Annotated in this window: 51 protein-coding genes and 2 pseudogenes (2 of these 53 cut by a window edge); 21 read left to right on the forward strand and 32 right to left on the reverse strand. The window is 71.3% G+C overall.

Annotated features, from left to right (window positions below; translation table 11 throughout):
• On the forward strand, positions 1-852 hold the 3' portion of the coding sequence (locus tag RM780_RS12145) for a GNAT family N-acetyltransferase (RefSeq protein WP_311630661.1). It extends 117 nt beyond the left edge of the window; only the last 852 of its 969 coding nucleotides appear in the window; its start codon lies beyond the left edge, outside the window; it ends in the stop codon at positions 850-852.
• 73 nt (positions 853-925) lie between these two features.
• On the opposite strand, the gene RM780_RS12150 is transcribed toward RM780_RS12145, so the two are convergent.
• The 21 genes from RM780_RS12150 to RM780_RS12250 form a co-directional block, all read right to left on the reverse strand.
• Complete coding sequence (locus RM780_RS12150; protein ID WP_311630662.1) at positions 926-2,401, reverse strand: hypothetical protein; 1,476 nt, start codon at positions 2,399-2,401, stop codon at positions 926-928.
• A 1,474-nt stretch (positions 2,402-3,875) separates the two neighbouring features.
• A complete protein-coding gene (locus tag RM780_RS12155) occupies positions 3,876-4,253 on the reverse strand; it encodes a DUF6113 family protein (RefSeq protein WP_311630663.1) in 378 nt (125 codons plus the stop codon).
• The gene (mshB, locus tag RM780_RS12160) at positions 4,250-5,113 is read right to left on the reverse strand and encodes an N-acetyl-1-D-myo-inositol-2-amino-2-deoxy-alpha-D-glucopyranoside deacetylase (RefSeq protein ID WP_311630664.1); all 864 of its coding nucleotides are present in this window, start codon (positions 5,111-5,113) and stop codon (positions 4,250-4,252) included. The genes RM780_RS12155 and mshB overlap by 4 nt, the downstream gene beginning before the upstream one ends.
• Before the next feature lie 42 nt (positions 5,114-5,155).
• Positions 5,156-5,350: a hypothetical protein gene (locus tag RM780_RS12165; RefSeq protein ID WP_311630665.1), complete on the reverse strand. Its 195-nt coding sequence runs from the start codon at positions 5,348-5,350 to the stop codon at positions 5,156-5,158.
• A 163-nt stretch (positions 5,351-5,513) separates the two neighbouring features.
• The gene (locus tag RM780_RS12170) at positions 5,514-6,599 is read right to left on the reverse strand and encodes an ABC transporter ATP-binding protein (RefSeq protein WP_311630666.1); all 1,086 of its coding nucleotides are present in this window, start codon (positions 6,597-6,599) and stop codon (positions 5,514-5,516) included.
• A 62-nt stretch (positions 6,600-6,661) separates the two neighbouring features.
• The gene (locus RM780_RS12175) at positions 6,662-7,705 is read right to left on the reverse strand and encodes an ABC transporter ATP-binding protein (RefSeq protein WP_311630667.1); all 1,044 of its coding nucleotides are present in this window, start codon (positions 7,703-7,705) and stop codon (positions 6,662-6,664) included.
• A 9-nt stretch (positions 7,706-7,714) separates the two neighbouring features.
• Entirely contained in the window at positions 7,715-8,692 is a 978-nt protein-coding gene (locus tag RM780_RS12180; RefSeq protein WP_311630668.1) for an ABC transporter permease, read from the reverse strand.
• A 6-nt stretch (positions 8,693-8,698) separates the two neighbouring features.
• Positions 8,699-10,495, reverse strand: a complete 1,797-nt coding sequence (locus RM780_RS12185) for an ABC transporter substrate-binding protein (RefSeq protein ID WP_311630669.1) — start codon at positions 10,493-10,495, stop codon at positions 8,699-8,701.
• An 82-nt stretch (positions 10,496-10,577) separates the two neighbouring features.
• Positions 10,578-11,555, reverse strand: coding sequence for an ABC transporter permease (locus tag RM780_RS12190; RefSeq protein WP_311630670.1), 978 nt, complete (start codon positions 11,553-11,555; stop codon positions 10,578-10,580).
• A gap of 387 nt (positions 11,556-11,942) precedes the next feature.
• Positions 11,943-13,049 carry an ABC transporter ATP-binding protein gene (locus RM780_RS12195; protein WP_394812944.1) on the reverse strand — a complete coding sequence of 369 codons (1,107 nt, stop codon included), beginning with the start codon at positions 13,047-13,049 and terminating at the stop codon, positions 11,943-11,945.
• Entirely contained in the window at positions 12,964-13,947 is a 984-nt protein-coding gene (locus RM780_RS12200; protein ID WP_311630672.1) for an ABC transporter ATP-binding protein, read from the reverse strand. Before RM780_RS12200 ends, RM780_RS12195 begins: the two co-directional genes overlap by 86 nt.
• Before the next feature lie 46 nt (positions 13,948-13,993).
• On the reverse strand, positions 13,994-14,911 hold the full coding sequence (locus RM780_RS12205; RefSeq protein WP_311630714.1) for an ABC transporter permease: 918 nt from the start codon (positions 14,909-14,911) through the stop codon (positions 13,994-13,996).
• Positions 14,912-14,936: 25 nt separating this feature from the next.
• Entirely contained in the window at positions 14,937-15,860 is a 924-nt protein-coding gene (locus tag RM780_RS12210) for an ABC transporter permease (protein ID WP_311630673.1), read from the reverse strand.
• A 5-nt stretch (positions 15,861-15,865) separates the two neighbouring features.
• Entirely contained in the window at positions 15,866-17,506 is a 1,641-nt protein-coding gene (locus tag RM780_RS12215; protein ID WP_311630674.1) for a peptide ABC transporter substrate-binding protein, read from the reverse strand.
• Positions 17,507-17,702: 196 nt separating this feature from the next.
• Complete coding sequence (locus RM780_RS12220) at positions 17,703-18,731, reverse strand: ABC transporter ATP-binding protein (protein ID WP_311630675.1); 1,029 nt, start codon at positions 18,729-18,731, stop codon at positions 17,703-17,705.
• Complete coding sequence (locus RM780_RS12225; RefSeq protein WP_311630715.1) at positions 18,724-19,716, reverse strand: ABC transporter ATP-binding protein; 993 nt, start codon at positions 19,714-19,716, stop codon at positions 18,724-18,726. Before RM780_RS12225 ends, RM780_RS12220 begins: the two co-directional genes overlap by 8 nt.
• Before the next feature lie 127 nt (positions 19,717-19,843).
• Positions 19,844-20,833: an ABC transporter permease gene (locus RM780_RS12230; RefSeq protein ID WP_311630676.1), complete on the reverse strand. Its 990-nt coding sequence runs from the start codon at positions 20,831-20,833 to the stop codon at positions 19,844-19,846.
• Positions 20,826-21,755, reverse strand: coding sequence for an ABC transporter permease (locus RM780_RS12235; RefSeq protein WP_311630677.1), 930 nt, complete (start codon positions 21,753-21,755; stop codon positions 20,826-20,828). The genes RM780_RS12230 and RM780_RS12235 overlap by 8 nt, the downstream gene beginning before the upstream one ends.
• Before the next feature lie 106 nt (positions 21,756-21,861).
• Complete coding sequence (locus tag RM780_RS12240) at positions 21,862-23,466, reverse strand: peptide ABC transporter substrate-binding protein (RefSeq protein WP_311630678.1); 1,605 nt, start codon at positions 23,464-23,466, stop codon at positions 21,862-21,864.
• Positions 23,467-23,811: 345 nt separating this feature from the next.
• The gene (typA, locus tag RM780_RS12245) at positions 23,812-25,680 is read right to left on the reverse strand and encodes a translational GTPase TypA (protein ID WP_311630679.1); all 1,869 of its coding nucleotides are present in this window, start codon (positions 25,678-25,680) and stop codon (positions 23,812-23,814) included.
• 147 nt (positions 25,681-25,827) lie between these two features.
• Positions 25,828-27,894, reverse strand: coding sequence for an ABC transporter family substrate-binding protein (locus RM780_RS12250; RefSeq protein ID WP_311630680.1), 2,067 nt, complete (start codon positions 27,892-27,894; stop codon positions 25,828-25,830).
• Between the two features lie 227 nt (positions 27,895-28,121).
• On the opposite strand from RM780_RS12250, the gene RM780_RS12255 reads away from it, so the two are divergent.
• Both RM780_RS12255 and RM780_RS12260 read left to right on the forward strand, forming a co-directional pair.
• A complete protein-coding gene (locus RM780_RS12255; RefSeq protein ID WP_311630681.1) occupies positions 28,122-28,325 on the forward strand; it encodes an SPOR domain-containing protein in 204 nt (67 codons plus the stop codon).
• A gap of 72 nt (positions 28,326-28,397) precedes the next feature.
• Positions 28,398-30,905 (forward strand): SpoIIE family protein phosphatase, encoded by a 2,508-nt coding sequence (locus tag RM780_RS12260; RefSeq protein ID WP_311630682.1) that lies wholly within the window; start codon positions 28,398-28,400, stop codon positions 30,903-30,905.
• Between the two features lie 243 nt (positions 30,906-31,148).
• On the opposite strand, the gene RM780_RS12265 is transcribed toward RM780_RS12260, so the two are convergent.
• Positions 31,149-31,901, reverse strand: coding sequence for a GntR family transcriptional regulator (locus RM780_RS12265; RefSeq protein WP_311630683.1), 753 nt, complete (start codon positions 31,899-31,901; stop codon positions 31,149-31,151).
• Positions 31,902-32,154: 253 nt separating this feature from the next.
• Between RM780_RS12265 and RM780_RS12270 the strand changes: the two genes are divergently transcribed.
• Positions 32,155-33,093: a cation diffusion facilitator family transporter gene (locus RM780_RS12270; RefSeq protein ID WP_311630684.1), complete on the forward strand. Its 939-nt coding sequence runs from the start codon at positions 32,155-32,157 to the stop codon at positions 33,091-33,093.
• 69 nt (positions 33,094-33,162) lie between these two features.
• Here the strand turns inward: RM780_RS12270 and RM780_RS12275 are convergent, their stop codons facing one another.
• Positions 33,163-33,639 carry a limonene-1,2-epoxide hydrolase family protein gene (locus RM780_RS12275; protein ID WP_311630685.1) on the reverse strand — a complete coding sequence of 159 codons (477 nt, stop codon included), beginning with the start codon at positions 33,637-33,639 and terminating at the stop codon, positions 33,163-33,165.
• A 105-nt stretch (positions 33,640-33,744) separates the two neighbouring features.
• Between RM780_RS12275 and RM780_RS12280 the strand changes: the two genes are divergently transcribed.
• The gene (locus RM780_RS12280) at positions 33,745-34,977 is read left to right on the forward strand and encodes an MFS transporter (RefSeq protein ID WP_311630686.1); all 1,233 of its coding nucleotides are present in this window, start codon (positions 33,745-33,747) and stop codon (positions 34,975-34,977) included.
• 20 nt (positions 34,978-34,997) lie between these two features.
• Here the strand turns inward: RM780_RS12280 and RM780_RS12285 are convergent, their stop codons facing one another.
• The 3 genes and pseudogenes from RM780_RS12285 to RM780_RS12295 form a co-directional block, all read right to left on the reverse strand.
• Entirely contained in the window at positions 34,998-35,252 is a 255-nt protein-coding gene (locus tag RM780_RS12285) for a Txe/YoeB family addiction module toxin (protein ID WP_311630687.1), read from the reverse strand.
• Positions 35,249-35,530 (reverse strand): type II toxin-antitoxin system Phd/YefM family antitoxin, encoded by a 282-nt coding sequence (locus RM780_RS12290; protein WP_311630688.1) that lies wholly within the window; start codon positions 35,528-35,530, stop codon positions 35,249-35,251. The genes RM780_RS12285 and RM780_RS12290 overlap by 4 nt, the downstream gene beginning before the upstream one ends.
• Before the next feature lie 65 nt (positions 35,531-35,595).
• Positions 35,596-35,859: pseudogene (locus RM780_RS12295) on the reverse strand (DUF933 domain-containing protein); the annotation flags it as partial.
• A 64-nt stretch (positions 35,860-35,923) separates the two neighbouring features.
• On the opposite strand from RM780_RS12295, the gene RM780_RS12300 reads away from it, so the two are divergent.
• Entirely contained in the window at positions 35,924-36,301 is a 378-nt protein-coding gene (locus tag RM780_RS12300) for an MFS transporter (RefSeq protein ID WP_311630716.1), read from the forward strand.
• A 42-nt stretch (positions 36,302-36,343) separates the two neighbouring features.
• Positions 36,344-36,948: pseudogene (locus RM780_RS12305) on the forward strand (Uma2 family endonuclease).
• A gap of 291 nt (positions 36,949-37,239) precedes the next feature.
• On the opposite strand, the gene RM780_RS12310 reads toward RM780_RS12305, so the two are convergent.
• On the reverse strand, positions 37,240-37,722 hold the full coding sequence (locus RM780_RS12310) for a roadblock/LC7 domain-containing protein (RefSeq protein WP_311630689.1): 483 nt from the start codon (positions 37,720-37,722) through the stop codon (positions 37,240-37,242).
• 474 nt (positions 37,723-38,196) lie between these two features.
• Between RM780_RS12310 and RM780_RS12315 the strand changes: the two genes are divergently transcribed.
• From RM780_RS12315 to RM780_RS12345, 7 genes are all read left to right on the forward strand, one after another.
• Positions 38,197-39,357, forward strand: a complete 1,161-nt coding sequence (locus tag RM780_RS12315; RefSeq protein WP_311630690.1) for a hypothetical protein — start codon at positions 38,197-38,199, stop codon at positions 39,355-39,357.
• A 253-nt stretch (positions 39,358-39,610) separates the two neighbouring features.
• On the forward strand, positions 39,611-39,877 hold the full coding sequence (locus RM780_RS12320) for a hypothetical protein (protein WP_311630691.1): 267 nt from the start codon (positions 39,611-39,613) through the stop codon (positions 39,875-39,877).
• The gene (locus RM780_RS12325; protein ID WP_311630692.1) at positions 39,846-40,373 is read left to right on the forward strand and encodes a DUF6879 family protein; all 528 of its coding nucleotides are present in this window, start codon (positions 39,846-39,848) and stop codon (positions 40,371-40,373) included. Before RM780_RS12320 ends, RM780_RS12325 begins: the two co-directional genes overlap by 32 nt.
• A gap of 16 nt (positions 40,374-40,389) precedes the next feature.
• Complete coding sequence (locus tag RM780_RS12330) at positions 40,390-41,238, forward strand: helix-turn-helix domain-containing protein (RefSeq protein ID WP_311630693.1); 849 nt, start codon at positions 40,390-40,392, stop codon at positions 41,236-41,238.
• A gap of 344 nt (positions 41,239-41,582) precedes the next feature.
• Positions 41,583-41,750: a hypothetical protein gene (locus RM780_RS12335; protein ID WP_311630694.1), complete on the forward strand. Its 168-nt coding sequence runs from the start codon at positions 41,583-41,585 to the stop codon at positions 41,748-41,750.
• An 85-nt stretch (positions 41,751-41,835) separates the two neighbouring features.
• Positions 41,836-43,032, forward strand: coding sequence for a JmjC domain-containing protein (locus tag RM780_RS12340; RefSeq protein WP_311630695.1), 1,197 nt, complete (start codon positions 41,836-41,838; stop codon positions 43,030-43,032).
• On the forward strand, positions 42,966-43,820 hold the full coding sequence (locus RM780_RS12345) for an aldo/keto reductase (protein ID WP_311630696.1): 855 nt from the start codon (positions 42,966-42,968) through the stop codon (positions 43,818-43,820). Before RM780_RS12340 ends, RM780_RS12345 begins: the two co-directional genes overlap by 67 nt.
• On the opposite strand, the gene RM780_RS12350 is transcribed toward RM780_RS12345, so the two are convergent.
• Positions 43,808-44,665 (reverse strand): hypothetical protein, encoded by an 858-nt coding sequence (locus RM780_RS12350; protein WP_311630697.1) that lies wholly within the window; start codon positions 44,663-44,665, stop codon positions 43,808-43,810. The two genes, RM780_RS12345 and RM780_RS12350, sit on opposite strands and share 13 nt — an antisense overlap.
• Before the next feature lie 169 nt (positions 44,666-44,834).
• Between RM780_RS12350 and RM780_RS12355 the strand changes: the two genes are divergently transcribed.
• The gene (locus tag RM780_RS12355) at positions 44,835-46,757 is read left to right on the forward strand and encodes a DNA methyltransferase (RefSeq protein WP_311630698.1); all 1,923 of its coding nucleotides are present in this window, start codon (positions 44,835-44,837) and stop codon (positions 46,755-46,757) included.
• On the forward strand, positions 46,754-49,681 hold the full coding sequence (locus RM780_RS12360; RefSeq protein ID WP_311630699.1) for a DEAD/DEAH box helicase family protein: 2,928 nt from the start codon (positions 46,754-46,756) through the stop codon (positions 49,679-49,681). Before RM780_RS12355 ends, RM780_RS12360 begins: the two co-directional genes overlap by 4 nt.
• 375 nt (positions 49,682-50,056) lie before the next feature.
• On the opposite strand, the gene ychF is transcribed toward RM780_RS12360, so the two are convergent.
• Positions 50,057-51,145, reverse strand: a complete 1,089-nt coding sequence (gene ychF, locus RM780_RS12365) for a redox-regulated ATPase YchF (protein WP_311630700.1) — start codon at positions 51,143-51,145, stop codon at positions 50,057-50,059.
• Positions 51,146-51,304: 159 nt separating this feature from the next.
• Between ychF and RM780_RS12370 the strand changes: the two genes are divergently transcribed.
• Entirely contained in the window at positions 51,305-51,826 is a 522-nt protein-coding gene (locus tag RM780_RS12370; protein WP_311630701.1) for a DUF6542 domain-containing protein, read from the forward strand.
• Here the strand turns inward: RM780_RS12370 and RM780_RS12375 are convergent.
• Positions 51,823-52,842: a 4-hydroxy-3-methylbut-2-enyl diphosphate reductase gene (locus tag RM780_RS12375; RefSeq protein ID WP_311630702.1), complete on the reverse strand. Its 1,020-nt coding sequence runs from the start codon at positions 52,840-52,842 to the stop codon at positions 51,823-51,825. The two genes, RM780_RS12370 and RM780_RS12375, sit on opposite strands and share 4 nt — an antisense overlap.
• A 104-nt stretch (positions 52,843-52,946) precedes the next feature.
• Between RM780_RS12375 and xseA the strand changes: the two genes are divergently transcribed.
• The 3 genes from xseA to RM780_RS12390 all read left to right on the forward strand — a co-directional run bounded on the left by xseA (position 52,947) and on the right by RM780_RS12390 (position 55,222).
• Positions 52,947-54,212 (forward strand): exodeoxyribonuclease VII large subunit, encoded by a 1,266-nt coding sequence (xseA, locus tag RM780_RS12380; protein WP_311630703.1) that lies wholly within the window; start codon positions 52,947-52,949, stop codon positions 54,210-54,212.
• A gap of 10 nt (positions 54,213-54,222) precedes the next feature.
• Complete coding sequence (locus RM780_RS12385; RefSeq protein ID WP_311630704.1) at positions 54,223-54,537, forward strand: exodeoxyribonuclease VII small subunit; 315 nt, start codon at positions 54,223-54,225, stop codon at positions 54,535-54,537.
• An 88-nt stretch (positions 54,538-54,625) separates the two neighbouring features.
• The gene (locus RM780_RS12390) at positions 54,626-55,222 is read left to right on the forward strand and encodes a malonic semialdehyde reductase (protein ID WP_311630705.1); all 597 of its coding nucleotides are present in this window, start codon (positions 54,626-54,628) and stop codon (positions 55,220-55,222) included.
• A gap of 36 nt (positions 55,223-55,258) precedes the next feature.
• Here RM780_RS12390 and RM780_RS12395 read toward each other — a convergent pair whose 3' ends face one another.
• Entirely contained in the window at positions 55,259-55,897 is a 639-nt protein-coding gene (locus RM780_RS12395; RefSeq protein ID WP_311630706.1) for a DUF4245 domain-containing protein, read from the reverse strand.
• A 148-nt stretch (positions 55,898-56,045) separates the two neighbouring features.
• Between RM780_RS12395 and glpX the strand changes: the two genes are divergently transcribed.
• The gene (glpX, locus tag RM780_RS12400) at positions 56,046-57,077 is read left to right on the forward strand and encodes a class II fructose-bisphosphatase (RefSeq protein WP_311630707.1); all 1,032 of its coding nucleotides are present in this window, start codon (positions 56,046-56,048) and stop codon (positions 57,075-57,077) included.
• A gap of 119 nt (positions 57,078-57,196) precedes the next feature.
• Here glpX and RM780_RS12405 read toward each other — a convergent pair whose 3' ends face one another.
• Positions 57,197-57,350, reverse strand: partial view of a WhiB family transcriptional regulator gene (locus RM780_RS12405; protein WP_311630717.1) — the end only. The gene runs 203 nt beyond the window's last position; 154 of the gene's 357 nt are visible here — the last part of the coding sequence; its start codon lies off the right edge, out of view; it ends in the stop codon at positions 57,197-57,199.

Raw genomic sequence — 57,350 nt, forward strand, 5'->3', positions numbered from 1 at the left:
ACCGTGGGCCTGCTCAGTTCCTGGAACGGCGGGGTGCTGGTGGTCCTGCGGCGCGACGGGCGGGTGGCGCGGCTCTCGGAGTCCGGCCTGGTCGCGGGGAAGGTCGTGCCGCCGGGGCCCGCCGCGGGCGTTGCCGAACTCACCGCCGCCGGGGCGCGGTCCTGGCCCGCCCCCGAGGCCGAGCGGATCGGCGGCTGGCTGGCGCGGGCCGCCGGGGGCTGGACCCGGCGGGCCAACTCCGCGCTGCCCGTGGGCCGCGACCTGCCCGACCTGGAGCGGATCGCCGCCTGGTACGCCGCCCGCGGCCTGCCCGCGCTGCTGCACGTCGTGGAGGGCTCGGCGGCGGAACGCGAGGCGGCGGCGCGCGGCTGGGCGCCCGAGGCACACGCCGTGGTGCAGGTGGCGCCGCTCGCGCCCCTGGCCGGGCTCGGGGCCGAGGGGCCGGCCGCGGAGGTGCGGCTGCTGCGCGAGCCGGACGGGGAGTGGCTGCGCGGCTGGCCGCGGGCCGGCGAGGCCCCGGAGGCCGCGCGGAAGGTGCTGGCCGGGGGGCCGGCGACGCTGTTCGCGCTCGTCCCGGGCGGGGAGGGCGCGCCCGCGGCGGTGGGCCGGTGCGTGGTGGACGGCAGGTTCGCGGGCCTGAGCGCGATGCGGGTGGACCCGGGGCGGCGGCGCGAGGGCCTGGGCACGGCGGTGCTCGCCGCGCTGGCCCGGGCGGCGCTGGCCGAGGGCGCCGAGACCGCGCACCTCCAGGTGGAAGCGGACAACGACCCCGCCCGGGCCCTGTACGCCTCCCTCGGCTTCGCGGCCCACCACCGCTACCACTACCGGGTGGCCCCTGGGGCGGGCGGCTGAACGGCGGCGCGCGCCGGGAGCGTTCGTCGGTCAACGCCCCCGGCGCGGGCCGGTGTCCTTCCGCCCCTCGGGGCTACGGCCCGACCGCGCTGTCGACCACGGCCTCGCGGCGGCCCACGCCGCCGTCCACGGTCGCGGTCTCGCGCAGGGCCTCGATCATCGCGGCGGCGGCGTGCTCGGGCTGCATGGGGACCTGCCCGGCGCCGCCGTCGATCACCACGCCGTCGAACGCCCCGCCGTAGGCCGCCGCCAGGCCCTCCAGGTCCATCACCGGCTGGAGGGTGCCGCTCTCGCTCGGCACCATCGTCAGCAGCCGGCTCAGGGTGTCCGGGCTGAACGGCACCTCGGCGTTGCCCGCAACCAGCCAGAGGAAGCCGGACATGGCGGGCTCTCCGAACTCCATGAGCGCGCGCTCCACCTCGTCGGCGCCGATCAACGGCTCCTGGGTGGTCATGGGGAGTTCGACGGCCGGGTTGCGGCCGGTGGCGGCGCGGTCGCGGAAGGCGCGCTCCACCGCGTCGGCCGCGGCCTCGATGTCCACGGCGGTGCCGGGCTCCCCGAGCCGCCCGATGGCCTGGCCGCTCTCGAAGACCACGGTGCCGTCCACGGGCCCGGCCGCCCCGGCCTCGCCCCCGGCCACGTCGCGCAGGGCCACGGTCAGCTTCTCGCGGTCCACCGCGAAGACGGCCTCCTCGGTGCGCTCGGCGCCGAAGAGGGAGCCGATCACGGCCACGGGGTTGTAGTCCTGGCCGGAGGAGGCGCGCACGGTGGCCTCGGTGTCCACGGACAGCCCGGCCACGTCCGGGGCGAGCTGCACCTCGCGGTCGCCGAGGATCAGCGTCAGCGGGTCGTTGTTCGCCCGCTCCAGCGCGGTATCCAGGCGGCTGCGGGCGTCCTGCGAGCTGAGGCCGCCGATGTCCACGCCCAGGACGGTCGTTCCCTTGGGAACGTCCTCGGGGCTGAGGAAGAGGCCGGCACCGTAGGCGACGACGGCCACGCCCACGACGCAGACGGCGAGGAGGCGCAGGCGCCGGGAGGAGCGGCGGGGGGCGGCCTTGGGCGCGGGGGCGGGCCGTTTCTCCTCCTCGGCCGGGGCCGCCTGTTCTGCCTTCTCCGCCTCCTCGGCCGCCCGCTCGGCCTCGTGCCGCCCGACCACGGCGGGCGGGCGCGGGCCGGGCGGGGGAACGGCCGGGCCCGTCGCCTCGGTGGCCTTGGGGAGCGCGCCGGTGTCGGGGCCCTCGTCGGGGGCGGACTCGGCGGCGGCCACCCGGGGCAGGGCGCCGGTGGTGAACGGGTCGGTGAGCGCCGCCATCGGCCCGGTGCCGGTCAGCTCGGGCGGGGGCGCGGGCGGGAAGGGCCCGCCGAGGTCCATGGTGGCCGCGGCCGGGTCCTCGGGAAGGTCGGCCAGGCGCGGGCCGCCGGCCAGGCCGGCGAGGGAGGCGCGGCCGGGCGCGGGCGCGGGGGCGCTGCCCCAGCCGGCCTCGGGGGAGCTGTCCGCGCCCCGGCCGCCGGGCATCTCGCCGGTGGCCGGCCCGGTGGTGGGCCCCACCGGCCTTGGCGGCAGCGCCCCCTCCCCGACGGGCCCGGGCCACGGCGCGGGCACGCCCGGCACGGGCGTGCCGAAGGCCGGGCTCCCGCTCGCGGGGGTGTCCCCGAACCCGGGAACGACCGTCGCGGACGCGCCCCCTGCGGCGTCGCCCGCCCGTCCACCGGCTCCGCGACCGGCTCCGCCGGGACCGTCGAACGCCGACGTGTCACCGGCTGCGCGACCGGCTCCGCCGGAACCGTCGAAGGCGGGCGTCCCGGAGGCGGGAGTACCGGCGGCTCCGCCGAAGGCGGCTGCGCCCGAACCGCCGGAGGCGGACGCGCCGAAGGACGACGTGTCCCCGAACCTGGAACCGTCGAAGGCGGGCGTCCCCGAAGGGGGCGTGCCGCCGGCTCCGCCGGGACCGCGGAAGGCGGGGGTACCGGACGCGGGCGTGCCATCGAAGCCCAGGCCACCGGACCCGGGCCGGCCGGAACCGCCGGAGGACGGATCGAAACCCGAGGTGTCCGCGAAGCCGGAACCGCCGAAGGCCGGAGTCCCCGAAGGGGGTGTGCCCCCGGCTCCGCCGGTAGCGCCCAAGGCAGGCGTGCCCGACGCGGGCGTGCCATCGAAGCCCAGGCCACCGGACCCGGGCCGGCCGGAACCGCCGAAGGCGGGCGTACCGCCGGCTCCGCCGGAGGCGGCTGCGCCGGGACTGCCCGAGGACGGACCGAAGGGCGACGTGTCCCCGTACCCGGCACCGCCGAAGGCCGGGGTTCCCGAAGGAGGGGTGCTCCCGGCTCCGCCGGGACCGCCGAAGGCCGACGTGTCCCCGAAACCGGGGCGGCCCGAGGCCGGGGTCCCCGAAGGGGGCGTGCCGCCGGGGCCGTGCGCCGGGGTCCCCGAGGGGGGCGTGCCGTCGAAGGGGGCCGGGCGGGGGAGGCCGTCGGGGCGGGGGGCGGGGCGTTTGCGGGGTTCGAACCAGGAGCTGGAGCGCTTCTCCTCGCCGCCGTCCGCCGCGTCGCCGCCCTCCGTCGCTCCCCCGGGCCGCTCCGGGACCGCCACGGGAGCGGGGGCCGCGGGGGCGGCCGGCTCGCCGCTGACCGTCTCGCGCACGACGATGGGCGGAATGGGCCGGGAGCCCGGGATGGTGATCCGGGCGCGGGTCGTCAGCGTGGTCTCGGTCTTCTCCTCGGCTCGCGGCGCTCGCGGGAGGGCGGCGTCCCCCTCGCTGCGCTGCGGCTCCCGCCGGCCGGGCGCTCCGGGCGGCGGATTGTCAGTGTCACGACTCAAGGCAGGGTCTCCCGTTGGCTTACCGGCTTCTCCCGCAGGCGGACCGGGACCGGGCGGTTGGGCCCACCATACTGGGGCGCGGAGGCCGCCACGTCCCGACCACGAGATCGCCACATGGCCGACGCGCACAGGCCGCCGCGGGGACGTTCCCGCGTGTGCCAAGGGCGTTGACCGGCCCCCGCCGGAACGCCGCGAGGGCGACCCCTCAGGCCCCCGCGCCGGACCGGGGCCGCGACTCGGGCAGGGCGAACATCGGCCGTTCCGTGGGCGCCAGCGTCCCGCAGGCCACCGCGATCGCCATGCCCCCCAGCAGGAACAGGTAACTGCTCGCCCCCGCCGCGAAGATGAAGTCGCCCTGCGGCCGGGTCACCGTCAGGGCCAGCACGGCGACGGACCAGCCGCCGGCGGGAGCGGCGGCGCCCACGCGGGTGCGCGTCAGCAGCGCACCACCCCAGAAGAGCCCCCCCGCGCCCCCCAGCGCGAGCAGCAGCCCGAGCGGGAACCACCCGCCCTGCACCAGCGATCCCGCCACCCCGGCCAGGACGCCGAGCAGCCCGAGCCCCACGTACGCCACGAACCTCATCGCGCCTCCTCCGCGAGCCCGGCCAGGACGTCCCGCGCGCCCTGCGGCACCGGCTCGCCCTCGCCCAGCAGGTAGTACTCGGTCTCCCACAGCGGCTGCGCCAGCCCGTTGGACAGCGCGAAGGCGTCCCCGGCGACGGTGAGCTGGGTGGCGTGCGCGGCCATCGCCGCCGCCTTGGCCGCCACCTCGGCCGCGCCGCCGGGAACGGCCAGGGCCACGTCCCCGTCGGGCACCAGTCCCGGCAGGTCCCCGGGCCCGGCGACGGCGGGGAACGGCCCGGTCCCGGCGGCGCGCAGGGCCGCGAGCCGGGACTCGGCTCCGGCGCGGGGCAGGCAGTTCCACAGCACGCGGCGCACACGGTGGCGGGGGGTGGCGAGGGCCACGGCCCGCATGGCCGCGCGGTGGGCCTGGACGTGGTCGGGGTGCCCGTACCCGCCGTCGGGGGTGTAGGTGATCAGGACCGCGGGGCGCGCCTCGGCGATCACCTCGGCCAGCGCGGCGGCGGCCTCCTCGGGGTCGGCGCGGCAGAAGGCGTCGGGGTGGTCGTTGGAGGGCAGCCCGCGCATCCCGGAGTCGCGCCAGCGGCCGGTCCCGCCCAGGTAGCGGTGGTCGGTGACGCCCAGCGCGCGCAGGGCCGCGGCCAGCTCCCGCGCGCGGTGCGGCCCGAGCGCGTCGTCCCGGCCGGCGGCGAGGTGCGCGAGGGCGGGCGGGATGACCTCGCCCTCCTCGCCGAGCGTGCAGGTGACCAGCGTCACGCGCACGCCCGCGCGCACGCACGCCGCCATCGTCACGCCGTTTCCGATCGACTCGTCGTCGGGGTGCGCGTGCACCAGCAGCACGCCCGGGGGTGCGGGACTCATGGGGCCGAGCCTAGAGCGTGGCCGGGCCCGCGGCCCGCCCGGCTAGAAGCTCAACTCGTTGATCATGTCCGCGATGCTGGAGGAGAAGCCGTCGATCGTGGGGGCCATGTTCGAGCTGGCGAGATAGAACCCCAGGAGCACGCAGACGATGGCGTGCATCACGTTCAGCCCGGCCCTCCTGACCAGCAGAACGACAATGACCGCAAGCAGCAGGACCGCGGAGACCTCGAGCGCCACCCAGGATCACCTCCATGACGAAGTCGTGCCCGTTTCAGGGCAGGCCGGGAGTCCCTTCCCTTCCTGGAAGTTACCTACCCACCATGCGCTTGGGATCATAACGATCAACGGGGCGGACATGCCTCGGTGCACAGGAGCAGAGAAGGGGCGCACGCCCCCCGGCTCACGAGGTGAACGGCGGGCGCCGTACGGGGAAGTGACAGGCAGTCAGGTGCCCGGGAGCGTTCCCCTCCAGCCGGGTCAGCGGGGGCTCCTCGGCGGCGCACAGGTCGGCGGCCTTCCAGCAGCGGGTGCGGAAGCGGCACCCCGAGGGCGGGTCCGCCGGAGAGGGAACGTCCCCGGTCAGGCGGATGCGCCGGCTCGCGCGCGGGGTGGTGCGCGCCCCCTGCGGGGCCCCTTCCGGGTCCCCCGGTTCCGGCCCGGAGGCGCCCCCGGGGAAGAGCCCCGGCTCGGGTACGGCGGAGAGCAGGGCGTGGGTGTAGGGGTGGCGCGGGCGTTCGTAGATCGCGGCCCGGTCGCCCGCCTCGACGATCTTCCCGAGGTACATGACGGCGATCCGCTGTGAGAAATGCCGCACCACGGCGAGGTCGTGCGCGATGAAGAGGAACGCGATCCCCCGCTCGCGGCGCACCCGTTGCAGGAGGTTGACGACCTGGGCCTGGATGGAGACGTCCAGCGCGGAGACCGGCTCGTCCGCGATGATCAGCCGGGGGTTCAGGGCCAGCGCCCTGGCGACCCCGACGCGCTGGCGCTGGCCCCCGGAGAACTCGTGGGGGAAGCGGTTGTAGTGCTCGGGGTTGAGGCCCACGGTCTCCAGCAGCTCGCGGACGCGGGCCTCCCGGCCGCCGGGCGGGCGGATGCCGTGGATCTCCAGCGGGGCGCGGACGATGGCGCCCACGGTCTGCCGGGGGTTGAGGGAGGCGTAGGGGTCCTGGAAGATCATCTGGATCTCGGGGCGCACGGACGCCAGTTGGCGCCGGCCGGCGTGGGTGATGTCCCGGCCCCGGTAGGTGACGGTGCCCGCGGTCGGCTCCAGGAGCCGGGCCAGCAGGCGCCCGGTGGTGGACTTGCCGCAGCCGGACTCCCCGACCAGGCCGACGCTCTCCCCGGCGCGCACGGTCAGGTCCAGGCCGTCCACGGCCCGGACCGCCCCGGCGGCGCGGCGGAAGGGGAGGCCGCCGCGCTGCGGGAAGTGCTTGGTCAGCCCGGACGCGCTCAGCAGCGGCCCGTCCGGCTCCGGCGTGCTCATCGGCGCTCCTCGCCTCGGTGCCGGCATCGTTCTTCGCCCGCGGTCCCTCGGGGGTGGGGCATTCACGGCCGCCCGGTCAACCGGGGCAGGACGCGCTCGGCGAACAGGGCCTCGGCCCGCGCGGGTTCCAGGTGGCAGGCCGGGCCGTGGCCGGGCGGCGCCTCGGGCCGGTCGCGGGCGCACTCCAGCGGCCCGCTCACCTCCTTCGGGTAGGCGCAGCGAGGGCGGAACGCGCAGCCCGGCGGCGGGTGGATCAGGCTGGGCGGAGCGCCGGGGATGGGCACCAGGTCCCGGCCGGCCTCGGCGGACAGGCGCGGCATCGAGGTCAGCAGGCCCCAGGTGTACGGGTGCCGGGGGCGGCCCAGGACCTCGCGCGCGGTGCCGTGCTCGGCGGCACGCCCGGCGTACATCACCAGCACCTCGTCGGCGAAGCCGGAGACCACGCCCAGGTCGTGGGTGATGAGGACGATCGCGGAGCCGGACTCCTCGCGCAGTTCCATCAGCAGGTCGAGGATCTGCGCCTGCACGGTGACGTCGAGCGCGGTGGTGGGCTCGTCCGCGATCAGCAGGTCGGGCGCGCAGACCAGGGCCATGGCGATCATCACCCGCTGGCGCATTCCGCCGGAGAACTGGTGCGGGTAGTCGTCGTGCCGGCTGCGGGGCCGGGGGATGCCGACCCGGGCGAGCATCTCCACGGCGCGCTCGCGGGCCTCGCGGCGGGAGGCGCCCCGGTGCCTGCGGTACGGCTCCGCGATCTGCCGGCCCACGGTGTGGTACGGCGAGAGCGCGGTGAGAGGGTCCTGGAAGACGACTGCGATCCGGTTGCCGCGCAGCCGCGCCAGCCGGCGTTCGGGGGCGCCGATCAGCTCCTCGCCCTCGAAGCGCACCTCGCCGCCGACGCGGGTCCTGGCGGGGCTGTGCAGGCCCAGAACGGCCTGGGTGGCCACGGACTTGCCGGAGCCGGACTCCCCGACGACGCCCAGGGTCCGGCCGCGGGCGAGGTCGAAGGACAGGCCGTCCACGGCCTTCACCAGGCCGTCCTCGGTGGGGAAGTGCACGCGCAGGTCCCGCACCGAGAGGAGGGGAGGGGGTGGTTCGGGGCTCACGGGCCGCTCCTAGGCCGCCCGCACGCGCGGGTCGATCAGCGCGTAGCAGGCGTCGACGAGGATGTTGCACAGGACGATCACCGCCGCGGCGAAGAGCATCACGCCCATCAGCATCGGCAGGTCGGAGCGGATCACGGAGCCGACGGCCAGCCTGCCGAGCCCGGGGAGGGAGAAGGTGGCCTCCGTGATCATGGCGCCGCCGAAGAGCGAGCCGAGGTCGATGCCGAAGATCGTGACGACGGGGATCAGCGAGCCGCGCCAGGCGTGCCGGAAGAAGACCGTGGCCCCGGACATGCCCTTGGCGCGGGCGGTGCGCACGTGGTCCTCCTGGAGCTGCTCGACCAGCCCGGCCCGCGCCATGCGGGTGTAGTTGGCGGTGAAGATCGTGGCCAGCACCAGCCAGGGCAGCAGCAGCCCCTGGAACCAGCCGGCCGGGTCCTCGGTGAGGGGCACGTACTCGGGCTGCTCCAGGACTCCGAGGTTGTGCACGAGAACGGCCATGGCCAGCGGCCCGAGGAAGTAGATCTGCAGGGAGCCCAGCACCAGCGAGGCGGAGCTCATCGTCTTGTCCACCCAGGTGCCACGGCGCCAGGCGGCGAGCATGCCCAGGGCCAGGCCGAGGGTGAGGAAGACGGCCGCGCCGCCCACGGTCAGCGAGACCGTGGTGGGCAGCCGGTCGAGGATGGTGTCCAGGACGGGCCTGTTGTCGGCGAAGGAGAAGCCGAGGCAGGGCGCGGGGCAGTGCCCGGCCGGGAAGTCGCGCCCGGCGAGGATCCCGGCCAGGTAGGCCGCGTACTGCTGGGGCACGGGGTCGTCCAGGCCCAGGTTCCGCTCCACGACGGCCAGTTGCTCGGGGGTGCAGGTGCGCCCGCAGGAGAGCAGCGCGGGGTTGCGCGGGATGGCGTAGAAGAGGAAGAACGTCAGGGCGCTGATGATCAGCAGGATCGCGAGGGCGCCGAGCGTGCGCCGCACGAGGAAGCGGAGCATCGGCCGCTACTCCTGGATCACGTGGAGCCGGTTCATGTCCACCGTGCCCAGGTCGTTGTTGAAGACGGCCCCGCCGACCAGCGAGCCGTGCAGGATGTTCTGCCGGTAGGCGAAGAGGGGGATCATCGCCGCGTGCTCCTCCAGGATGGTGCGGCTGAGCTCGAACCACTCCCGCGCGGCCTCGGCCTGGTCGGTGAGGGCGGAGATGCGGTCGATCTCGGCGTTGACCTCCTCGTCGTCCAGGCGGGCGTAGTTGTTGCCGTCGTCGAAGATCAGGCGGCCGTCGAAGAGGGGCGGGATCACGGTGGAGGCGGAGAGCCAGTCGTGGCCCCAGTTGGCGCGGTAGATGTCGTAGCCGTTGTCCACCGGGCCGATCTCGTCGTAGTAGGTGGCCTCGGCGACCTCGCGGCGGTTGACCTCGAAGCCGGCCTCCTCCAGCGCCCCTTCGATGACCACGGCGGCACGGGCGTCCTCGGTGCCGGTGTGGTGGACGAAGTTCAGCTCCTGGCCGACCGCGCCGGCCTCCTCCAGCAGCTCGCGCGCCCGCTCGGGGTCGCCCCGGTCGTTCTCCACCAGCCCGTAGGGGTCGTACCCGGGCTGGAAGCCGGGCAGCAGGGGGCTGATCTGGCCGCCGGTCAGCTCGCCGCCGAAGGCGCCCCCGTACGCCTGGAGGATGCCGCTCAGGGGCAGGGCGTGGGCGATGGCCCGGCGCACGCGAACGTCCGTCACGCGCTGGGTGTTGATGGCCAGGGCCGCCACGTAGGGCTGGTAGCCGGAGACCAGGCGCTCGCGGTAGCGCTCCTCGGAGGAGACGGCCGGGGCGTTGGCGGGGTCGACGCCGTTGTTGAACGAGATCGCGTACCGGTCGTCGCCGTTGTCGGCCATCAGGCGGGCGGTGGAGGCGGGGTCCTCGATGCCGAAGGTGATCTCCCAGCGGTCGGGGTAGGCGGTGCGGGCGGGGTCGGTCGCCGGGTCCCAGTAGTCGTTGCGGACCAGGGTCATGGACCGGTCGGGGCGGAACTCCTCGATCCGGTAGGGCCCGGAGGCCAGCGGCTCGCGGTCGTAGCCTTCGCGGGTGTCGCCCTCCTCGGAGACCACCGCGTAGCCCGTCATCGCCAGCGCGTAGGGCAGGTCGGGCCGCGGGGCCGGGAAGTGGAGGACGACGGTCCGCTCGTCGGGGGTCTCCAGCACCGAGTCGGGCAGGTGCGCCCCCTCGTAGGGGCCGCCGGGCAGCAGCCCGCGGTAGTCGGTGTCGTCGGCCAGCCACTGCTGGAGGTAGGTGGGGCCGTTGGTGACGAAGTCCGCGAACGTCCGCTCCACCGTGTGCCGGATGTCGGCGGAGGTGATCGGGCTGCCGTCCTCGAAGTAGAGGTCCTCTTTCAGCGTGAACGTCCACGTCCGCCCGCCCTCGGACATCCGGCCCGAGTCGGTGGCCAGGTCCCCGACCACGGCGTAGTCGCCCTCGGCGTCCAGCCGGACGCTGGTCAGGCCCCGGTGGAAGAGGCGGGCGATCGTGGACTGCGAGGAGACGTAGATCTGCGCGGGGTCCAGGTGCGCGGGGCTGGCCGCCTGGAGCACGCGGATCGTTCCGCCCGGCTCGGCGCCGGGGACCGGGTCCGCCGGGCCGGTGGAGGCCGCCTCGTCCGCGAAGGGGATGGTGTCCAGGCCCTCCGCGGCCGGCGGCGCGCCGCCCTCGCCGTCTCCCCCGCCGCCCCCGCTGCTGCACGCGCCCAGCAGCAGCGCCCCGGCGAGCGCGAGGGCCGCCCCGGCGCGGCGGGCCGCTCGCGGTGATCGTCCGCTCATCGTCCCTGTCACCCGTCCCTTCCCTGTCACGTGCGCGTCTCACGTGCCGCGGCCGCGGGTGCGGCCTGCCCCGGGGTGGCGCTCAGCGGTCCGCCTTGGGGTCGTAGGCGTCCCGGACCGAGTCCCCGAGCAGGTTGAAGGCGACGACGAAGATCACCATCGAGACGCCGGGGAAGAACATGTAGGTGATGTCGGCGCGGTGGACCTCGGCGCCGATGGCGAACATCCGCCCCCAGTCCGGGGTCGGCTCGACCAGGCCGACGCCGAGAAAGGACAGGGCGGCGGCGGTGGTCACGAAGTTGGGCAGCATGTACGTGGCCTGGACGAGCACGGGCGAGACCACGTTGGGCAGCAGCTCCCTGCGGATGATCCGCCAGGGCGAGGCGCCGCTGACCCGGGCCGCCTCGACGAACTCCCGCTCGCGCAGGGCCAGGGTGACGCCGCGCAGGATGCGGGCCAGGCCCATCCAGCCCAGCGCCCACAGGACCACGACGACGGAGGCCACCCGCACCCAGGTCGGCGTCTCCTCGCGCGGATCGACGAACAGCGTGGCCACGATGGGCAGGAAGGCCACGAAGAAGAGCTGGTTGGGGAAGGCCATCAGCAGGTCGGTGAAGCGGCTGATGAGGAAGTCCCAGCGCCCGCCGAGGTATCCGGCCGCGATCCCGAGCAGAACGGCCGTGGCGGTGGCCAGCAGGGTGGCGGCGAGCGCGATCCCGAGCGAGGTGCGGATGCCGTAGAGGAGCTGCGTGAAGACATCGCGCCCCATGAAGGGTTCCAGCCCGAACCAGAATTCTCCGTCGATTCCGCCGTTCGGCTTCACGGGATAGCCGAATTCGTTGAGCAGGCCCTCCTCGCGCTGTCCGTAGCGCGTGTAGGGGTCCTTTCCGTAGAGCCGGGCGATCAGCGGCGCGCAGAGTGCGATCAGAAAGAAGAAGAGCACCACGCAGGCGGCGGCGACGCCCACCCGGTCGCGGCGGAAACGCAGCCAGACGAGGCGGCCCGGCGATCTGCCCTCGTGCGAACCGGCCCCGGCGGCCGGAAGTTGGCTGGTCGTCACGTCTCCCCCGGCGGTTGCGATGTGCGACGGGCGATGCGGTGTCGGTGCGAGCGGTGTGATGCGCGAAGTGACCGCGACTGTCGCAAGGGGAGCCCGATCCGTCAAGAGATAACGGTGGTATAAGCCTATGACGGTCAATTAACGGGCCGATATTGCGCGGATTGACGCACAAACGCGCTTGACGCGATCGGCTGCCAACCGAAATGTTCCGACAAGTGATGACGCCGCCAGTTAACAAGGAGGCAACGTCCCAGACCCTACGCCGATATGCGGACGGCCCAGACTGAGGCGGTACGGCCGTGCGGGTGCCGTAGACCGGGGCGGCGCGGCCATCAGGCCCGCGCCGCCCCGGTGCATGTCCCGGCCACCTCGCGGCCGGCGTTCCCGTCACATGCGCGCCACGCGCCGCTTCTCCTCCGCGAAATGACAGGCCGAGGGGTGCGCCCCCGGCCCCGGCAGCCCCGCGAACTCCATCGGCACGGCCAGCGGCGGGTCCACCTCCGCGCACAGCTCCCGCGCCTTCCAGCAGCGGGTGCGGAAACGGCATCCGGAGGGCGGATTGGCCGGGGAGGGCACGTCCCCGGCCAGAATGATGCGCTCGCGCCGGTGACTCAGCTCCGGATCGGGGACCGGAACGGCCGACAGCAGCGCCTGGGTATAGGGATGGGTCGGGTGGTCGTAGATCTCCTCGTCCGTGCCCGTCTCCACGATCCGCCCGAGGTACATCACGGCGATCCGGTCGGAGATGTGCCGCACGATCGACAGGTCGTGCGCGATGAACAGATAGGCGAGCGAGAATTCCTCCTGCAGCCGCTCCATGAGATTCACCACCTGGGCCTGGACGGAGACGTCGAGCGCGGAGACGGGCTCGTCCGCCACGATGATCTCGGGGTTCAGCGCCAGGCCGCGGGCGATGCCGATGCGCTGGCGCTGGCCGCCGGAGAACTGGTGCGGATAGCGGTTGATGTACTCCGGGTTCAGGCCCACCACGTCCAGCAGCTCGCGGACCTTCTGCCGGCGGCTGCCCTTCGGCGCCGCCTCGGGGTGGATCTCGAAGGGCTCCCCGACGATGTCCCCCACCGTCATCCGCGGATTCAGGGACGTATAGGGGTCCTGGAAGACCATCTGGATATTGCGCCGCACCGCCTTCAGGGCCCGGCCCGACAGCTTCGCGATGTCCTCGCCCTTGTAGAGGATCTGCCCGGCCGTCGGCCGCTCCAGGGCCATCAGCAGCTTCGCCACGGTGGACTTGCCGCAGCCCGACTCCCCGACGATGCCCAGGGTCTCGCCCGGACGCAGGTCGAAGGAGACCCCGTCCACCGCCCGCACGGCCCCGACCCGGCGGCGCAGCAGCAGGCCGTGGGTGAGGGGGAAGTGCTTGACCAGGTCGCGCACCTGGAGGATCGGCTCAGCCACGGACGGTCTCCTCCCAGAAGTGACAGGCGCTCGAACGCCCGGCCTCGCCCTCGACCTCGTAGAGCGGGGGACGCGGATCGCTGCGGCACACGTCCCTGGCCTGCGGGCAGCGGGGGTTGAAGGGGCAGCCGGAGGGGATGGCGGTCAGGCTGGGCGGCAGGCCCTTGATCGCGTACAGCTCCCGCCCCTTGTGATCCAGCCGCGGGATCGAGTCCAGCAGACCCCGCGTATAGGGATGGGCGGGGCGCGCGTACAGCTCCTTCACCGGAGCCGTCTCCACGATCCGCCCCGCGTACATCACCGCGATCCGGTCCGCCACATCCGCCACCACACCCAGATCGTGCGTGATCAGGATCAGACCCATCCGGAACTCACGCTGCAACTCCGCCAGCAGATCCATCACCTGAGCCTGCACCGTCACATCCAAAGCCGTCGTCGGCTCGTCCGCGATGATCAGATCCGGCTCCAGAGCCAGCGCCATCGCGATCATGATCCGCTGCCGCATACCCCCAGAAAACTGATGCGGATAGTCATTCACCCGCTCCCTCGCCGCCGGAATCCGCACCCGGTCCATCAACTCAACGGCCCGCGCCCGCGCCTCCCGACGCGACACCCCCCGATGCACCCGGAACATCTCCCCCAACTGAAACCCCACCGACAGCACCGGATTCAGCGCCGAAAGCGCGTCCTGGAAGATCATCGCCATCCGCTCCCCCCGGATGCGCCGCCGCTCCTCCCGCCCCAGCGTCAGCAGGTCGCGCCCCTGGAAGAGGATCTGGCCCCCGGCGATCCGCCCCGGCGGCGCGTCGAGGATGCCCATCACCGCCTGCGCCGTGACCGACTTCCCCGAGCCCGACTCCCCCAGCACGGCCAGCGTCTCGCCCGCGTCCACGGAGTAGCTGACGCCGTTCACCGCGCGGGCCACCCCCTCGCGGGTGGCGAACTCCACCCGCAGGTCGCGGACTTCGAGCAGCATGCGGCGTTCCTCCTTGAGTGGCCGGGGGCTCGGGCTCGTGGCGGGCTCAGCGGAGCTTCGGGTCCAGGGCGTCGCGCACCGCGTCGCCGAGCATGATGAACGCCAGCACCGTCAGGCTGAGCGCGGCGGCCGGATAGAGCAGGATGTGCGGGGCGTTGCGGAACTGCATCCCGTCCGAGGCGGCCGAGATGTCCACGCCCCAGGACACCGTCGGCGGGCGCAGGCCCACGCCGAGGTAGCTGAGCGTGGCCTCCAGCGCGATGAAGGTGCCCAGCATGATGGTCGCCATCACGATCACCGGCGCCACGGCGTTCGGCAGCACGTGCCGCAGCAGCAGCCGGGCGTTGCCCGCCCCCAGCGCGCGGGCCGCCGCCACGTAGTCGTGCTGCTTGGCGGTGATCACCGCGCCCCGGGTGACGCGGGCGACGGGCGGCCAGCCGAGGGCGGCGATGACCAGCACCACCGGCCAGATGCCGGTGAGGGTGATCATGGACAGGAAGACGATGGCGCCCAGCACCATCGGGATGCCGAAGAACACGTCGGTGACCCGGGAGAGCAGCGTGTCCAGGACGCCGCCGAAGAAGCCGGCCAGGGCGCCCGTCACCGCGCCCACCAGCGCGACGCCCAGCGTGGCCACCAGCCCCACCGCGATCGAGGCCCGCGCCCCGTGCACGGTCCGGGTGTAGACGTCGCAGCCCTGGGTGTCGAAGCCGAACCAGTGCCCGGAGTCCGGGCCCTCCAGCGAACGCCCGAGCTGGCAGCGCTGCGGATCCTGGCCCGCGATGAGGCCGGGCCACAGCGCGATCAGCACCAGGAAGACGATCAGCAGCGCGGAGACCACGAAGACGGGGTTGCGCCGCAGGTCGTGCCAGGCGTCCGACCACAGGCCGCGCGGGGCGCCGGGCTCGGGCACGGTACCGCCGGCGGTGAGGCCCTTCGCGACGGCGTCCTCCTGGGCCTCCATCGGGGGCGGCTGCCGCGGGGAGGGGTCAGGCATAGCGGATCCTCGGGTCGAGCACGGCGTAGAGCAGGTCCACGAGCAGGTTGGCCAGGAGGTAGATCAGCACCAGGACGACGACGAAGCCCACCACCGTGGGCGAGTTCTGCCGCAGGATGCCCTGGAAGAGCTGGTAGCCCACGCCCTGGATGTTGAAGATCCGCTCGGTGACGATGGCCCCGGCCATCAGCGTGCCGATGTCGGTGCCCAGGTAGGTGACGACGGGGATGAGGGAATTGCGCAGCAGGTGGCGGACGACGATCCGGCGGCGCGGCAGGCCCTTGGCGACGGCGGTGCGGATGTAGTCGGCGCGGGCGTTCTCCGCGATGGAGGTCCGGGTCAGGCGGGTGACGTAGGCCAGGGAGACCAGGCTCAGGATCAGGCCGGGGACGAGGAGTTCGTCCAGCCGCGGGTCGGGGCTGACGGCCGGGTCGATCCAGCCCAGCTCCACGCCGAGGAAGTACTGGGCGGTGGTGCCGAGCACGAAGGTGGGGATGGCGATGACCACCAGGGTGAGCAGCAGCACGGAGGTGTCCAGGCCGCGCCCGCGGCGCAGGCCGGTGACGACGCCCAGGGCGATGCCCAGGATCATCTCCAGCACGAGCGCGACCAGCATCAGGCGGAAGCTGATCGGGAACGCCCGCTCCATCAGCGCGGTGACCGGCTCCCCGTTGAAGGCGGTGCCGAAGTCGCCGCTGAGGATGTCCCGCATGTAGAGCAGGTACTGCCGCCACACGGGCTGATCGAGGTGGAACTCCTCGCGCAGCGCGGCGGCGGTGGCCGGGTCGGGGCCGCGGTCCCCGAAGAGGGCCGAGACCGGGTCGCCCAGGGCGTAGACCATCAGGAAGATGAGGAAGGTCGCACCGAGGAAGACCGGGATCATCTGGAGCAGGCGTCGCAGGACGTAGCGCCCCATGAGGACTAGCTGACCCTGATGTCGGTGAAGACGGGCACGGAGAAGGGGTTGAGTCTGACGTCGCTGACCCGCTCGGAGTGGCCCGCGGTGCCGTTCTGGTACCACAGCGGGATGTTGGGCAGGTCGTGGGCCAGGACCTCCTCGGCGTCCTGGAAGAGGCGGATCGCGTCCTCCTCCTGGGACTCGGAGTTGGCGCGGTCGACCAGCTCGTCGAATTCCTCGCTGCTGTAGGCCGCGTCGTTGGAGGAGGCGTCGGTGTAGTAGAGCGGCTGGAGGAAGTTCTGGATGAGGGGGTAGTCCATCTGCCAGCCGGCCCGGAACATGCCGGTCATCTCCCGGTTGGTGATCTTGTTGCGGAAGTCCGCGAAGGTCGGCACCGGGTTGACGGTGCAGGCGCCGGTGTCGTCCAGGGCGTTGTTGATGCTGTTGCAGACGGCGTCCATCCACTGGCGGTGGGAGCCGGTGTCGACGTTCGAGGTGATGGTGACCCGGCCGCCGGGCAGGCCGCCGGCCTCCTCGATCAGCTCCCGGGCGCGCTCGGGGTCGTACTCGCAGGCCTCGCCGCACAGGCCGCGTCGGTAGCCGCCGGCCTCGCCGAGCACCGGGGAGGTGAAGTCCGAGGCCGGGGTGCGGGTGTCGTGGTAGATGCGGGAGGTGATCTCCTCGCGGTTGATGGCCATGGACAGGCCCTGGCGCAGCTTGCGGCCGTCCTCGCCCTGCCAGTCCCGGTCGTAGAGGGGGAAGGCGACGGTCTGGAGGATGCCGGCGGGCTGGTTGATGTAGCGGTCGCCCAGGTCGGCCTCGGCGTTGCCCAGCTGGGAGGCGGGGACGTCGTCGATGACGTCGAGGTTGCCGGCCTGGAGGTCGGTGTAGGCGGTGTTGTTGTCGGTGTAGACCCGCAGCTCCACGCCGTTGTTGCGGGCGCGGTCGTCCCCGGCGTACTCGCCGTAGCGCACCAGGTTCATGCTCTGGCTGCGCCGGTAGGAGTCCACGCGGTAGGGGCCGTTGCCGACGGGCTTCTCCAGCCAGGCGTCGTGGTTGTCGAAGAACGCCCGGGGCAGCGGCGCGTAGGCGGCGTAGCCCAGCGTCTCGGGCCACAGCGAGAAGGGCTCGCTGAGGCGGACGGTGAAGGTGCGCTCGTCCACCACGCGCAGGCCGCTGAGGGTGTCGGCGGTGGCGCTCGCGTTCTCCTCGTCGGGGTGGACCTCGGCGTAGCCGTCGATGAACTGGAAGAAGTAGCTGCCGATCTGGGCGTTGTCGAGGTGGGCGCCGTAGTTCCAGGCGTCGACGTAGGACTGGGCGGTGACGGGGGTGCCGTCGTGGAAGGTCCAGCCGTCCTCGATGGTGACGGTGAAGTTCTGCTGGTCCTCGGTCTCGATGGACTCGGCCATGGCGTTCTCGGCCTCGCCGGTCTCCGGGTCGTAGCGCTTGAGGCCGCGGAAGATCATGTCGAGGACCTTGCCGCCCTGCACCTCGTTGGTGTTGGCGGGCTCCAGCGGGTGCTGGGGGTCGCCCCAGGAGGCGCGGACGATGCCGTCGCCGCCACCCCCGCCGTCGCCACCGCCGCCGCCGCAGGCCGTGGCCGCCAGGACCAGGGCCAGGGCGGGGCCCAGCGGGCCGGCCAGGCGTCGGAAGCGGGATCGCATCGGGGTGCCTCCTCGGGACGCGGGGGGTCGCGTGAAGCACCATCAGAACCCCGGGGTCCCCCGGGAGAGGGGCCGCCGTCCCCGCCACGCGCGGAGTTTTACGGAAAATACCCCCATATGACGGAAGGCCGGGCCCGGGCCCCGCCCCGGCTCGGGGGTGGGGTCCGGGCCCGGCCCGGGGGCCGTGCCGCGGGGGTCAGGCGGCGTGCACCACGTCCTTGACCTCCGCGAAGTGGCAGGCCGAGGCGTGGGCGGCGCCGTCCTCGGCCTTGGCCAGCGCCTCGGGGACGGCCAGCAGCGGGGTCTCCTCGGCGCACCGGTCCTGCGCCTTCCAGCAGCGGGTGCGGAAACGGCAGCCCGAGGGCGGGTTCGCCGGCGAGGGAACGTCCCCGCTGAGCAGGATGCGCTCCCGCGTGTCCCGGGCCTCCGGGTCCGGCTGGGGGACGGCGGAGAGCAGCGCCTGGGTGTAGGGGTGGGTGGGGCGGTCGTAGATCTCGGCGTCGGTGCCGATCTCCGCGATCCTGCCCAGGTACATCACGCCGACCCGGTCGGAGATGTGCCGGACGATCGACAGGTCGTGCGCGATGAAGAGGTACGCCAGGTCGAATTCGTTCTGGAGGCGCTCCATCAGGTTGATGACCTGGGCCTGCACGGAGACGTCGAGGGCCGAGACGGGCTCGTCGCAGATGATGATCTCGGGGTTGAGCGCGAGGCCGCGGGCGATGCCGATGCGCTGGCGCTGGCCGCCGGAGAACTGGTGCGGATAGCGGTTGATGTACTCGGGATTCAGGCCGACGACGTCCAGCAGCTCGCGGACCTTCTGCCGCCGGCTGCCCTTCGGAGCGGCCTCGGGGTGAATCTCGAAGGGCTCCCCGATGATGTCCCCGACCGTCATCCGGGGGTTGAGCGAGGTGTAGGGGTCCTGGAAGACCATCTGGATGTTGCGCCGCACGGCCTTCAGGGCCCGGCCGGAGAGGCGGGTGATGTCCTCGCCCTTGTAGAGGATCTGCCCGGAGGTGGGGCGTTCGAGGTTCATCAGGAGCTTGGCGACGGTGGACTTGCCGCAGCCGGACTCCCCGACGATGCCCAGGGTCTCGCCCCGGTGCAGGTCGAAGGAGACCCCGTCCACGGCGCGGACCGCGCCGACCTGGCGCTTGAAGAGGATGCCGCGGGTGAGCGGGAAGTGCTTGACCAGGTCGCGCACCTGGAGGATGGGCTCAGCCATGGACGGTCTCCTTCCAGAAGTGGCAGGCGCTGGCGCGGCCGGGGACCGGCTCGCCGTCCGGCTCGGTGACCTGGACCAGCGGCGGCACGTCGGTGCGGCAGATGTCGCGGGCCCGGGAGCAGCGGGGGTTGAAGGGGCAGCCGGAGGGGATGGCGGTCAGGCTGGGCGGCAGGCCCTTGATCGCGTACAGCTCCCGCCCCTTGTGATCCAGCCGCGGGATCGAATCCAGCAGGCCCCGCGTATACGGGTGCGCCGGGCGCGCGTACAACTCCTTCACCGGAGCCGTCTCCACGATCCGCCCCGCGTACATCACCGCGATCCGGTCCGCCACATCCGCCACCACACCCAGATCGTGCGTGATCAGGATCAGACCCATCCGGAACTCACGCTGCAACTCCGCCAGCAGATCCATCACCTGAGCCTGCACCGTCACATCCAAAGCCGTCGTCGGCTCATCCGCGATGATCAGATCCGGCTCCAGAGCCAACGCCATCGCGATCATGATCCGCTGCCGCATACCCCCCGAAAACTGATGCGGATAGTCATTCACCCGCTCCCTCGCCGCAGGAATCCGCACCCGGTCCATCAACTCCACCGCCCGCAACCGCGCCTCCCGACGCGACAGCCCCCGATGCACCCGGAACATCTCCCCCAACTGAAACCCCACCGACAGCACCGGATTCAGCGCCGAGAGCGCATCCTGGAAGATCATGGCGATCTTGTCGCCGCGCACGCGGCGGCGCTGCTCCTCGCTCATCCGCAGCAGGTCCTGGCCGCGGAAGAGGATCTGCCCGCCGGTGACCCGGCCGGGCGGAGTGTCGAGGATGCCCATGATGGTCTGGGCGGTGACGGACTTGCCGGAGCCGGACTCCCCGAGCACGGCGAGGGTCTCCCCGGCGTCCACGGAGTAGCTGACGCCGTTCACCGCGCGGGCGGCGCCCTCGCGGGTGCGGAACTCCACGTGCAGGTCGCGGACTTCGAGCAGGGGCGCGGAGGACTGCGGGCCCTCCTCGCCGGGCGAGGCGGCCTCGGCGGGGCCCGTCGCCGGGTCGCCGGTCTGGGCGCTGGTCTTGGTGAGATCGGTGGACACGCGCGTTTCTCCCTCTTCTCCCTCAGCGCAGCTTCGGGTCCAGGGCGTCACGCACGGCGTCACCCAGCATCAGGAAGGACAGGATGGTGATGCTCAGCAGGATCGACGGGAAGAGCAGCACGTGCTCCGCGACGCGGATCTGGTCCTGGGCGCGGTTGATGTCGCCGCCCCAGGAGATGGCCGGCTCGGTCAGGCCGAGGCCCAGGTAGGAGAGCACCGCCTCGGCCGTGATGTAGCCGCCGAGCGCGACCATCGCCACCACGATCACCGGGGCGATGGCGTTGGGCAGGACGTGCCGCAGCATCAGCCGCCAGGTGCCGGCGCCCAGGGAGCGCGCGGCGGCCACGTAGTCGGCCTGCTTCACGGAGATCACCGAGCCGCGCATGACGCGGGCGACGACCGTCCAGCCCAGGAACGCCAGGGCGAGCGTGACGGTCAGCTCCGAGCGTTCGTCGAAGGAGACCAGCACGACCATGGAGCCCAGCAGGAAGGGGATGCCCATGAAGATGTCGGTGACGCGGGAGAGGACGGCGTCCACCCAGCCGCCGAAGAAGCCCGCGATCATGCCCAGCAGGCCGCCGAAGACCAGCACGATCGCCGTCACCGAGATGCCGATGACGATCGAGGAGCGGGTCCCGTAGATCATGCGGGCGTAGATGCTCTGGCCCTGCTGGTTGTAGCCCAGCCACTCCGGCGAGAAGAAGTGGGTGAGCTGGGGGTCCTGGAGGTAGTGCCCCTCCAGGTCGCCGAACCGGGGGTCGGCGGAGGTGAACCAGCCGGGGAAGGCCGCGATCAGCAGCAGCAGGACGATGACGGCGGCCGAGACGAGGAACGTCGGGCGGCGCCGCAGCTCGTACCAGGCGTCCGACCACAGGCTGCGGGGCTTGCCCGGCGCGGGGCCCGCCTCGGCGGCGGCCGGCCCGGCGGGGGCGGTCTGGGCGGGGACGGCGCCCTTGGCGAGCGACGCGGCGGGCGTTCCGGGGGCGCCGGGCAGGTCCGCGGTCTCAGGCATAGCGAATCCTCGGGTCCAGGACCGCGTAGAGCAGGTCCACGATGAGGGTGATGAAGAGGTACACGACGATGATGAACGTCACGATGCCGACGACGGTGGCACCTTCACGAGCCGCCAACGCCCTGTACACGGCGTTGCCGATTCCGTTGATGTTGAAGATGCCCTCGGTGACGACCGCCCCGGCCATGAAGTTGCCCAGGTCCACGCCGAGGAAGGTGACCACGGGGATCATCGAGTTGCGCAGCAGGTGCACGCCCACGATGCGGTGGGCCGGCAGGCCCTTGGCGCGGGCGGTGCGCATGTAGTCGGCCCGCCGGTTCTCCACGATGGAGGTGCGGGTCAGCCGCGCCACGTACGCCAGGGAGAGCGAGGCGAGCACCAGCGCCGGGAGCCAGAGCTGCGCGAAGTCCTGGTCGTCCTGCACCACCGGCTCCATCCAGCCCAGGCGGTGGCCGAAGTAGGTCTGGTAGACGTAGCCGATGACGAAGACCGGCACGGAGATCAGCAGCAGGGTCACGAAGAGGATGCCGCGGTCGGTCTTGCCGCCCGCGCGCAGGCCGGCGATCAGGCCCATGCCGACGCCGACGACCGCGGTGATCAGCAGCGCGAGGCCGGTCAGCCGCAGCGTGGCGGGCAGGGCCTCGGAGATGACGTCGTAGATCTCGCGGCGGGTGCCGATCTGCCGGCCGAAGTCCCCCTGGAAGATGCCGGTGAGGTAGTTCCAGTACTGCACGAGGAGCGGGTCGTCCAGGCCGAGTCTCTCCCGGATCAGCGCCATCTGGGCCTCGTCGGGGGCCCGTTCGCCCCACAGCGCCCGGATGGGGTCGCCGGGGAGCGAGTACATCATCAGGAAGATGACGAGGGTGGAGCCGATGAACACCGGGATCATCTGGAGCAGTCGCCTGGCGACGTAGCGCCCCATTCTTCCTCCCTGTTCCGTATGGAGGGGTGTGCGTGGGGGTGGGTGACGGGGCGGGCGGGCCGCTCCCCTGGGGGGAACGGCCCGCCGGCCCCGGTGGTGCCGCCGGTCAGCCGGTGACGGTGATCTCGGTCAGCACGGGCTGGCCGTTGGTGGTGAACCGGACGTTCTCGACGCGCTCGGAGAAGCCGCCGTTGACGTTCTGGAACCACAGCGGGATCGCGGGCATCTCCTGCCAGAGGACCTCCTCGGCCTCCTGGTAGGCGGCGACGGTCTCCTCCAGCGTGGGGGCGGCGTCGCCCTCGGCGAAGAGGCGGTCCACCTCCTCGTTGGTGAACCGGCCGTAGTTGGCCGCGGCATCGGACTGGTACAGGTCCCTCATGAAGTTGACGTTCAGGGGGTAGTCCTGCAGCCAGCCGCCGCGGTACATGCTCTGCACCTCGTTGGCGTCACGGGCGTTCAGGTCCGCCTGGAAGTCGGTCATCACGTCGGCGGTGCACTCGATGTCCAGGTTCTCGCGGATGTTGCCGCACACGGCCTCGACCCACTCCTGGTGCGGGCCGTCCGCGTTGTACTGGATCATCAGGTGGTCGTTCGGGACGCCGCCGCCGGCCTCCACGAGGTCCCGGGCGCGCTCGGGGTCGTACTGGGTGAACTCGTCGCCGATGCCCTCCTGGTAGCCGAAGACGCCGTTGGGGGCGAAGCTGTCGGCGGGGCGGGCGGAGTCGTGCAGCACCGTGCGGGTGATGGTCTCCCGGTCGATGGCCAGCGAGATGCCCTGGAGCACGCGCGGGTCGGGACGCCCGCCCCAGTTGTACCAGGCCGGGACGATGGTCTGGATGCCGTTGTAGTCCTGGGCGACGGCGCGGTCCCCGAGGTCGTCCTGGTAGACCGGCAGGTCCTGCGGGCCGATTTCGTCCATGACGTCGATGTTGCCCGCGACCAGGTCCTGGTAGGCGGTGTCCAGGCCGTTGTAGTGCTGGAAGACGACGCCGTCGTTCTGCGCGGCGTCGGCGCCCGCGTAGTCCTCGTAACGCGTCAGCACCACGCGCTCGTTGTGGGTCCACTCGGTGAACTCGTAGGGGCCGTTGCCGATCGGGTTCTCACCGAAGGCCTCCGGGTCCTCGAAGAAGGACTCGGGCAGCGGGGTGAACGCCTCGTAGCCCAGCTTGTAGTCGAAGTACGACAGGGGGGCGTTGAGTTCGACCTGGATGGTCAGCGGGTCGACGGCCGTCAGGCCGGACATCGTCTCGGCCGTGGGGGCGGCGCCCTCCTCGTCCGGGTGAACGTCCTCGTAGCCGGCGATGTCCACGAACCACGGGGCGTTGGTCTGCTCGTTGGTGACGTTGGCCGCCCAGTTCCACGCGTCCACGTAGCTCTGCGCCGTGACGTCGGTGCCGTCGTGGAACGTCCAGCCCTCGCGTAGCCGGATCGTCCAGACGGTGCTGTCCTCGTTGGGCTCCACGGACTCGGCGGCGATGTACTCCAGCTCGCCCTCGTCGGTGAAGTCGACCAGCTTGGCGAAGAGGTTCTGGATCACCAGCCCGCCGTACTGCTCGTGAGTGTCGGTGGGGATGAGCGGGTTCTGCGGCTCGCCGCTGCTCACCCGCACGAAGCTCTCGTAATCGTCCCCACCCCCTCCGCCGCAGGCGGACGCGGCCAGGGCCACGACTATTGCACCTGCGACCCACTGGGCGCCGCGCGCAGCACGCATGGGTATGCCTCCTCAGTACTTCTTCTCGATGCTGGGAGCCCCGGGACGGGCGGTGAATCTACACGCGTCAACCACGCCCGGATGGCAACGCCCCCAACTATTGGGCATGAGGCCACCCCGGAACCACCGGTCCGTCATTTCATTTTGATGAAGATGAGGAGGCAAGAACGCCCAAAATCGGACAAATTCGGGGCGAACGCTCTCCGGTATCCGGACCGAACCCCCACAGGAGGCGGTTCGAAGTCCGGATACCGGACGGAAGGGGCGGAGCGACGCCGGGCGCACGCGAGCGCTAGGCGGCTGCGAACGGGAAACGCGCCCCGTCGGCGTGCGCCCCCCGCGCGCTCAGCTCCGCTTCGCGCGGGCGGTCGCGCGGGCACGTTCCCGCTGGTCGAGGACCACCTTGCGGATGCGGACCTCGTTCGGCGTGACCTCCACGCACTCGTCCTCGCGGCAGAACTCCAGGGACTGCTCCAGCGAAAGCCGGCGCGGGGGGACCAGGTTCTCGGTGGTCTCCGCGGTGGAGGCCCGCATATTGGTGAGCTTCTTCTCCTTCGTGATGTTCACGTCCATGTCGTCGGAGCGGGAGTTCTCCCCGACGATCATTCCCTCGTACACCTCGGTGCCGGGCTCCACGAAGATCGTTCCGCGTTCCTGCAGGTTGAGCATGGCGTAGGCGGTCGCGACGCCCGCGCGGTCGGCGACCAGCGAACCGCTTTTGCGAGTGCGCAGCTCCCCGGCCCAGGGCTCGTGCCGCTCGAAGATGCTGTGCGCGATGCCGGTGCCCCGGGTCTCGGTGAGGAACTCGGTGCGGAAGCCGATCAGGCCGCGGGAGGGCACGAGGAACTCCATCCGCACCCAGCCCGAGCCGTGGTTGGTCATCGTCTCCATGCGGCCCTTGCGGGAGGCCAGCAGCTGGGTGATCGCGCCCAGGTGCTCCTCCGGGGCGTCGATGGTCATCCGCTCCACGGGCTCGTGGACCGCGCCGTCGATGGTGCGGGTGACCACCTCCGGCTTGCCGACGGTCAGTTCGAAGCCCTCCCGGCGCATCGTCTCGACCAGGATGGCCAGCGCCAGCTCGCCGCGGCCCTGCACCTCCCAGGCGTCCGGGCGCTCGGTGGGCAGCACCCGCAGCGAGACGTTGCCGACCAGCTCGCGGTCCAGGCGGTCCTTCACCAGCCGGGCGGTGACCTTGTGGCCCTTGCCGCCGCGGCCCACCAGCGGGGAGTTGTTCGTGCCGATGGTCATCGAGATGGCCGGCTCGTCCACCGTGATCAGCGGCAGGGGGACGGGGTTCTCCGGGTCGGCCAGGGTCTCGCCGATCATGATGTCGGGGATGCCGGCGACCGCGCAGATGTCCCCGGGCCCGGCCACCTCGGCGGGCTTGCGGGTCAGGGCCTCGGTCATCAGCAGCTCGGTGACACGGACGTTCTGGGAGCTGCCGTCCCGCTTCAGCCAGGCGACGGTCTGCCCCTTGCGCAGCGTTCCCTGGCGGATGCGGCACAGGGCGATGCGGCCGAGGAAGTTGTCGGCGTCGAGGTTGGTCACGTGGGCCTGGAGCGGGGCGTCCTCCTCGTAGACCGGGGCGGGAACGGTCTCCAGGATCGTGGAGAAGAACGGCTCCAGGCTGTCGCTGTCGTCCGGGACGGTCCCGTCGGCCGGCTGGGTCAGAGAGGCGATCCCGGCCCGCGCGGAGGCGTAGACGATGGGGAACTCGATCTGCTCCTCGTCCGCCTCCAGGTCGAGGAAGAGGTCGTAGGTCTCGTTCAGCACGTCCGAGATCCGGGCGTCGGTGCGGTCGGTCTTGTTCACGCACAGGATCACCGGCAGCCGGGCGGCCAGCGCCTTGCGCAGCACGAACCGGGTCTGCGGCAGCGGGCCCTCGGAGGCGTCGACCAGGAGCACGACGGCGTCCACCATGGACAGGCCGCGCTCCACCTCGCCGCCGAAGTCGGCGTGGCCGGGGGTGTCGATGATGTTGATGACGACGGGGGCGCCGCCGCCCTTGGGGTGGTACCGGACGGCGGTGTTCTTCGCGAGGATGGTGATGCCCTTCTCGCGCTCCAGGTCGCCGGTGTCCATCACCCGCTCGTCCACGTGCTGGTGGGCGGCGAAGGCGCCGGCCTGCCGGAGCATGGCGTCGACCAGCGTGGTCTTGCCGTGATCGACGTGGGCGACGATGGCGACGTTGCGGATGTCATGGCGCGTGGGCATGGCGGGGGTGCTTCTCCCGGGCTCGTGGCGGTCGGGCTCGGCCGGGGGCCGGCGTGGGATCCGCCCGGCGGAGCGGGGCCGTGGCACCGGCCTCACCCGTCATCGTACGGGGCGCCGCTCCCGCCCCGCGCGGGGCGGGAGCGGGGCTCAGCGCCGGTAGCCGATGTCCTGGTAGCGCGGGGTCTGGAGGCCGAAGGCCCCCGCCCCGGCCAGGTCCTCGCGCACGGCGACGAGCTGGGGACGCTGGTAGAGGGGGATGGACCCGGCCGCGGCCCAGATGCGGGCGTCGGCGCGGTTGAGGAGCCGGTCGTGCTCCTTCTCCTCCAGCTCGCCCGCGGCCTGGGCCAGTAGCTGGTCGATGTAGTCGGTGCCGACGCGGGTGTAGTTCTGCTCGATCATCTGCTCGCCGCCGGGCAGGGTGCGGGGCTTGGCGAACAGGGGCGCGGCGTCGGTGGCGGGGTAGGCGGTGGCGGGCCAGGAGAAGAGGGCGAGGTCGAAGGCGCCGCGGGCGATGTGGCCGGAGAAGAACTCCTTGGCCTCGACCTTGTCGATGCGGGCCTTCACCCCGGCCTCGGCGAGCATCTCGACGATGCGGCGGCCGGTTGCGCGCAGGTGGTTGGCGGCGGCGCCGTCGGGGAGGACGAAGCGCAGCTCCAGCGACTCGCCGTCCTTGGCGCGGACGGGAACGGCCGGGGGTCCGGCGGGGGCGCGCCCGTCGTCGGCGGCGCCGGCCCGGTCGTTGTCCCCGCCCTCGGCCCGGTCCTTCTCCTTGTCCTCCGCCCGGCCGTTCTCCCGGGCCTCGGCCTCGCCGTGCTGCCAGCCGGCCTCCTCCAGCAGCGCACCCGCCGCCTCGGCGCCGGTCTCGCCGAGGGCGTCGCTGTTGTCCTCGTACCCGGCCTGGCCGTGGACCCGCAGGTGGCTGCCCAGGGTCCGGGCGGGCAGCCCGGCCGGCTCGTGGACCCGCTCGGCCAGTTCGGCGCGGTCCACTGCGCGGGCCACGGCCCAGCGGACGCGCTCGTCGGAGAGCGCGGGCGAGGAGCCGTTCAGCGCGAGGTGGGTGGCGGAGGCGTCGTAGGCGCGGTGGACGGTGAAGCCCCGCAGCCGCTCGCGGTCCGCCTCCTCGCGGGTGGCGAAGGCGCGTTCCCTGGCCCGGTCGCGCTCGGCCAGCGCGCGGGCGTACGCCTCGGCGGCGGCCCGCTCGCCCCGGCCGGCCAGCCGGGCCGTGGCCAGGCCGTGCAGCGCCTCGACGGCCGCGGCGCCCGTGCCGTCCCCGCCCGCGGCGTCGTCGCGGTTCTCCTCGCGGCGGGCGGGGGCGGCCGGGGCCCCGGCCGCGGCGGTGATGCGGTCGGCGTCGGCGGGGGCCACCTCGGCGATGTCGAGGCGGCCCTCCAGCAGCGCCTCGCGGCGCCCGGCCGGGGGCACGGCGGCCAGCACGAGCTGGTCGAGCAGGGCGGGGTCGCCCCACCAGGAGTCGTTGCGCGCCAGGGTGATCGTCCCGGCCTTCCCGTCCCGCTTCTTCAGTTCGAACGGCCCTGCCGAGGCGGGGAGTTCGGTGCGGGCGCCCTCGTTGAAACGGTCGGCGTCCCCGGTGACGGAGCGCGGGTAGAGGGGGCTGAAGAGCGACTTCCAGTCGGCGTAGGGCTTGGCGAAGGTGACCTCGACCTGGTCGCGGCCGGGGCCCTCGGTGACGTTCTCGACGCGGTCGTAGCCGGCGTTGCGCGCGGACCAGAAGTCCTTGTCCTCGCCGTTGAGCGCCTTCCACTGGGAGACGAAGTCGGCGGCGCCCAGGGCCGTTCCGTCGCTCCACTCGGCGTCGGGGTGCAGGGTGTAGACGACCGTCTGCTTCGGCTCGCGCCCGGTGACCTCGGCGGAGCGCAGGTAGTCGGGGTTGAGCTGCGGGCGGCCCTGGGCGTCCACGGTGAACAGCATCGGGAGAACGGCCGCGGCGACCTGGTCGGTGACCTCGTCGGCCTCGAACTGGTAGGCGTTGAGGGTGGCGGGGAGCCGGTCGACGCCCCAGGTCGCGGAGCCGCCGCTCTTCAGCTGGCCGCGGCGGGCCAGCGCGAGGGACTGCGCGGCGGCGTTCTGGCCGGTGCCGCGCTCCTCGCCGCCGGTGCAGGCCGCGAGCGGCGGGAGAAGGAGGAGGGCGCCCAGGGCGCCCGCCGCGGCGCGGCGGGCGAACCGCGGGCCCGTTCTCCAGGGGATGGCCGTCATTCCGTACCTCCGGCTCCACCGGCGCGCTGATCACACGCTGATCACATTTCTCAGCGCCACTGAAGGCGAACCGGGCCGCCGGGCTGCGGCGACACGGCGCAGGGCCGCCCGGCGCCCACCCGAACGGCTCAGCGCTGAGCGGTCGCTGACCCCGCGTCGGGTGATGCCTGTTCGCGGCATGACCGCTGGCGTATCGTCTGGCATATGCGAAGGGGGGGTGAGACGGGATGAACAGCAGCAGCCTCCAGCCGTGGCAGGTGGTCCGCGAGGACGAGAACGGCAGCCGCTACCGCATAGGCCACTGCGCCACCCGCGCCGAGGCCCAGCGGCTCATCCAGCGCCTGCTCCGGGGCGCCGCGGGCTCCGCGGACGAGGGCGCGCGGTACGTGGTGGAGCGCGTCGAGCCGCAGAGCGGGGCGCGGCGGCACTAGGGCTAGGGGCGGCCGAATTACCGCAGAATCGGGTATAAGGGATTTTCCGCCCTGTATCCGAGGGGGACTCGCGTGCGCACAGACCCTCCCGGCCGAACCGGCTCCTCCGGGCGAGCCGGTCCCCCGGACGCGCCCTCCCGGCGTCCGCTCCTGGACGCCCTGGACATCGGCGGGCTGCTGCTGGGCGGAAACGGGAAGGTCGTGGCCTGCGACCCGGCACTCGCCGGGCTCCTGGGCAGGGCCCCGGAAACGGTGACCGGCCGCCGGCTGGCGGACCTGGCCGCGGACGGTCCCGGCGAGAGCGCCGGGGCGCTCGCGGAGCTGACGGGCCTCGCCGGGGACGTGGGGCGCGAACGCTGGGCCGGCGCGCTGGAGCTGCGGCACGCGGACGGCGGGCCGGTGCCCCTGGAGGGCCGCGCCGCACGGATCGCCGGCCCGGACGGGCGGCCCCTGACCCTGGTGCACCTGGTGGCGGCCGGACGGACGGGCGCGGTGGAGCAGGATCTCGCCGCGCTGGACGCCCTGTTCACCGCCTCGCCCCTGGGTATCGCCCTCTTCGACCGCGACCTGCGCTACACCCGCGTCAACCGTGCCCTGGCCGCGCTGCACGGCACCCCGGCGCACGCCCTCATCGGCCGCACGGTGCTGGACGCGCTGCCCCCGCCGGTGTCCCAGGAGATCCACCGGCTCCAGCGCCACGTGCTGCGCACCGGGCGTTCCGTCACCGACCTGGTCACCGCCTCGCCGGACGGGCGCGGCGCCCACTCCGTCTCGGTCGGCCCGCTCACCGACCGCGCCGGGGAGACGGCCGGCCTCGGCTGCACCGTGATGGACATCACCGAGCGCCGCGAGGCCCTGGCGAGGACCGAGCGGGCCCGGCAGCGCCTGACCCTGCTGGACGACGTGGGCACCGCGCTGGGCGACCTGCTGGACGTGGGCCGCGTCTGCGAGGCCCTGGCGGACGCGCTGGTGCCCCGGTTCGGCGACTTCTGCAGCGTGCAGCTGACGACCGCGGTCGCCACCGGCGGCGAGCCGCCCGATGCCGGGGAGGTGCCCGGCGCGCAGCTGATCCAGCTGGGCGTGGCGACCACCCGCGGCGGGCCCGAGGTGAAGGAGATCTTCCGGTACGGCAGCCGCGCGGTCCACCCGCCGGGCTCGATCCTCGGCACGGTGCTGGCCACCGGCGTTCCGCACCTGGCCCGGTCCCCCGACGAGATCCTGGCCGCCACCCCTCCCGGCCACCCCCGGGCGGAGGCCACCCGCCGCCTGGGCATCCACTCGATGCTGACGATCCCGCTGCGCGCCCGCGGAACCGTGCTGGGGCTGCTGGTGGTCAGCCGGGCGGGGCGGCGCGCGGCGTTCGACCGGGACGACCTGACGCTGGCCGCCGCGCTGAGCACCCGGGCCGGGATCACGCTGGACAACGTCCGGCTGTACGTGCGCGAGCGGGAGGGCGCGCTGATGCTCCAGCGCAGCCTGCTGCCGCGGGAGCTGCCCACCGTGCCGGGCGTGGAGGTCGGCCACCGGTACGTGCCCAGCAGCTCGGGCGCGGAGATCGGCGGGGACTGGTTCGACGTGATCCCGCTGGCCGGGGGACGGGTGGCGCTGGTCATCGGAGACGCCACCGGCCACGGGATGCGGGCCGCCGCGGTGATGGGCCAGCTTCGGACGGCGGTGCGCACCCTGGCCGGGCTCGACCTCTCCCCCGCCGAACTCCTGCGCCGCCTCAACGACATCGGCACCGACATCGCCCCGCACCCCGACCCGCTGATGGCCACCTGCGTCTACGCCGTCTACGACCCCGCCACCCGCGTGTGCACGATGGCCGGGGCGGGGCACCTGCCGCCGATGCTCGCCACCCGGGAGGACGGCGGGGGCCGGTGGGAGGCGCGGCAGGTGGACCTCCCGGCCGGGGTTCCGCTGGGCCTCGAGGACGTCCGGTTCGAGGAGCGGCGCGTGGAGGTGGCCGAGGGCAGCCTGCTGGTCCTCTACACCGACGGCCTGGTGGAGACCCGCGGCGAGAGCATCGCCGGGGGCCTGGAACGGCTGCGCCGCCTGCTGGCCCGCGCGGCGGGCGCGACGGCCGCCCACGACAGTCCCCTTGAGGCCCTGTGCGACGAGATCGTGGGGGCGCTGCGCCCCGAGGTCCCGGCCCACGACTCCGACGACCTGGCGCTGCTGGCCGTCCGGCTGGGCCGGCTGCCCGCGGAGCGGGTGATGACCCGCGCCTTCCCCGCCGAGCGGCACATGGTGCGCGAGGCACGCCACCAGGTCCGCGAGACGCTGCGGGACTGGGGCCTGACCGCGCTGGCCGACCGCGCCGAACTGCTGGTGAGCGAGCTGGTGACCAACGCCGTGCGCCACGCCCGCGGCCCCGTCGGGCTGCGGATGGTGCACGGCCCGACCCTGCTCGTGGAGGTCACCGACCCCGACCCGGCGCCGCCGCGCGAACGCACGGCCGCCCCCGAGGACGAGGGCGGCCGTGGCCTGCCCCTGGTGGCCCGGGAGTCCCGGCGGTGGGGCAGCCGCCGGGTGCCGGCAGGAAAGACCGTGTGGTTCGAACTCGGCCTCCCGGGTTAGGGCCGTCCGCGGCGGCGCCCGGTGCGGACGGCCCGATGTCCTCGACGCTACGGAGCGCGAGGGGCGGGAACGAGGGGCACAGGCGGCGGAACGGGGGTACCCGGCACCACCGGGGAAAGGGCGGGACCAGGCCCACCCGGGAGTGGGGACTGGGGCCGGTGCGGGGCGCGAGCGGGCATGCGGAAGCGGGGCGTTGGGCGTTCGGACGCGGGGCGTGCGGGCGTCGGGCGTTCGCCCGGCCGTTCAGCGCACCGGCAGGTGGTACGCCACGCGGAAGCGATCCGCGGGGACGACCACGTCGGCGGTCTCCACCGGAACCCCGCCGGCCTGGAAGGTCCGGGAGATCACCAGCACCACGTGCCCGGCCAGGCCGCCCAGCACCCGCGCCTCCGTGGCCAGCGCGGGGCGGGCGCCGACCTCCTCCGCGACGTTGTCCACCACGATGTCGATGGCGGCCATCCGCTCCACCACGCCCCGGCCCGCCAGCGGGCCCTGCTCGGGCAGCATCACGGGCGTGCGCCCGGTGATCCGCAGGGGCTCCCAGGAGGTGGAGACCATCGCGGGCTCGCCGCCGATCCGGAAGACGTAGTGCGTGCACATCACGGGGTCGTCGGCCTCGATGCGCAGCCGCTCGGCCACGGGCCCCGGCGCCCCGACCCGCTCGCTGTGCCCCTCCCAGGTGCCCACCACCCGCTCGTCCGCCTGCTCCTGCCGGAAGGGCGAGCCCTCGCCCACCGTGCGGAAGCCGCTGCGGGCCAGCGCGCGGGGCGCCGGGCGCTCCCGGACGTACGTCCCCGAGCCGGAGCGCCCCTCCACCAGCCCCTCGGCCATCAGCACCTTGCGCGCCTCCAGCGCGACGGTGTCGGACACGCCGTACCGGGCGCGGATGGACGCCTGCGAGGGCAGCCGGGTGTGCGGCGGCAGGGTGCCGTCGGCGATCTGCTGCCGGAGGTCGTCGGCCACGCGGAGGTACGCGGGCTGCTCACCGAACGGCACAAGCCCCTCCCACGGATGCTCCCGTCTCACGCTGACACTGGGCAACAGCTTGGCAACAGAGGGTTGTCACCCGCAACACACGGCCACGGTTTCACCCGAAGTGATGACGGAAGGCGTACGCGCCCCCGCGCGCCCGACGAGCGCGCCCGCCATGGGCGTTCGGCTGAGCGCGTGGCGTACGCCTGACACAATGTGCCGCCGGAGAGCCGGAGGGGCCGGTGCGGCCGGCACGAGGGAAGGACAGCGAGCGGGCATGAGCGCGTCAGGCGGAACCAAGGCGATCGTCGCCGCGTTGTGCGCGAATCTCGCCATCGCGGTGAGCAAGTTCACGGCGGCGGCGTTCAGCGGATCGTCCTCCATGCTCGCCGAGGGCGTGCACTCGGTGGCGGACTCCGGCAACCAGGCCCTGCTGCTGCTCGGCGGCAAGCGGGCCAAGCGGGAGGCGAGCGAGGAACACCCCTTCGGGTACGGGCGGGAGCGCTACGTCTACGCCTTCCTGGTCTCGGTGGTGCTCTTCTCGGTCGGCGGCGTCTTCGCCCTCTACGAGGGCGTGGAGAAGATCCGCCATCCGCACGAGATCGAGCACTGGTACTGGCCGGTGGGCGTGCTGGTCTTCGCGATCATCGCGGAGACGATCTCGTTCCGCACCGCCATCAAGGAGTCCAACGTCCTGCGCGGCAGCCAGTCCTGGTCACAGTTCGTGCGCACGGCCAAGGCGCCCGAGCTGCCCGTCGTGCTGCTGGAGGACCTCGGCGCGCTGGTCGGCCTGGTGCTCGCGCTGGGCGGCGTGGGGCTGGCCCTGGCCACCGGGGACGGGGTGTGGGACGGCGTGGGCACGCTGTGCATCGGCATCCTGCTGGTGGCCATCGCCCTGGTGCTGGCGGCCGAGACGAAGTCGCTGCTGCTGGGCGAGGCCGGCAGCAAGGAGTCGGTCGCGAAGATCCGCGACGCCCTGGTGGACGGGGAGTCCGTCACCCGCGTCATCCACATGAAGACGCTGCACCTGGGCCCCGAGGAGCTGCTGGTGGCCGCCAAGATCGCGGTGCGCGCCGGGGACGACGCGGCCACCGTGGCCGCCGCCATCGACGCGGCGGAGGCCCGCATCCGCGAGGCCGAGCCGATCGCCCGCGCCATCTACCTGGAGCCCGACATCTACCGCGAGCAGCCGGCCCCGGCCGAGGCGACGCCGTAACGAACGCCCCGCGCGGGGCCGTTCACCCTTCCCGGGCCGAACGCCCCGCGCCGCGGCGGCCGTTGCCCCTCAGGCGCGTACCGCTCGCGCCGCCCGGGCGGCGCGCGCCCTGCGGGCGGGGATCACCGCGGCGCGCAACGCCCCGCCGGCGGCGCCGCGCAGCAGGGCCAGCCAGTCGAAGTAGTCGCGCCACAGCGTGATCCGCCCGTCGTGGACCTCGAAGATCCCGCACACCCAGAACCGCGCCCGGAACGCCCCGAAGACCAGCACGTCGGTCCGCTCGGTCAGCACCACCGGCCCGTTCCCCGCCACGCGGTGCACGCGGGCCTCGAAGTCCGTGCACGTCCTGGCCAGCAGCCGCAGCACCCGCCCCACGGCCCGCCTGCCGCGCACCGAGGGCAGCGAGACGTTCTGGTAGAGCACCCCGGGCGCGAGGAACGTCAGCGCCCGGTCCGCGTCCAGCTCCTCCAGCGCTTCGAGAAAGGCGGTCACGACCCGCACGGGGTCGTCCCGGTCCTCCTGGCGCTCCTGCCCGGGTCCGGACATGTCACCTCTCCCGCGCCGTGCCTTCGGCCCCCCGACGCCGTTCATGATAATGCGGCACCGGCCGCGGTCCGCGGCCCTTGCGCCGCGGCGGAAGGGAGCGAGGGCATGGAACGCCCACCGGACGCGGCGGCACCTGGTCGGCGGCACGGGGTGACCGTGCTGGTCCTGGCGGTGCTGGTGCTGTTCATCGACGGCTACGACCTGTTCGTGCTGGGAACGGCCGGCCCGGCGCTCGTCGCGTACGAGTCCTGGGACGTCAGCACCGCGACGATCGGCACCCTCGGCAGCATCACCGCGCTGGGCATGCCGGTGGGGACCTTCCTCGCGGGCCGGGTCAGCGACGCGCTCGGCCGCCGGGTGCCGATCGCGGCGGCCCTGGGCTGGATGTCGGCGTGCATGCTGCTGAGCGCCCTGGCCCCCAGCCTCTTCCTCTTCGCGGCCAGCCGCTTCCTCACGGGCCTGGGCCTGGGCGCGCTGATCCCGCTGGTCATCGCCCTCGTCGTGGACTGGGCCCCGCCCCACCGCCGCAGCCTGCACGCCGGGATCGCCCTGTCGGGCATCGGCCTCGGCGGCGTGGCCGTCGCCTGCGCCGGGCGAGTGGCCCTGCCCGAGACGCACTTCCAGTGGCTCTTCGCGGCCGGGGTGCTGCCCCTGATCCTCGTCCCGCTCTACGCGAAGCTGCTGCCCAAGACGCCCCCGCCACACGCGACGGCGCCCGACCTCGCCACGCCACCCGAGGCCCTGGAGGTCACGGACGCCCGGGCGGCCCTGTTCGCCCCGGCGCGGCGGCGGGCGACCCTGGCGTTCTGCCTGGCCTCCTTCCTCGGCCTGGTCCTCATCTACGGGGCCAGCTCCTGGCTGCCCACCCTCCTCATCCGCGCGGGCTACGACCTCGGCTCGGCGCTGGAGTTCACCATCGCCTTCAACGCCGGGGCCATCGGCGGCACACTCCTGCTCTCCCTGGCCGCCGACCGCGGCCACCAGAGGTCCGGCATCGCCCTGCTCTTCCTCGGCGCGGCCGTCGCGATGCTGGCCCTCACCACGCACCAGCCGCGCTGGCTGCTGCTGTCCCTGTGCGCCCTGGCCGGCCTCGGCACGCTCGGCACCCAGAACCTGATCAACGCCTACGTCGCCCGCTACTACCCCCCGCGCCTGCGCGGCACGGCCCTCGGCTTCACCCTCGGCACAGGCCGCTTCGGCTCGGTCGCCGGCCCCAGCTACCTCACCCTGGTCACCGCCCTCTTCACCACCCCCGACGCCGCCTTCTACGCCTTCGCCCTCCCGGCCCTCCTGGGTGCGACGACGATGGCCCTGATCCCGCCCCGCGCCCGGACGTGACAACACACCACGGCCGGGGATCAGTAGTGGTAGCGGGCCGCCAGGATGATGATCTCCCGGTCCGTGACGAGATAGACGAGGCGATGTTCGTCATCGATCCGCCGCGACCAAGCCCCGGGCAGGTGGTACTTCAGCGGCTCGGGCTTGCCGATCCCGGTGAACGGGTCCCGCAGGACGTCCTCGATGAGCTTGTTGATCCGGGCGAGCATCTTGCGGTCGTTGTTGAGCCAGGACGTGTAGTCCTCCCAGCCGCCCTCTTCGAGGACGAGCCTCACGCGGCATCGTTCTCGGCACCCGGCGCGTCGGGATCGATGAGCCCCCGTTCGGAGAGCCCCACGCCACCGAGCGCGTTCTCGTACGCCTTGAGCAGCCGGCGGGCGTTCGCCGGCGAGCGCAACAGGTAGGAGCCTTCGCGCAGGGCGGCGTAGTCCTCAGCCGAGACGAGTACGGCGTTCCCGTGCTTGGAGACGATCTCAATGGCCTCGTGATCGTCGTTGACCTTCTTGATCAGCGGGAAGAGAGCCTTGCGCGCCTCGCTGGCCGTGATCGACATCGACGGAACTCCCTCCAGGACTGGTACCACATAACGTACCACCGGGGGGCAGGTGAATCGAACGGTCACACGTTGAAGCGGAACTCCACCACGTCCCCGTCGCGCATCACGTAGTCCTTGCCCTCCATGCGGGCCTTGCCCTGGGCTCGGGCCTCTGCGACGGAGCCGGTGGCGAGGAGGTCGTCGAAGGAGATGACCTCGGCCTTGATGAAGCCCTGTCGGAAGTCGGTGTGGATGACTCCGGCGGCCTCGGGGGCGGTGGCGCCCTTCTTGATGGTCCAGGCGCGGGCCTCCTTGGGGCCCGCGGTGAGGTAGGTCTGGAGGCTCAGCTCGGCGCTGGAGTTCACCATCGCCTTCAACGCCGGGGCCATCGGCGGCACGCTCCTGCTCTCCCTGGCCGCCGACCGCGGGCACCAGAGGTCCGGCATCGCCCTGCTCTTCCTCGGCGCGGCCGTCGCGATGCTGGCCCTGACCACGCACCAGCCGCGCTGGCTGCTGCTGTCCCTGTGCGCCCTGGCCGGCCTCGGCACGCTCGGCACCCAGAACCTGATCAACGCCTACGTGGCCCGCTACTACCCCCCGCGCCTGCGCGGCACGGCCCTCGGCTTCACCCTCGGCACAGGCCGCTTCGGCTCGGTCGCCGGCCCCAGCTACCTCACCCTGACCACCACCCTCTTCACCACCCCCGACGCCGCCTTCTACGCCTTCGCCCTCCCCGCCCTCCTGGGCGCGACGACGATGGCCCTGATCCCGCCCCGCACCAGGACGTGACGAGCGGTGAGCCCGCGCCCGCCCGGTCGATAGCGTTGAACCATGGCCGAACTCCCCGACTGGATGCGCCCGCCCCGCCCGGAGGGCGGTTCGCGGAGGACTTGGACCGCCTCCCGGAGGCGCCACGTCACACCGAACTGATCGACGGAGCCCTCGTCTCCATGATGTCGCCGCGGCGGTGTCGGGAGAGCCGTCTGCTCACCGCCCTGACCACCACGCTCAAGGGGCAGGCGCCGGCGGGCATCGAGGTCGAGCAGGGGATGACCATCCGCCTCGACGAGCGCAACCGCCCGGAGCCGGATCTCCTGGCGACCAGCGCGCCTTACGAACCGGACCGCACCTGGTACGCCCCCGAGGACATGCTGCTCGTCGTCGAGGTCGTTTCCCCCGAGTCCGCGCACCGCGACCGCACGGTCAAGCTGCGCAAGTATGCCGAGGCGGGAATCCCCCACTACTGGTGCATCGAGGACGAGGACCGCCTCCCGTTGGTCCACGCCTACGAGCTGGACGGCCCGACCCGCTCCTACGCCCCCGCCGGCATCTTCCGCGACTGGCTCCGCCGCCCCGTCCCCTTCGAGATCACCCTCGACCTCACCGAACTCGCCCCACCCGGCCCCCGCGAACCGGGGCACGCCGGCGGGAGCTGAGACCGTTCCGCGCCCGGCGTCAACCGCGCCGGAGGGGGCGCCTGCGGGAGGCCCACAGAACGGTTGAGGAACGCATCGTGAAGACCTCGCCCGAGTGAAAGGCCAGGCGCTTCCCACCGCCCGGGAGAGCGGCCATGTCGCGAACGACGAACACCTGTCCGCCGAACAGCAGATGATCCCCGCAACGAACGGTGGAAGCGTCCACCGTCACGTGGTCCGTGATCGTGCCGGTCGACGGACTGCCGCCACGCCCCGACCGGCCACCTCCCGCCGATTCCCAAGCAGCATGCGTCATGCGGGCCTCGCTTCCTGCCGAGCGAACCCTGCGGCGGCCGGCCGGGACGCCGCGCGCTGACGTTCCAGAGAGGTGGCCAGGCGGGCGATGTCGCCGACCGCCGACGCCCCCGGCTGCCCGCCGCTGTCCGTCCGGGGGAGGACGACCAGGAGCACCTCCTGTCCGAGCGGCGCCAGTACCACCCAGCCCTCGGGGGTGCGCACCTCGATGTGGTGGACGTCCCCGCCGCCCGGTCCCGGCCGCGACAGCTGGCGGGCCAGACCGGCCACCGCGGAACCGGCCGCGGCGTAGTGCTCGACTTCCTTCCGGCCGCAGGGCCCGAAACCGCATCGGGCAAGGCCGTCCCGGCTCAGCAGGACCATCTCCACCGCCTGAGGCACCAGCCCGGCCACCGCGTCCCGCAGCGTGCGGCACCACGCCGCCTCGTCGTCGGAGCCGGGGACCACGGCCTCGCCGATGCCCAGCATGCCTTTCGCCATTGCGCTCACTTCCCTGCGTGTTCAGATATCGGGACCTTGGCGGCCGACCCGTCCGGCGGTGAACGCCGACGCCCAATCCGCGAGCTGTCAGCAGGTCCGGCCGTCGGCTGCCTAGGAGTTCGCAAGTGAAGTCGGTGGCCCGGGGGTCCGGCGAGGTCTTGGCGGAGGACATTCGAAGCGTCCGCAGGACTTTTGACGGCCCCCGGTCAATCCCCGGACTGTCGCGCACCGCGAACCGGCGGTTACGCTGGGCCGAAGTCCTGAAACGGAAGAGATCCCGTGGCCGGCCAGAGGAATCATCTGCCGCACCTGAGAGGGCGGCTGACACAGCAGGAAATGGTCGAACGACTCAAAGCGTGCGGGAACCGCATGCACCGCGAGGGCCGACTTCCGCACGTCTATGACTTGACAGTGCGGCAGTACCGCAGGTGGGAGTCGGCGCACCCGCCATGGCCGCGCGGCGACAACCGTGCCGTGCTGGAGGAGTACTTCGGGAAGGATCTCACCGAAATCGGCTTCACACCTCCGGGAATGCGGCCCCTTCCGAAGCCGCCGGCCACTGGCCGCCTTGAGGGACCGACCGCGCCGTCGACGGCAACCCCGAGCGGAGAAGGTGATCCTACGAAACGACGCAATGCCCTCGCCCTGATCGGTGGGACGGCCATGACGCCGTTGTTCTCACCGGAGTCCGCGCGAGCGGAGAGCGTGCACGCGTACACGCGGCACGTGTCGATCAGCGCGCTGGCCCCCCGGGACATCGAAGCGCTGGAGATCGAGGTGCACCGCCTCGGCTCCGCCTACTCCGCCTGGACCCCGGAAGAGCTATGGCCAGTGGCCGCCACGCTGCGGCACCAGGCCGCCGTCATGCTCGCCGCCCGCCACACCCTGCGCCAGGGCCGCGAGCTGTTCCGCCACGCCGGAATGCTCTCCGTCCTCCTGGCCTGGGTCGCCCATGACCTGGGCCGGCGGGATCTGGTCGCCGCCCTCTGCGATGACGCCTGGCACCACGGACAGGAGGCTGACGCGCCGGAGGTGTGTGCCTGGGCGGACGATGCCGCGTGCACCGATGCTCTTTACGCCGACCAGCCCCTGGTCGCCCTTTCGGCGGCCACGCGCGGCCTGGCCATCGCCCCCCGGAACAGCAACGCGGCCATCCGCCTCTCGGCACAGCTCGCTCGCGTTCGCGCCCGCATCGGCGATCGCGACGGCTTCGCCGAGGCGGCTGTCCGGGCCGATGGCTACCGCGAACGCGTCCCCCTGCATGGCACTGGACTCTTCGCGGTGGACGCTGTCCGTTTCTCCTCCTTCGACGCCTCCTCCTCCATCTGGCTCGGCGACTACCGACGCGCCTCTCGATCAGCGCAGGAAGCCATCGGCCACTACCGCGGCACTGCCGGTCCCGGGCTGGCCCCAACGCGCCTGGCCATCGCTCAGCTCGACCTCGCTCTGGCTCAGGCAGGGCTCGGCGAGCCCGACGAAGCCATGGGCACCGCCCGGCGCGCCCTGTCCGATGTCCGCTTGGTCCAGGCCGTCCGCGACCGCGCCGACCAGCTCCGTGGCGGCCTTCTGCGCCGGTACCCGACCTCCGCCCATGTCACGGCCTTCGGCGAGGAACTCCGCGGCATTACCGCATGACTTTCCTGCCACCGCGACAAGAGCAACGGCCGCGGTCCACCGCGGACATGCCGACCGCGCGACTCCGTGCCCCTGCCGCCCTCGGGCACTGGCCGCAGCCCGGGCAAGCCGCATACACCGATGTCCATAGACAAAATTGCCCAGTACAGAGCCATTTTGATACACGAAGAGCTTCGTTGCCTTGACCCGGCCCACCCGCTCGGAGAACGTCGCACCGCAAGACCCCGCAACCGACTTGGAACGGGAGGGCACCATGGCCCTAGAGTTCGTGGGAATCGACCCTGAGACCACCGGAGGCGGCTCGCCGACCGTGTGGGTGGACGAGGAGACCGCCGACCTCGTCCTCCAGGGCGAGGAAGCCGACAAGCTGCTCAAGGCCCAGGTGGGCGAGACGGAGTGGGTCGCCGGACACGACACGGGAATTCCGGCGCACGAGACCGTGATCCGCGTCCCGGCCCGCATGGCGCCGATTCTGAGGGAGGCGTGTGATGTCGCAGAACGGCGTGCCGGACTTCGCTGAGCTGCTGCGGTGCGCCCAGCGCACCGCCGTCCACCTGGAGATGCGCGACGTCTACAGCGTCGGCGACGAGAAGGACAGCTTCGAGGAGTTCCTTCGGACCGGCCGGACCGACCTCGACCCCGATTCGCCGTTCTGGCAGGGCTGGACCCCGCTGGTGCGCGAGACGGTCGCCAGGGGCGTCCAGATGCGCCGGGCCCGGATCGTGTCCGAGCCGGTGACCGATTACATCCGGTGGGAGCACGCCCTGACCGCGGTCAACGTCGCCGTTGGTGAGCAGGTCCGCTGGCTCCCGCGTCGTCTCGCCTCCGACATCGCCCTTCCCGGAAACGACCTGTGGCTGATCGACGACCGGCGGGTGATGTTCCACTGGTTCACCGGGGACGGCGACTGGGCAGGACATGAGTTCAACGAGGACCCCGACGTGGTGAAGATGGTCGTCGCCGCGTTCGAGGCTGTGTGGGAACGCGGCATCGACCACGAGAAGTTCACCGTCTGATCCCGCGCACGACCCCATGCCCGCCTCCCCCTCGTCCAGCGCCCAGGCGGCGCGTGAAGCCCTCGCGAAGCGCCTGCAGCACCTTCGCCAGGACGCCGGCCTCACCGGGAAGGAGCTCTCCTCCCGGTGCGGCTGGCACCCGGCGAAGACGACCCGCATCCAAAAGGGCGAGGCCGCACCCTCCGACGCGGACATCAGGGCCTGGTGCGCGGCCTGTGGAGCGGAGGACCAGACAGAGGATCTGATCGCCACGGCGCGGGCGGTCGACTCCATGTATGTGGAGTGGCGGCGCATCCACAAGAACGGCATGCGCAAGGTCCAAGAGGACTTCTACACCCTCCACGAGCAAGCGGCTGTGTGCCGCGTGTACTGCTCCAACGCCGTTCCCGGGTTCTTCCAGACCACCGACTTCGCCACCGCCCTCATGCAGTCGATCACCGACTTCCAGGGAACTCCCAACGACGTCGCCGAGGCCGTCGCCGCCCGCCTCGCCCGTAGTCGGTTCCTGTACGAGGGAGGCCACCGCTTCGTCGTGCTGTTGGAGGAGTGGGTTCTGCGCTCGCGGATCGGCGACCGGGAGACGATGGCGAACCAGCTCCGGCACCTGCTTGACGTCCTGCCACTGCCCTCGGTCTCGCTCGGTGTCATCCCCTTCACTGCCCAGCGCGTCATCTGGCCCCTGGAGGCGTTTTACGTCTTCGACGACGCCCATGCCGTGGTGGAGACCCTGACCGCCGAGATCAACATCAGGCAGCCGCGCGAGATTGCCGACTACCGCAAGGCGTTCGCCGCACTCGCGAAGATGGCCGTCTACGGCGCCCGCGCTCGTGCCCTCATCAACGCGGCGATCACCGTCCTCAGATGACGTTCCGCAATTACCCGCAATTTCGTTGAGCCCGATCTCGCTGCCTGCGTACGGTCGTTGACGCCTCCGCAGAGCCAGTCTGCCTCGGCCGACGGCCCGGCTTGTGGAGGGCTGACCGGCCGTCGACTCACTCACCCGTGACGTGGCGCTCCTCACCCACGTCCCAGAGGCCCTGCGTACCTCCCCGTAACCCACAGGCTCCGGCCGACGACCAAAGGGCAGCACCGGCCGGGAACGGCGCAGGGCGACTTCCCCCGAGGTACCCCGGCGCCATGCACAGCACAGCTCCATCAGACGAGCCCGGCCGGACGCGGCCGGGAGAACCGAAGAGGAAGGAGCACGAGGTGGCAGAGACCACGACACCGCCGCCGGCCCCGAGTGGCCTCCTGGTGGCGGTGGAGGAACTGACCGCCGTCCACGACCGGTACGACAGCCTCCGGTCCGACAACGCCGGGAGTTCCGGCGATGCCCCCTGGCCGGGCGGTGACGGCAACCTGACCGACATCGAGTAGCACCAGGCGGCGGGGGTCCGCGCGGTCCGCCGTGCGGGCCCCCCGCCGCAGCTGCGTCACGTGATTCAACTCATGAGGAGCAGTCATGGAGCACCAGTTGATCAACGCCATCGAGACGGCGCTCGGGTGGAACGGAGTGGACGAGCTCGGCAAGGGCTTCGTGCGCGGGAGCATCGACGACCCGGCCCTCGTCTCCCGCATCCTGACCCCGAACCGCTTGCTCGACATCGCCATGCGCCGGAGCTTGAACCGCCCGCAGTTCCGGTGCTTCCAGAAGGGCGAGGAAGTCCACCCGGCCATCTACTACACCGACACCGTCAGCCCCCGGGGCCAGAGCATCCCCATGGTCAACATGCGCAGCCTCGGCCGGCTGCTGGGGGAAGGCGCGACGCTCATCCTCGACCAGGTCAACGTCTTCGACCCGACGATGGAAGTCGCCTGCCGGGCATTGCAGTGGTGGTCACACGAGCGGGTGCAGGTCAACGCATATCTGACGACGAACGACGCCGCGGGCTTCCCGTTGCACTGGGATGACCACGACGTCGTGATCATCCAGCTCGCTGGCGAGAAGGAGTGGGAGGTACGCGGAACCTCCCGTGAAGTCCCCATGTACCGCGATTCCGACCCCAACAACACTCCGACTGAGGAGATCGTCTGGGTCGGGGTCATGAAGACCGGCGACGTGATGCACATTCCCCGGGGGCACTGGCACCAGGCGACCCGCAACGGCCACGGATCGGGGAAGAGCCTGCACGTCACGTTCGGGATCACCAAGCGCACGGGAGCGAGCTGGCTCGCATGGCTGGGCGACTGGTGCCGAGAGCACGAGATCTTCCGGCGCGACCTGGATCGCGTGCACGGGAGCGGCACTCAGGCCCTGACCGAGGCAGCCGTCCGGCTGATCGGCGAGCGCGCCCCGTCCGACTTCCTTGCCGCGTACGAGCAGGCGACGGCGCTCCCCCGGCACGTCCCGTTCCTCGACATCCTGGGGCCGCTCGACGCCGTGGCGTGCACCACCCACTTCCCGCCCCAAATCCGCGAGAACGGCGAGACCGTCGATGTCGTGGCCTCGGGGAAGAAGATCACCCTCACGGCCAAGGCCGTGCCCGCGCTTCGTCTGCTGCTGAGCGGCAAGCCGGTCCCTCTGGACCAGGCGGCGACCGTCGTCGGGGCTGAAGTCGCGGAGGTGGCCGAGATCCTCGTGAAGGAGGAGATGTGCGCGACTCTGACCCCCGAGTTGTCCTCGGGCTACACCGGTCTCGTCACGAACGCCGTCTCCTGACCGGAGCACTGGACCTCGGCGTCACGGCAATCGACACCAGCGCCAACTACCTCGGCTTCCGCTCTCATGAGGTCCTTGCACAGATCGCGAGCGATCTGCTGCCGAAGTTCACGCTCTCCACGAAGGTGGGCTACTTCCCGAGGGCGGACCGGGCCGAACACTCCCTGGACCCCACTCGGCTGCACAGGGCCGTGGAACAGGCGGCCCGGGACCTCGGACGAGAGCCGGACGTGGTGTTCCTGCACAAGCTGGAACACTCGCTCCAAGAAGCCGCCCCTCACAACCGGGATGTTCTGGCCTTGGCGTGCGCCGCCCTCGCCGACGCCGCGACACAGGGAATGTGCGGGGCCTGGGGCATCGCCTCCTGGGACCCGTCACCCCTTCCGGAGCTGATCGACGCGACCACGCCGAAACCGTCCGCCCTCATGGTCCGTGCCGGCCTGCTGGTCGGCATCAGAACACTCGACGCCGCAGATGCTCTCGCTTTGGCGTTGGGCATGAGCGGCAGGGTGTGGGGCATGAGCCCCTTCGGAGGCAGCACGGGCACCCCAGTGTGGGACCGGATCGACCCCCGCGTCTTCCTCCGAGGCGGCGCCGGGCTCTCCCGCGTACAGGCGGCCTTCAGGGCCGCCTACCGCCTCCCCCAAGTCGACATCATCGCCGTGGGCACCGACGAACCCGCCCATCTGAGCGAACTGATCGGTGCTCTGGCTGGCGAGGTCGACGAGCAGGCGATCCGCCAATACCGGAGCCTCCTCCGAGGCCGGTCGCCCGGTCAGCCCGTCTGAAGCTCCGCGACGATCTGTTCGGCCATGCGGCGTGCGGGCTCCAGTCGAGGGTCCTCCGGGTGCGCATCCGGCCCGAGGATCTTCGAGCACACGAACAGAGTCATCAGCTTGCCGTCCCGGCTCTCGAAGTCACGGCGCCGCTCTTGCCGTACGCGATCGGCCAGAGCTGGGACGGCAAGCGAGCTTCCCCACAGCGAAGCGGAGTCCAGCCCGCGCGGCGCGTTCCCCCAGTCCTCCCAGTCGAACAAGCAGAACGTCGGCGCGGTCATGTTGGCCCAGTTCAGATCCGCGTGGGCCGGCACCCACCGCTCAACGGTCGTGTCGAAGTCACCAGCGAACGCGTCACGGATGGACTCGGTGACGAGGGCCTGCGTGATTGTGAGGGTGTCCGGGGTGGCGACGCGCCTCGTGTCCTGAGCCGCGAGCGCGTCCAGCGAGGTGTTGAACGCCTTCCACCACTCATCTGGCAGCTTCGGGTCCTCGCTCAGCACGGCAGTGCCGATCGGCGTCCCCGACAGAAGCTCAGTCTCGTCGGCCCGCCACATCACCGGCTCGCTCGCGTCCCGCCAAACCACACACCCCTGCCACGCAGGCTGAGCAATGCCCTTCAGTCGAGCAGCGCACTCGGTGCCGTTCCAGCCCTGGACGCCGATCTTGTCGAGCCCACGCCGCTCGATACGCACCCACGTATCACGGTCCGTCTGCGCCCCGACCGAGCGGCGCTTCCGTACTACTGTGTCCCGGTCCAGGCGTGTCTGAAGCGACTGCTCCACGCGATCAAGAATCCCGTCAACGGGCTCAACCCGCAGGTCGACGGCACGAGCCGTAGATACCGAGAGCGTCATAGGTGGGACCGTAGCAGCGAACCGGCCCGGGCAGGCTCATGCGAGCCTCTCTAGCTCATCTCGCGCGACTCAGAGACTGCAGCCCTCCCCCAACGGTAGGGTCAGACATCTGGCGCAACCAGGGGAAAGGCCCAAGGTGGAGAGCGTCGGCGTGAGTGAGAGGATGCACGTGGGCAAGTCGCTTCTGGAGCAGCTGCCGGGCATTGTCGCTGCGGGCAAGCGGCAGGCCGCTCAGATCTTGGAGCAGCTGGAGGGACGGAACCGGGTCACCCTGCAGACACGCGAACTGGTTATCCCGTCCAAGGACACTGCGAATTTTGACCTGTTCCGCCAGGCGCAGCAGACCGAGGCCGGGGGTGACATCACCTCAAGCGGTGAACGACTGAACCGCCTCATCTACGGCGATAACTTGTTGGCGATGGCCGCTCTCTTGGCTGGTGATGAAGAGACTCCGAGTTTTCGGGGCAAGGTCGACCTCATCTACATTGATCCGCCGTTTGACTCCAAGGCGGACTATCGCACGAGCATTACACTTCCGGGCACGAAGATAGACCAGAAGCCGACCGTTCTTGAGCAGTTCGCCTACTCGGATACCTGGTCCGACGGAACAGCCTCCTACCTAGCGATGATCACGCCACGCCTCGTTCTCATGCGTGAATTGCTCGCCGAAACCGGCTCAATCTTTGTTCACCTTGATTGGCACGTTGGCCACTACGTGAAGATCGTCCTCGACGAGATCTTCGGTCGGGAAAACTTCACTAACGACATCGTTTGGTGGTATTACAACAAGATGCAGGGGAACATTAAGAGGTTCCCCAGCAATCACGACATGATCATGTTTTATCGCAAGAGCTCCGAATTCACATTCAATCCCCAGAAGGAGCAACGCGATAAACCGGTCCGCCAGATTAAGCGAATTTGGTCGAGCGAGAAGAAGGCCATCGTCAACGCGAAGGATGAGAACGGGAAAGTCATCTATATCGATTCGACTCATCGGACAGTCGACGATGTCTGGCGTCTCTCCATGCTTCAGCCTGCGGACAGAACTGAAAATCTGCGCTTCAATACGCAGAAGCCCGAGACGCTTCTTGAGCGGATCATCTCCGCTACTACAGATGAGGGTGCACTGGTTGCGGATTTCTTCATCGGCTCAGGCACAACTGCGGCCGTGGCCGAACGTCTGGGCAGGCGTTGGATTGCGTCTGATCTCGGAAAGCCCGCTGCGATGATCACCCGCAAGCGTCTCATCGACCAGGACGCCAATCCATTCCTTTACCAAGCCATTGGTGACTACCAGGTGGAGCAGGCCCGTTCGACGCTCGGCCGTTCGTTTCGAGTCGGTGACCTTGCCAAGGTAGTGCTCGACCTGTTCGGTGCGCTGCCACTACCCCCTGAGGACAATGTCAACGGAAGTCTCGGCCGCCTGCCGAATTCGCGCACCTTGGTATTCGCCGATAGCCCATCTAAGCTCACCACGATTTCCACGCTCCGTCGTGCTCAAGGTTACCGCGACAGCAAGCTTGGAGGATTCGACAAAGTTACAGTGCTCGGCTGGAACTTCTCAGCCGGCATCGGACAGGACATCGCAAGCCTTCAGGACCCAAAACTCGAAGTCCTGGTAATTCCGCCGGATCTGCTCGACCGCCTCAAGAAAAAGGGCCTCGACAAGCTGGCCGGCGAAGTCCGCTTCTCAAGTCTCCAATATCTTGAGGCCGCAGTCACCTCTCGCAAAAATGTCGCCGATGGTGAGGAGTTGGCGGTCGATCTCCGGAACTACATCCTGCTTTCACCAGAGGCAATCAACCTAGACGAGAAGAACCGGTCGGCTCTGCAGAAGGTCATGAACGATGAGCCGCTGACGCTAATCGAGTACTGGGCAGTCGATCCCGACTATGACGGTGAGGTTTTCCGCTCTGTTTGGCAGGACTATCGGGGCAACACCGAGAACGAGAGCGACCCGCTGCGTGTCGTCACGACGGCCTGGCTCCAGTTGCCGAGGAAAGAAGTTCCGCGGCGCGTCTGCGTACGCGCAGTGGACGTCTTCGGCTTCGAATCCGAGGTCGTTGTCGATGGAGTTGAGGTTGACCGATGACTCAGAATCGTGATCTCTTTCCGCTCGCGACCGGAATTTCGAAGCTGGTCAACCACCAGATCCCTGACTTGGTGGCGGGCCATGGTCCCGACCTTCTGGATCAGGTCACGCCAACAACGTCAGAACTGTTGAAGTTCTGGTTTCAGCAGGATCACTGCGACACGCGAGCCCTTAACTTTCATGAGGGGCAGCGTGCCGCGATTCTGCACATCATCTACGCCCATGAAGTCGTCGGAGCGAAGAACCTGCGTGAGCTGTACGAGGCTGTCGCAGGAGAGGCCATGCTCGACGGTGGCGTGCTCGGCGAGGTTACCCGGGACCGCCACGCCCATCCGAAGTACGCCGCCAAAATGGCAACCGGAACTGGTAAAACATGGGTGCTGAACGCACTGCTCGTTTGGCAGTACCTCAACAAGCTTGCTAATCCGAAAGACGAACGTTTCACCAGCAACTTCCTGCTCGTGGCTCCGGGGCTGATCGTCTACGATCGGCTCCTGGATTCGTTCCAAGGCAAGATGGTCAACGGGGATCGCGACTTCACGACAAGCGATATCTACCAGCAACGCGATCTCTTCATCCCAGAGAACTATCGCACGCCTGTATTTGGCTTCCTTCAGTCTTCTATCGTGACCAAGGGCGAGATCGGGCAGAAGGTCACAGGCTCCGGCTTGGTTGCTATTACCAACTGGCATCTGCTGGCCGGGGAGGAAGATCCGGACTTCATCGATGAGGACGACATTGACGCACCGGGTCGTGAAATTGACGCCAAGGCGGCTGTAGAGAGCCTCTTTCCGCTAACACCGGGAACGGCAGCCGGAAACGCCCTGAACGTCCTTGATCGCCGCTTCCTGCGTGGCGGACCGCTCGGGGCGCTTACGGATGTGCCCGACCTGATGGTCTTTAACGACGAGGCCCACCACATCCACGAAGTCCGTAGGGCCGAAGAGGTCACGGATGTGGAGTGGCAGAAGAGCCTCATGGAGATCGCCTCGACCAAGGGATCACGCTTCATCCAGGTCGACTTCTCGGCAACCCCGTACAATGAAGTGGGATCTGGCAGAAAGAAGAGCCGCCAGTACTTTCCACACATCGTGGTCGACTTTGACCTTACCTCTGCCATGCGCGCCGGCTTGGTTAAGGCGCTGGCGTTGGACAAGCGCAAGGACGTGGCGGCCTTGCCTCTGGACTTCAAAGCAGAACGCGACGAGCAAAAGCGCGTGACTGGCCTGTCGGAAGGGCAGCGTGTCATGCTGCGGGCCGGTTTGAAGAAGCTGCAGATACTGGAGACCCAATTCGTTGACGCCGACCCTGAAAAGCACCCAAAGCTCTTGGTGGTCTGCGAAGACACCACAGTAACACCACACGTTGTGGAGTTCCTGCAGAGCATTGGGCTCTCTGGAGACGATATCCTCCGCGTCGATTCCGGCCGCAAGTCGGAATTGGGCACCAAGAATTGGGAACCGATCCGCGAGCGCCTCTTTGATGTCGACCGGCATAAGCAACCGAAGGTCATCGTCTCGGTGCTGATGCTCCGCGAGGGATTCGACGTAAACAACATCTGCGTCGTGGTGCCATTGCGTTCCTCGGAAGCCTCAATTCTGCTTGAGCAGACCATCGGACGCGGTCTACGGCTCATGTGGCGAGGCAATGACACCATTGACGAACTCAAGCGGGAAACTCGCGAGCGCATTGCTCGTCGCGAGGAGCCAACCAACTACTTCGATGTACTATTCATCGTCGAGCACCCGGCGTTTTCGCGGTTCTACGAGGAGCTGCTCGGTGGTGACCTCGTCGGTGAGGTTGGCGACGAGGCGGACTCAACAGACGCCACTGGTGATCTAGAGAACGTCGACCTGCGGGCGGGCTACCAAGCGTACGACTTCGAGATTCCTGTCATTGTCAGGGACGCCGATGAGGAGCTGAGGCAGCCGAGCGTCGACCCGATGACGCTCCCTGTCAGCAAGTACCAGGTCGACTGGCTGATTCGACAGATCGGACAGGGTGACCGGTTTGTTTCGCACGACGCCCAGACCGGCACTCAGTACGGCGATTATCGCGTTGATGGCGGGATCCTCACGGCCACTGGTTACAACGACTATCTCTCGCGTATGACGACCCGCATTTCTGAGGCTCTCGGCCGCAACCTCACCAGCAGCGCGGGCAAGTACAAGGAGATTAGCCAGTACCCGATGATGCAGGCGTACAAACCACTCCTGACCGGTTGGCTGGACGTCTACATTCGTCGGCGGATGTTCAAGCAGGACTTCAACCCTCTTGAGGGTGAGAACTGGCGCGTGCTACTGCTCGACGACGTCGCGCACGAGATCGCTGGAGTGTTTGCCACCAAACTAACTGAACTTCAGGAAATCCAGTCGGTTTCCGAGGCAATCGTGCAGCACCGACTCTTGTCGGAAGTAAAGACCATCCCGGTCCGCTCCAGCTCAAGCGTCGACGTCAGGAAGTGCATTTATCCGAAGCTCCCGGTTCCTTCGAAGAGCGGCGGCTTGGAACGGCTGTTTATCGAGTGGGCTGATCAGGACTCCCATGTGGAAGCACTGTTGAAGGTTCACGAATACCGACATGACTTCCTGCGTCGTCCGTACCTCAAGGCGGACGGCATGCCTGCCCAGTACTCGCCGGACTTCCTTGTGCGCACGGACACCGACGTCTACATCGTTGAAACCAAGGCGCAGTCGGCACTGAGCGATGAGAACGTCAAGCGCAAGCAGCGGGCTGCCCTAGCCTGGTGCGAACAGCTCAACCAGCTACCGGATCACCTCCGCGGGAACCTCCAATGGAACTACGTCCTACTCGGCGAAACCATCGTGCGTGAATGGAAGGCGAAGAACGTTCGGGCCAGCGAGCTTCTTGACTACGCGCGTCTGCGGCGTACAGATCAGTCGGCACAGGAGAGGATGTTCTGACAAGGCTCTCTGCATGCCGACCAACCTGGTTGTCTGGTGATCATGCCAGGGTCGGTGCGTAGCGACAGGGCCTCTGGTAGCTGGGTGAGCCGATCCGAGCACCGGGGCCCTGCTAGCGCTTGTGTACGCGCGCGCTTGTGCGTCCACACCGCATCTCTCCCCATGTAGCACCGACAACCCACTCCACAGGTTCAAGGGCCCATCAACGAAAAGCCAGCACGAAACCAGCACGGGAGGGGTGCAGAGGGGTGATGAGCGGTGCCCACAGGTCAGCACCAAGTCAGCACGGGCATGAAAAGGGGGCCTGCCCCCGAAGAGACAGACCCCTATGACCTGCGTATTTGCCAGATCAGTCACGCCATGCTATGTGACCCGCTACACGTTGAAGCGGAACTCCACCACGTCCCCGTCGCGCATCACGTAGTCCTTACCCTCCATGCGGGCCTTGCCCTGGGCTCGGGCCTCGGGGACGGAGCCGGTGGCGAGGAGGTCGTCGAAGGAGATGACCTCGGCCTTGATGAAGCCCTGTCGGAAGTCGGTGTGGATGACTCCGGCGGCCTCGGGGGCGGTGGCGCCCTTCTTGATGGTCCAGGCGCGGGCCTCCTTGGGGCCCGCGGTGAGGTAGGTCTGGAGGCCGAGGGTGGCGAAGCCGACGCGGGCGAGGGTGGCCAGGCCGGGCTCGTGCTGGCCCACGGTCTCCAGCAGCTCCAGGGCCTCGTCCTCGGGCAGCTCCGCGAGGTCGGCCTCCAGCTTGGCGTTGAGGAAGATGGCCTCGGCCGGGGCGACCAGGGCGCGCTGCTCCTCCTTGAACGCCTCGTCGGTCAGCTCGTCCTCGTCAACGTTGAAGACGTAGAGGAAGGGCTTGACGGTCAGCAGGTGCAGCTCGCGCAGCGGCTCGGCGCGCTCGGTGCCGTGGGCGATGCCGGCGGCGTAGAGGGTGCGGCCCTCCTCCAGGATCGCCTTGGCCTCCTCGACGGCGGCGACCATCGGCTGCTTGTCCTTCTTGATCCGGGCCTCCTTGACGAGGCGCGGGAGGACCTTCTCGATGGTCTGGAGGTCGGCGAGCATCAGCTCGGTGTCGATGGTCTCGATGTCGCTCTTGGGTGAGACCTTGCCGTCCACGTGGACGACGTTCTCGTCCTTGAAGGCGCGGATGACCTGGCAGATCGCGTCGGACTCGCGGATGTTGGCGAGGAACTTGTTGCCCAGGCCCTCGCCCTCGCTGGCGCCGCGGACGATGCCGGCGATGTCGACGAAGTCGACCGTGGCCGGGACGATCCGCTGGGAGCCGAACACCTCGGCGAGCCGGCCCAGGCGGGCGTCGGGGACGCCGACGACGCCGATGTTGGGCTCGATGGTCGCGAACGGGTAGTTGGCCGCGAGCACGTCGTTCTTGGTGAGGGCGTTGAAGAGGGTCGACTTGCCGACGTTGGGCAGGCCGACGATTCCGATCGTGAGCGACACGTGTGACTTCCCGGAGAGGGTGCGAGACGTAAGGGCCGAGGTCCCAGTCTACGGGCGGCGGGGCCGGGCCCGGCGGGGCGGGCGGACGGGACGACTGTCATATGGGCGGCTCGCGTGTCCACCCGGCGGTCCCGGCGCGCCCCGGCTTACCGTGGCGCCGTGGAACACAGTACGCACACGATTCGTCACCCTCGGCTGTCGTCCGCCGGGGTGCGCACCCGGGTGCCGCGCCCGGCCGGTCCCCCGGCCGCGCGGGCCGGGGCCAGGCGGCGGCGCAGGCTGCCCCGGCCGCGGCTGACCGGGCTCGGCTGCGGCGTCCTGGCCCTGGCCGGGATGGTGTCCTGGGCCCGGCTCTGCGAGCTGCTGGGCGGGGTGCCCGCGCTCTACGGCACGCTGTTCGTCGCCACGGCGGGGGCCACGGCCCTGTGGGTGCGGCCGGCAGACCTGATCTGCGCCCCGATCGCCGCGCCCATCGCGTTCGCCGCCGGGCTGATCACCACCGAGGGCCTGGTCGCGACCGTGACGGAGCTGGCGCTGCGGGCGCCCTGGCTGTTCGCCGGAACGCTGCTGGCCACCCTGATCGCGCTGGCGCGCAAGGCGCTGGTCCTGCTCCGGCGGCGGCTGGCGGGGGCGCGCCGGGCGGCGAACGCCGGGCGGACGGCGCGGCGGCGCCCCTCCTAGGACCCGTCGGCGGAGGCTCCCGGGGCGGCGGACGCGGCGGCGACCTTGGCCGCGGCCTCGGCGCGCAGGTCCCGGCGCAACTCCTTCGGCAGCGAGAACTGGATGTGCTCGCGCATCGGCTGAACGACCTCCACGTCCGCGAAGCCGCGGGCGGCCAGCCACTCCAGGACCTCGTCCACCAGGACCTCGGGCACCGAGGCGCCGGAGGAGAGGCCGACGGTGCCGACGCCCTCCAGCCAGGCCTCGTCGATTTCCCCGGCGTTGTCGACCAGATGGGCGGCGCGGGCGCCGGCGCCGAGGGCGACCTCCACCATGCGGGCGGAGTTGGAGGAGTTGCGCGAGCCGACGACGAGGACGAGGTCGGCGTCCGCAGCGACGCGCTTGATGGCGGTCTGGCGGTTCTGCGTGGCGTAGCAGATGTCGTCGCTGGGCGGGCTGACCAGGAGCGGGAAGCGGCCCTTGAGGGCGTCGACCGTCTCCATCGTCTCGTCCACCGAGAGCGTGGTCTGGGAGAGCCAGACGACCTTCTCCGGGTCGCGGACCTGGACGTTGGCCACGTCCTCGGGGCCGTCGACGAGGGTGATGTGGTCGGGGGCCTCGCCGCTGGTGCCGATGACCTCCTCGTGGCCCTCGTGGCCGATGAGCAGGATGTCGTAGTCGGCCTCGGCGAAGCGGACGGCCTCCTTGTGCACCTTGGTGACGAGGGGGCAGGTGGCGTCGATGGTGGCGAGCCGGCCCCGCTCGGCCTCCTGGCGGACGGCCGGGGCCACGCCGTGCGCGGAGAAGATGACGATCTCGCCCTCGGGCACCTCGGCCGTCTCCTCGACGAAGATGGCGCCCTTCCTCTCCAGGGTGGCGACGACGTACTTGTTGTGCACGATCTCGTGGCGGACGTAGATCGGGGCGCCGTACTGCTCCAGGGCGCGCTCGACGGCTATCACGGCGCGGTCCACCCCCGCGCAGTAGCCCCGGGGGGCGGCGAGCAGGACGCGGCGGCGGTCGGTCGTATCGGCCATGGGGCCATCGTAAGGGGGCGCCCGGGGGTGCACCGGCGGGCGCCGGGGTCCCGCGGGGCGGCGGCCGGGGCCCGTTGTCAGTGGGCGGCGCTAGCGTTGCGGGCATGGCGAGGCGGACGACGGCGGAGGAGCCGATCCCGGTCGGCGAGGTGTCGCGGCTGATCGGCGGGTGGATCGAGCGGCTGGGCGCGGTGTGGGTGGAGGGGCAGATCACGCAGCTCTCCCGGCGGCCGGGCTTCGGGGTGGTGTTCCTGACCCTGCGGGACCCGGCGCACGACATCTCGGTGCGGGTGACGTGCTTCCGGGGGGTGTTCGACAAGGTCGCGGACGTCATACACGAGGGCGCCCGGGTCGTGATCCTGGCCCGCCCGGAGTGGTACGCGCCGCGCGGGGAGCTGTCGTTGCGGGCGAGCGAGATCCGCGCGGTGGGGATGGGCGAGCTGCTGCTGCGGCTCGAGCGGCTGAAGCGGGAGCTGGCGGCGGAGGGCCTGTTCGCGGCGGAGCGCAAGCGGCGGCTGCCGTTCCTGCCCGGCTGCGTGGGCCTGGTGACGGGCCGGGCCTCGGCCGCCGAGCGCGACGTGCTGGAGAACGCCCGGCTGCGCTGGCCGGCGGTCCGCTTCGCGGTGCGCAACGTCGCGGTCCAGGGCGTCCACGCGGTGCCGCAGGTGATCGAGGCGGTGCGGGAGCTGGACGCCGACCCGGAGGTGGACGTCATCGTCGTGGCGCGGGGCGGGGGCAGCGTGGAGGACCTGCTGCCGTTCTCCGACGAGCGGCTGATCCGGGCGGTGGCGGACTGCGCGACGCCCGTGGTCTCCGCGATCGGGCACGAGCCGGACAGCCCGCTGCTGGACCTGGTGGCGGACCTGCGGGCCTCGACGCCGACCGACGCGGCCAAGCGGACGGTGCCGGACGTGCGGGAGGAGCTGGCGCGGACCGAGCAGTTGCGGGACCGGGCGCGGTGGGTGCTCTCCTCCCGGATCGACCGGGAGGAGCGGGGGCTCGCGGCGATGCGCAGCCGCCCCGCGCTGGCGGAGCCCCACGCGCTGGTGGACGGGCGCGCGGAGCAGCTCGCGGCGCTGACCGAGCGGTCCCGGCGCACGCTGGGGCACGCGCTGGAGCGGGCGGACGCGGACCTGCGCCACACGCATGCCCGGGTGGTGGCCCTCTCCCCCGCCGCGACGCTGCGCCGGGGGTATGCGGTGCTCCAGCGGGCTGACGGCTCCGCGGTGCGGGCACCGGGCGAGGTGGCCGAGGGCGAGCGGCTGCGGGCGCGGGTCGCGGAGGGGGCGTTCCCGGTGACGGTCGGGCCCGTCGGCCCGGATCAGCGGCGGGACGGCGGCACGGACGGGGACGGAGAAGGGGCGGCATAGGGTGACGGACATGACGGAAGCGGACGCGGCTCCGGCGCTCAGCTACGAGCAGGCCAGGGACGAGCTGATCGACGTGGTGCGGCGGCTGGAGGCGGGCGGGGCGACGCTGGAGGAGTCCCTGGCGCTGTGGGAGCGCGGGGAGGAGCTGGCGCGGATCTGCCGACGGTGGCTGGAGGGCGCGCGGGCCCGGCTCGACGCGGTCATCGCGGCCGAGGACGGCGGCGGGGAGGACGGCGGCCCCGGGGGCGGCGACGGGGCGGCGCGCGGGGCCCGGGAGGCCGAGGCGGAGGGCGGCCCCGAGGGCGACACGGAGGAGTGGGACTGAACGAGCGGGGCCCGCGCGGGAATAGCGTGACCGTGGCCGCCGTTCCCGGCGGTGACCGCTGCTGCCGCGCCCCCGAAAGGTTCCCCGGATGTCCTTCGCCCTTGACGACGCCGCCCTCGACCTGCTGTTCCGCGAGGCGCACACCGCGCGCGCCTTCACCGAGGAGCCGGTGACCGACGAGCAGGTGCGGGAGATCTACGACCTGATCAAGCTCGCCCCCACCGCGCACAACACCTCGCCCCTGCGGCTGACGGTGCTGCGCAGCCCGGCCGCCCGGGAGCGGCTGCTGCCGCACATGTCGCAGGCGAACCGGCCGCGCACGGCCGCCGCCCCGCTGACGGTGATCCTCTCGCTGGACACGGATTACCACGAGAAGCTTCCGGCCCTGCTGCCCGCGCTGCCGGACCTGAAGGACTCCGCGCTCTACGCCGAGCCCGAGAGCCGGTTCCGCCACGGCGTGCTCAACGCGGCCCTGCAGATCGGGTACTTCCTGCTGGGCGTGCGGGCCGCCGGGCTGGCCGCCGGGCCGATGGCCGGCTTCGACCCGCAGGGTGTGGACAAGGAGTTCTTCGGAGAGGGCCGCCTGCGTTCCCTCGTGGTGGTGAACCTCGGCCGGCCCGCCGAGACGGCGTACTCGCCCCGGCAGCCCCGGCTGGCGTTCGAGGAGGCCGCCCAGGTCCTCTGAGGGCGCGCGGCCCGGGCCCGGGAGCGGGGCCCGGCCTCAGCCGCCGGCCGGGGTCAGGGCCCCGGCGAAGGCGGCGAGCCCGTCGAAGGAGGCGGTGCCCATCACCACGGTGGTGGCCCCGTCCTCGCGCAGCACCAGCGCGTCGTACTTCGGCCCCTCGTACCGGGCCCAGTCCCGGCCGCCCACGGCCAGCGTCTCCCCGGTGTCCTCGGCGCCGCGCGTGACGGAGGAGACGAACTCCCCGGCCACGGCCTCCTCCCCGGCCTCCGCCTGCGTCAGCGCGGCGTACTGGTCCCCCGGGTCGAGGAACCCCAGGCGCCAGGTGGGCCCGTACTCCCCGGCCGGGTCGTACCGCACGGAGGTGGCCCGCCAGCCCCCCGGCAGCCCCTCGGGAACCAGCACCGGATAGGGTGCCGCTCGGGCCGCGGTCGCGGCTGCCACCTCGTACTCGACCGTGGGGACCTCGCCCTCGGGCTGGTCGTCGGGGTTGAGGAGGATCAGCCCGAAGACGGCGCCGCAGATCACCGCCAGGGACAGCACCATGTTCCGGACGGACTGGGCACCGCGAAGCCGCGGGCGCCCGCCGCCGGGCGTGGGGACAGCGCCGTCCGCCGGGTCGCCGGGGACCGGTTCGGCCGGATCGGCCGGTGCGTAAGTCGCGGATTCGGTGGACACCCCGCCATGGTGGCGCATGGCCGCGCGGGAACGACAGCCGCCCCCACCTTCGCTCATCCGTAGGGCGACCTGCTCATCTGAACGGCTCCCGGATACAGTCGAAGGCAACCCTCAGCGCGATTCGGCGCAGAAAGGTCGGTCACCCCCGATGCCTGATCACCACCTTCCGCCCACGCTGGACGTAGCCCCCGAAGCCCCCGACCGCAACCTCGCCCTGGAGCTGGTCCGGGTGACCGAGGCCGGCGCCATGGCCTCCGGCCGCTGGGTGGGCCGCGGCGACAAGAACGGCGCTGACGGCGCGGCCGTCCGCGCGATGCGCACCCTGATCTCCACCGTCTCGATGAACGGCGTGGTCGTCATCGGCGAGGGGGAGAAGGACGAGGCACCGATGCTCTTCAACGGCGAGCGCGTCGGGGACGGTTCGGGACCCGAGTGCGACGTGGCCGTGGACCCGGTCGACGGCACCACGCTCACCGCCAAGGGCATGGCCAACGCCGTCTCCGTCCTGGCCGTGGCCGAGCGGGGCTCGATGTTCGACCCGAGCGCCGTCTTCTACATGGACAAGCTGGCCACCGGCCCCGAGGCCGCCGAGTTCGTCGACATCGACGCGCCCCCGGCCGTCAACATCCGGCGGGTCGCCAAGGCCAAGGGCGGCTCCCCCGGCGACGTGACCGTCTGCATCCTGGACCGGCCGCGCCATGCGAACCTCGTCAAGGAGGTCAGGGAGAGCGGCGCGCGGATCAAGTTCATCCAGGACGGCGACGTGGCCGGCGCGATCATGAGCGTCCGCGAGGGCACCGGCGTGGACCTGCTGCTCGGCATCGGCGGCACCCCGGAGGGCATCATCGCGGCCTGCGCGATCAAGTGCCTGGGCGGCACGATCCAGGGCAAGCTGTGGCCGAAGGACGACACCGAGCGGCAGAAGGCGCTGGAGGCCGGGCACGACCTCGACCGCGTCCTGCACACCGACGACCTGGTGCGGGGCGAGAACGTCTTCTTCGTCGCCACCGGCATCACCGACGGCGAGCTGCTGCGCGGCGTCCGCTACCGCGCGGCCACCGCGACCACCCAGTCCCTGGTCGTGCGCTCCCGCTCCGGCACCATCCGGCAGATCGACTCCACCCACCGGCTCTCCAAGCTCCGCGCCTACAGCGCCGTGGACTTCGAGCGCGCCAAGTAAGGAGCCGCGCAACGCCCGCAGGCGGCGGGCGGCACACCCGGGCCCGCCCGGCGCCCCGTGCGCCGGGCGGGCCCGGCCGTTGTCGGTGGCACGCCCGCCGCACGGGGGCCGGGCGGGCCTCAGGCGATCCGGGGCATCCCCTCCGGGCGCCCGGCCGACTCGCGGCGGCGCCTGCGGCTGAGCACGACCCGCCGCTCGGCGGCCGTCAGGCCGCCCCAGACGCCGTACGGCTCGGGCTGGAGCAGCGCGTGCTCGCGGCACTCCAGCAGCACC

It is taken from the genome of Streptomyces boetiae, assembly GCF_031845405.1.
GTDB lineage: Bacteria > Actinomycetota > Actinomycetes > Streptomycetales > Streptomycetaceae > Streptomyces > Streptomyces boetiae.

Coding starts and splice junctions, on each gene's coding strand:
- RM780_RS12155 (WP_311630663.1), bottom strand. CDS start 4,253: ATGAGGTTCGTGGCGTACGTGGGGCTCGGGCTGCTCGGCGTCCTGGCC.
- mshB (WP_311630664.1), bottom strand. CDS start 5,113: ATGAGTCCCGCACCCCCGGGCGTGCTGCTGGTGCACGCGCACCCCGAC.
- RM780_RS12170 (WP_311630666.1), bottom strand. CDS start 6,599: ATGAGCACGCCGGAGCCGGACGGGCCGCTGCTGAGCGCGTCCGGGCTG.
- RM780_RS12180 (WP_311630668.1), bottom strand. CDS start 8,692: ATGCTCCGCTTCCTCGTGCGGCGCACGCTCGGCGCCCTCGCGATCCTG.
- RM780_RS12185 (WP_311630669.1), bottom strand. CDS start 10,495: ATGAGCGGACGATCACCGCGAGCGGCCCGCCGCGCCGGGGCGGCCCTC.
- RM780_RS12200 (WP_311630672.1), bottom strand. CDS start 13,947: ATGCTGCTCGAAGTCCGCGACCTGCGGGTGGAGTTCGCCACCCGCGAG.
- RM780_RS12205 (WP_311630714.1), bottom strand. CDS start 14,911: ATGGAGGCCCAGGAGGACGCCGTCGCGAAGGGCCTCACCGCCGGCGGT.
- RM780_RS12210 (WP_311630673.1), bottom strand. CDS start 15,860: ATGGGGCGCTACGTCCTGCGACGCCTGCTCCAGATGATCCCGGTCTTC.
- RM780_RS12215 (WP_311630674.1), bottom strand. CDS start 17,506: ATGCGATCCCGCTTCCGACGCCTGGCCGGCCCGCTGGGCCCCGCCCTG.
- RM780_RS12220 (WP_311630675.1), bottom strand. CDS start 18,731: ATGGCTGAGCCCATCCTCCAGGTGCGCGACCTGGTCAAGCACTTCCCG.
- RM780_RS12230 (WP_311630676.1), bottom strand. CDS start 20,833: ATGCCTGAGACCGCGGACCTGCCCGGCGCCCCCGGAACGCCCGCCGCG.
- RM780_RS12235 (WP_311630677.1), bottom strand. CDS start 21,755: ATGGGGCGCTACGTCGCCAGGCGACTGCTCCAGATGATCCCGGTGTTC.
- RM780_RS12240 (WP_311630678.1), bottom strand. CDS start 23,466: ATGCGTGCTGCGCGCGGCGCCCAGTGGGTCGCAGGTGCAATAGTCGTG.
- typA (WP_311630679.1), bottom strand. CDS start 25,680: ATGCCCACGCGCCATGACATCCGCAACGTCGCCATCGTCGCCCACGTC.
- RM780_RS12250 (WP_311630680.1), bottom strand. CDS start 27,894: ATGACGGCCATCCCCTGGAGAACGGGCCCGCGGTTCGCCCGCCGCGCC.
- RM780_RS12255 (WP_311630681.1), top strand. CDS start 28,122: ATGAACAGCAGCAGCCTCCAGCCGTGGCAGGTGGTCCGCGAGGACGAG.
- RM780_RS12270 (WP_311630684.1), top strand. CDS start 32,155: ATGAGCGCGTCAGGCGGAACCAAGGCGATCGTCGCCGCGTTGTGCGCG.
- RM780_RS12275 (WP_311630685.1), bottom strand. CDS start 33,639: ATGTCCGGACCCGGGCAGGAGCGCCAGGAGGACCGGGACGACCCCGTG.
- RM780_RS12280 (WP_311630686.1), top strand. CDS start 33,745: ATGGAACGCCCACCGGACGCGGCGGCACCTGGTCGGCGGCACGGGGTG.
- RM780_RS12290 (WP_311630688.1), bottom strand. CDS start 35,530: ATGTCGATCACGGCCAGCGAGGCGCGCAAGGCTCTCTTCCCGCTGATC.
- RM780_RS12310 (WP_311630689.1), bottom strand. CDS start 37,722: ATGGCGAAAGGCATGCTGGGCATCGGCGAGGCCGTGGTCCCCGGCTCC.
- RM780_RS12320 (WP_311630691.1), top strand. CDS start 39,611: ATGGCCCTAGAGTTCGTGGGAATCGACCCTGAGACCACCGGAGGCGGC.
- RM780_RS12325 (WP_311630692.1), top strand. CDS start 39,846: ATGTCGCAGAACGGCGTGCCGGACTTCGCTGAGCTGCTGCGGTGCGCC.
- RM780_RS12330 (WP_311630693.1), top strand. CDS start 40,390: ATGCCCGCCTCCCCCTCGTCCAGCGCCCAGGCGGCGCGTGAAGCCCTC.
- RM780_RS12340 (WP_311630695.1), top strand. CDS start 41,836: ATGGAGCACCAGTTGATCAACGCCATCGAGACGGCGCTCGGGTGGAAC.
- RM780_RS12350 (WP_311630697.1), bottom strand. CDS start 44,665: ATGACGCTCTCGGTATCTACGGCTCGTGCCGTCGACCTGCGGGTTGAG.
- RM780_RS12360 (WP_311630699.1), top strand. CDS start 46,754: ATGACTCAGAATCGTGATCTCTTTCCGCTCGCGACCGGAATTTCGAAG.
- RM780_RS12375 (WP_311630702.1), bottom strand. CDS start 52,842: ATGGCCGATACGACCGACCGCCGCCGCGTCCTGCTCGCCGCCCCCCGG.
- xseA (WP_311630703.1), top strand. CDS start 52,947: ATGGCGAGGCGGACGACGGCGGAGGAGCCGATCCCGGTCGGCGAGGTG.
- RM780_RS12385 (WP_311630704.1), top strand. CDS start 54,223: ATGACGGAAGCGGACGCGGCTCCGGCGCTCAGCTACGAGCAGGCCAGG.
- RM780_RS12390 (WP_311630705.1), top strand. CDS start 54,626: ATGTCCTTCGCCCTTGACGACGCCGCCCTCGACCTGCTGTTCCGCGAG.
- glpX (WP_311630707.1), top strand. CDS start 56,046: ATGCCTGATCACCACCTTCCGCCCACGCTGGACGTAGCCCCCGAAGCC.